Source organism: Microcoleus sp. Z1_A1 (genome assembly GCF_036700305.1).
GTDB lineage: Bacteria > Cyanobacteriota > Cyanobacteriia > Cyanobacteriales > Microcoleaceae > Microcoleus.
In genome coordinates, this window is the sequence record NZ_JAUBOR010000005.1 from 171,474 (window position 1) to 217,496 (window position 46,023).

The 46,023-nt window shown below is 46.4% G+C and carries 30 protein-coding genes and 1 CRISPR repeat array (1 of these 31 cut by a window edge); of the genes, 22 read left to right on the forward strand and 8 right to left on the reverse strand.

Annotation, left to right across the window (positions count from 1 at the left end; all coding sequences use genetic code 11):
* The 15 genes from cas3 to QT973_RS05200 form a co-directional block, all read left to right on the forward strand.
* Positions 1-521, forward strand: the 3' portion of a protein-coding gene (gene cas3 / locus QT973_RS05130; protein WP_333390774.1) for a type I-D CRISPR-associated helicase Cas3'. 1,585 nt of this gene lie to the left of the window's left edge; only the last 521 of its 2,106 coding nucleotides appear in the window; its start codon lies off the left edge, out of view; the stop codon is at positions 519-521.
* A 249-nt stretch (positions 522-770) separates the two neighbouring features.
* Complete coding sequence (locus QT973_RS05135; RefSeq protein WP_333104000.1) at positions 771-1,289, forward strand: hypothetical protein; 519 nt, start codon at positions 771-773, stop codon at positions 1,287-1,289.
* Positions 1,282-1,542 (forward strand): DUF433 domain-containing protein, encoded by a 261-nt coding sequence (locus QT973_RS05140; RefSeq protein WP_333313012.1) that lies wholly within the window; start codon positions 1,282-1,284, stop codon positions 1,540-1,542. Before QT973_RS05135 ends, QT973_RS05140 begins: the two co-directional genes overlap by 8 nt.
* Positions 1,539-1,922 (forward strand): DUF5615 family PIN-like protein, encoded by a 384-nt coding sequence (locus tag QT973_RS05145; RefSeq protein WP_333390777.1) that lies wholly within the window; start codon positions 1,539-1,541, stop codon positions 1,920-1,922. The genes QT973_RS05140 and QT973_RS05145 overlap by 4 nt, the downstream gene beginning before the upstream one ends.
* A complete protein-coding gene (gene cas10d, locus QT973_RS05150; protein WP_333390780.1) occupies positions 1,919-5,185 on the forward strand; it encodes a type I-D CRISPR-associated protein Cas10d/Csc3 in 3,267 nt (1,088 codons plus the stop codon). The genes QT973_RS05145 and cas10d overlap by 4 nt, the downstream gene beginning before the upstream one ends.
* Positions 5,186-5,228: 43 nt before the next feature.
* The gene (cas7d, locus tag QT973_RS05155) at positions 5,229-6,242 is read left to right on the forward strand and encodes a type I-D CRISPR-associated protein Cas7/Csc2 (RefSeq protein WP_333390783.1); all 1,014 of its coding nucleotides are present in this window, start codon (positions 5,229-5,231) and stop codon (positions 6,240-6,242) included.
* A 5-nt stretch (positions 6,243-6,247) separates the two neighbouring features.
* Positions 6,248-6,955, forward strand: a complete 708-nt coding sequence (gene cas5d, locus QT973_RS05160) for a type I-D CRISPR-associated protein Cas5/Csc1 (RefSeq protein ID WP_333390786.1) — start codon at positions 6,248-6,250, stop codon at positions 6,953-6,955.
* A 342-nt stretch (positions 6,956-7,297) separates the two neighbouring features.
* Positions 7,298-8,140: a CRISPR-associated endoribonuclease Cas6 gene (gene cas6, locus QT973_RS05165; RefSeq protein WP_333390818.1), complete on the forward strand. Its 843-nt coding sequence runs from the start codon at positions 7,298-7,300 to the stop codon at positions 8,138-8,140.
* Between the two features lie 276 nt (positions 8,141-8,416).
* Positions 8,417-9,010, forward strand: coding sequence for a CRISPR-associated protein Cas4 (gene cas4 / locus QT973_RS05170; protein WP_333208389.1), 594 nt, complete (start codon positions 8,417-8,419; stop codon positions 9,008-9,010).
* Between the two features lie 22 nt (positions 9,011-9,032).
* Entirely contained in the window at positions 9,033-10,037 is a 1,005-nt protein-coding gene (gene cas1d, locus QT973_RS05175) for a type I-D CRISPR-associated endonuclease Cas1d (protein ID WP_333052662.1), read from the forward strand.
* 15 nt (positions 10,038-10,052) lie between these two features.
* Positions 10,053-10,325, forward strand: coding sequence for a CRISPR-associated endonuclease Cas2 (gene cas2 / locus QT973_RS05180; protein ID WP_333052664.1), 273 nt, complete (start codon positions 10,053-10,055; stop codon positions 10,323-10,325).
* Between the two features lie 254 nt (positions 10,326-10,579).
* A CRISPR array of direct repeats spans positions 10,580-16,701; the repeat unit is 37 nt; unit sequence GCCGAAAACAACCTAAAACCCTATCAGGGATTGAAAC.
* Between the two features lie 138 nt (positions 16,702-16,839).
* Complete coding sequence (locus QT973_RS05185) at positions 16,840-16,992, forward strand: transposase (protein ID WP_445242998.1); 153 nt, start codon at positions 16,840-16,842, stop codon at positions 16,990-16,992.
* 124 nt (positions 16,993-17,116) lie between these two features.
* Complete coding sequence (locus tag QT973_RS05190) at positions 17,117-18,235, forward strand: alkene reductase (protein ID WP_333052666.1); 1,119 nt, start codon at positions 17,117-17,119, stop codon at positions 18,233-18,235.
* A 686-nt stretch (positions 18,236-18,921) separates the two neighbouring features.
* Positions 18,922-19,929, forward strand: coding sequence for a protochlorophyllide reductase (locus tag QT973_RS05195; RefSeq protein WP_333052668.1), 1,008 nt, complete (start codon positions 18,922-18,924; stop codon positions 19,927-19,929).
* 615 nt (positions 19,930-20,544) lie between these two features.
* Positions 20,545-22,710: a ShlB/FhaC/HecB family hemolysin secretion/activation protein gene (locus QT973_RS05200; protein WP_333390790.1), complete on the forward strand. Its 2,166-nt coding sequence runs from the start codon at positions 20,545-20,547 to the stop codon at positions 22,708-22,710.
* A 228-nt stretch (positions 22,711-22,938) separates the two neighbouring features.
* Here QT973_RS05200 and QT973_RS05205 read toward each other — a convergent pair whose 3' ends face one another.
* The 7 genes from QT973_RS05205 to QT973_RS05235 all read right to left on the reverse strand — a co-directional run bounded on the left by QT973_RS05205 (position 22,939) and on the right by QT973_RS05235 (position 28,033).
* Entirely contained in the window at positions 22,939-23,490 is a 552-nt protein-coding gene (locus QT973_RS05205; protein WP_333232814.1) for a hypothetical protein, read from the reverse strand.
* 19 nt (positions 23,491-23,509) lie between these two features.
* The gene (locus QT973_RS05210) at positions 23,510-24,703 is read right to left on the reverse strand and encodes an XRE family transcriptional regulator (RefSeq protein WP_333232813.1); all 1,194 of its coding nucleotides are present in this window, start codon (positions 24,701-24,703) and stop codon (positions 23,510-23,512) included.
* Between the two features lie 114 nt (positions 24,704-24,817).
* Entirely contained in the window at positions 24,818-26,245 is a 1,428-nt protein-coding gene (locus tag QT973_RS05215) for a 7-cyano-7-deazaguanine synthase (protein ID WP_333390794.1), read from the reverse strand.
* 2 nt (positions 26,246-26,247) lie between these two features.
* The gene (locus QT973_RS05220) at positions 26,248-26,871 is read right to left on the reverse strand and encodes a hypothetical protein (protein WP_333232809.1); all 624 of its coding nucleotides are present in this window, start codon (positions 26,869-26,871) and stop codon (positions 26,248-26,250) included.
* A 380-nt stretch (positions 26,872-27,251) separates the two neighbouring features.
* On the reverse strand, positions 27,252-27,530 hold the full coding sequence (locus QT973_RS05225) for a hypothetical protein (protein ID WP_333232807.1): 279 nt from the start codon (positions 27,528-27,530) through the stop codon (positions 27,252-27,254).
* Positions 27,527-27,667, reverse strand: a complete 141-nt coding sequence (locus QT973_RS05230) for a hypothetical protein (protein ID WP_333232804.1) — start codon at positions 27,665-27,667, stop codon at positions 27,527-27,529. Before QT973_RS05230 ends, QT973_RS05225 begins: the two co-directional genes overlap by 4 nt.
* Positions 27,668-27,802: 135 nt before the next feature.
* Positions 27,803-28,033, reverse strand: a complete 231-nt coding sequence (locus tag QT973_RS05235; RefSeq protein WP_006634608.1) for a DUF433 domain-containing protein — start codon at positions 28,031-28,033, stop codon at positions 27,803-27,805.
* 238 nt (positions 28,034-28,271) lie between these two features.
* Between QT973_RS05235 and QT973_RS05240 the strand changes: the two genes are divergently transcribed.
* The 7 genes from QT973_RS05240 to cruG all read left to right on the forward strand — a co-directional run bounded on the left by QT973_RS05240 (position 28,272) and on the right by cruG (position 43,221).
* Entirely contained in the window at positions 28,272-28,889 is a 618-nt protein-coding gene (locus QT973_RS05240) for a Uma2 family endonuclease (RefSeq protein ID WP_333390800.1), read from the forward strand.
* Positions 28,890-28,995: 106 nt separating this feature from the next.
* Positions 28,996-31,947 carry a two-partner secretion domain-containing protein gene (locus tag QT973_RS05245; protein WP_333390803.1) on the forward strand — a complete coding sequence of 984 codons (2,952 nt, stop codon included), beginning with the start codon at positions 28,996-28,998 and terminating at the stop codon, positions 31,945-31,947.
* A gap of 65 nt (positions 31,948-32,012) precedes the next feature.
* Positions 32,013-34,904 carry an S-layer family protein gene (locus QT973_RS05250; RefSeq protein ID WP_333052673.1) on the forward strand — a complete coding sequence of 964 codons (2,892 nt, stop codon included), beginning with the start codon at positions 32,013-32,015 and terminating at the stop codon, positions 34,902-34,904.
* Positions 34,905-34,969: 65 nt separating this feature from the next.
* A complete protein-coding gene (locus QT973_RS05255; protein ID WP_333052674.1) occupies positions 34,970-37,867 on the forward strand; it encodes a two-partner secretion domain-containing protein in 2,898 nt (965 codons plus the stop codon).
* A 119-nt stretch (positions 37,868-37,986) separates the two neighbouring features.
* On the forward strand, positions 37,987-40,602 hold the full coding sequence (locus QT973_RS05260) for a CHAT domain-containing protein (protein ID WP_333208382.1): 2,616 nt from the start codon (positions 37,987-37,989) through the stop codon (positions 40,600-40,602).
* 242 nt (positions 40,603-40,844) lie between these two features.
* The gene (cruF, locus tag QT973_RS05265) at positions 40,845-41,786 is read left to right on the forward strand and encodes a gamma-carotene 1'-hydroxylase CruF (protein ID WP_333052677.1); all 942 of its coding nucleotides are present in this window, start codon (positions 40,845-40,847) and stop codon (positions 41,784-41,786) included.
* A 232-nt stretch (positions 41,787-42,018) separates the two neighbouring features.
* Entirely contained in the window at positions 42,019-43,221 is a 1,203-nt protein-coding gene (gene cruG / locus QT973_RS05270) for a 2'-O-glycosyltransferase CruG (RefSeq protein ID WP_333390806.1), read from the forward strand.
* An 88-nt stretch (positions 43,222-43,309) separates the two neighbouring features.
* Here cruG and QT973_RS05275 read toward each other — a convergent pair.
* Positions 43,310-46,023 (reverse strand): Ig-like domain-containing protein (locus QT973_RS05275; RefSeq protein ID WP_333390809.1); only part of this gene is annotated, 2,714 nt, incomplete at its 5' end.

The following is a 46,023-nucleotide window of genomic DNA, read 5'->3' on the forward strand; positions in this document are numbered from 1 at the left end:
CTAATCCCGATGAGCCGGAGAAAGAACGGTTTAAAACTTACAATCTCCCCAGTTTGCTCAGTAACTTTCATTTTGATTTGATGACAAGCGCCGACTTTATGGAGAGAGCTAAAAAAGCTGGGTTAGCAGTCAGCCGTTTTGATAAAGCTTTGTGTTATTTGAAATTGACTGGATATCGGGAATTGCGAGAAGATTGGCAGTTTTATTGCTCGCGAGACGATTTGGATGAGATTGCTAAATCCGGCAAGGTGCAAATCCTGAAAGGTTTGGAAGTGACAGGGGGAACTAACGAGATTAGCGGCAAATTATCTAATCGAGGTTTAGTGTGCTTTGTTTCCGATCGCGATCGCGCTACTTTGCGAGCCAAGTGTGGATTGCCCGTGCATTTCCAAGCCTATGCTTTGAGCGATCGATTTGATGGTAAAGCAAATTACACCATCGCGTTTGGGCGATCGGCGCTGTTGCTGGAGACGCTGATTTGGCACTGGAAACCGCAGCAGGATGAAGGTTGGATTTGCTGAAAAGCTTGAGGAGAAAGGGTTTAGCCCGACATCAGAAGGCGACAGTGTTTCAATCCCTGATAGGTATTTAGGTATTTCTACTAATGCAGCACTGAACTGCGCCCTTTGCTCCTTACTCAATAATACGCGATGTTGTTCCTGGCGACTAACCATTAGTCTATAGTGACTCTTCATCAATAAGGCTACAGTAACTACTTGACATTCGCGAGGAGAGGATGGCACGATGAGAACAACCTCAACAGACTTCTTATGGATATTCATCTCAACGACAGCGATATCTCTCAGATGCCAGAACTGCTAAGAACTTCGTTTCTCGACTGGCTCCCCAAACGCCTAAATATCAATCCGTCACAGCCGCCCGATCGAACAGCCCTTCCCCAGCAGCCCAGTAAACCGGAGACACCACCGACTCAGTTAACTCTCGATTTGGCACTTGCCAGCCAGACTTCAGAGGAGAAAGCGGACAACTCCCATGTCAAGCTGACTCAGCTACTTGACGCGGGTATCACCAAGCGAGGAATGCCTGTGCGAGTCAAACTGAAGCGGGATGTTGCAAAAAAGTTAGGTCGGGACTATATCAATAGCCTGGAAATCTCCATGAAAGGAACCATTGTTTACGACGGACAAGATTTTGATAAACCGAGTCCCTTGGCAACAAAAATAAATCGCGGTTCAGCTAATGGCTGGGAGTACATCGAGGTTAAGAAGAATCACCAGTGGATTTGTTTAAATGAATTGCGCGAAACCTGGAGGAAGACCAATGACTAGAGATAATTTACTGTCCCGAATTTCGATCGATCCAAATATCTGTTTTGGAAAACCCTGCATTCGCGGCCACCGCATTTGGGTTTCCCTAATCCTTGACTACCTAGCTGGAGGCATGACTGTTGAGGAAATCCTAGAAGCATATCCAAGCATAGAAAGAGACGATATATTCGCTTGTATTGCTTACGGTGCCGAAGTAACGCGAGATTATTATACCGACATTCCATTAGGAAAAAAGGAGGAAGCAACTACGTGAAGTTAAAGCTAGATGAAAATGTCGATCTTCGCGTTGTTACCTTTTTACGTTTGGCAGGGCATGACGTAGAAACAGTACCAAACCAAGGTTTGACTTCAGCACCCGATGTCGAACTGATTAATGTTTGTCGTCAAGAGGAAAGATGTTTAGTTACTGCCGATCGCGGATTTGGCAATCGGATGCGGTTTAATCCATCTGATTATGCGGGGATTGTTGTAATTCGGCTAACATCTCGTGCGAATTTTACAGAGTGGAGAGAAGCAATAGAAACGTTAATCCTAGGATTAGAGCAAGCCGAAGTTTTTGGGAAATTGTGGATTATTCGACAGGGTACGATTCAGGAATATCAACCCACTCAACCAGAGGAAACAGAATCATGAATGTAGATGAACTTTACCAATGGCTGCATTCTTCCGATGATGATGACAGTGAAACGCCTGCAAAATACGAACTTTTGACAGTTCGCTTATTTAAAGAAGCAATTCGAGAAACGGCAGGAAATGAGGGCGATCGCCTTTTAGCATCCTTCGCCGAAAACGTCCTGCCAAAGCTGATCCAAGGACTCGCAGGAACTACAGCCAAAGGCGGTCAATTTACCGAAGACAGGCGCGCCGAAGGCAAAAATATTGATCGCAGCAAACACGATCAATCCTTTACTTCTCACCTACTTAACGGCTTATTCCCAACTTACCGAATTCTCAAAAGACTCAAGACAGAGACACCTGAAACTAATCCTGTTAAACGCAACTGCGGTGAAACAGAAATAGCTTTGTTCATAGCATCGTATATCCTGCACGACTTCGACAAATTTTCCGATTATCCAGGATGGCTAAAAACTAACGATTTAGAGGAAAAATTTGCCAACCGAGACTGGCGAACAAAACCACCTCACAAAGACGAAGCCCCCAATTTTGGACGCGATTATGTTGCTCTAAAAATTCAACAACTTGGATTAGATAGTTTATTAGGGGAAAATTGGCGATCGCACATTGATGATCTTGTGTGGATGAGCAACAATGCCGGAGTGAAACATGATAGCGATCGCGGTCTGGAAATTCGCGGATTGCAGCCTAAACTCGATGGTAGAATCCGAGGAACTATAGCCAATTTAGTCAGACTCTCAGACTTATTCGCCTCAGTTATCAAACATCCCAGCGATGCCGAAGCTAACGGTTTATCTGAAGTTTTGACTTCCCTCAGCAACGGGCAACTTAAATTTAGCTATCACTCGCTCTCAGACAATCGCGGAGTATTGACAAATATCATTAACAATGCTCTGATGGATGCTCATCCCAGCGAGTTTTATACGCCACTGCTGTATTTGCCAGATGGTGCAGTTTATCTCGCTAAAACCGATGCACCGGCCATCGAAACTGCTGAAATTCCTAACCAAGTTATCGCAAAAATTCGCAAGCTTTGTGCCGAGAGATTGAAGCTCAAAACAATAGGATTTAGCCGAGACGGAAAAGGCTTTAAATTTGGTGAATTTTACTGGCTGTTTTTTGATATAATCGAACTCATGGGAGTTAGCATCGAAGCAGCTTGCAAACTCATTACCAGCACCAAAGCATCCTCTGCTAAAAAGCGCAGCGACAGCTTGCTAAGTTTCCAAAAAGATGGAGATTTGCCCGGTGAATTGAAGCTAGAATTTCCCGAAGATTATCGAATAGACAGGCTAGCAGAATTTGGCGATATCCTGTGTCGGGGCATTTGGAATAAATGGCAGGAACGCTTGAGTGATTCTCAAAAAGAATTGCCCAAAGCTAAACGGCAAAGCCCGCCGGAATTAGATTTGACTCAAAAACTTGCAGAACATTTAGATTTAGCCGACCAAATCCCCGCTTTAAAAGCAATTCAATCTCTCAAAAAAACAGGCGGCGTTCCTCTGGATTGGTATTACTTAGCTGCACAGTATTTTGAACGAAATAAAGGATTAGATGAAACTCAAGTGCGCGCCGTCTTAACCGATATGGTTGAATGTGCAGTCACTCTCATCAAACCCATCGCCGAAAAGTTTGAAATTCCCGACGGCTGGAACGATTTGCGGACTTATGTCAGCCGCATTGTTTCCTTGCCTACGGGGGCAGTTGTCAAACCAGAAACCGATCCGTTTTTACTAGAATTGGCGCGCTACAGTGCAGCCAAAATCACAGGGAGAGGACGCGAAAATGTTTGTGCGATGTCGAGTTCGGCTTACACTGTGACAGAACAAATGGAGGCGGCGACTTTATTTACTCCCCAAGTTTACAGCAACCGCCAAATTTTGTTTAACGCGCAAGCTGCCAAGCGTCAAATTTGCTCAATTTGGTCTATCGAAATCATGTTGAGACAAATTTTGATGAATCAAACCAATGCCACAGGAGGAGACTTTGAAGGCCGCAAATACCGCTATCTCTATCTTTACCCCGCTTACTTCTTTACTCCAGAAACAAACAAGTTTCTTCAGAAAGCTTACAGTTGGATTGCTAGGACGAGATTTGATGCTGATATTCGCAAGCACTTAATTACTGACAAACAAATTGCCAATTTTACCCTTGACAAGTATCAACAGGTTGATTCATTATTGATTCAGGAGAATTTGCAAGCAGAAGACGATCGCACTTTCAAGATCAGCTATCCCGACAATCAACCGCTGACCTTTTTCTTCCTAGCATTGCCACCAGGAAAAGATGCCACAGATACGGAATCTTGGGTAATGCCAGCTTGGTTAGCCTTTGCTTTACCGCTAATCCTCGATGTCAAAACAGTGGCATCCGAGTCGCCAGTACCGCCATTCATTAGCGGTGCAGATTTTGAAAAAACCGTTGTGATTGATGGCGAACATCAAGCAATTCGTTCTCTGATTAATCAAGATGAATATCGCTTAGACGGCATTTTGCCTCCGCCATCAAATCCGCCTAAATTTTCACCGCTAAATGCTCTAAGTGCCGCTTACTGCATTCACTTAGAAGTCAACCGCAAAAAAGATGGCAATCCCGACTGGGGGAAATTGTCAGATTTAGCACGCGATTTAGAAACCAGTCCTCTTTATGTCTTTCACTACCTGAATAAATGGCTGCGAAAACAAGACAAACTTGAGTCCGTACCCATTGCCAAAATCCGCCTGTACCTAAATTTTTACTACTACTTTGAACCGGAGGGACAAACCGTGAATCAAATGCGAGAACTGACCGAACTGTACCGCCGCTTTTATCGGGCAAAAAGTCAATATGCGAAAGCTAATGCCGTGCTAAAACCTATTGACGAAGCGGCTGACGTTATTCTGAAATTTGACAAAGCTTTAGCCAACAATACCGAATCTTTAACAGATATTGTGGGCGGGCGTTTATCAAAGCTCATGAATAACGTGCGGCGGCGGGCGGCGGAAGGAAAACCGACACTTGCTTTTGTTGATGGGAAGTGGAAACCTGCTTTGAATTCTGAGGAAGAACGGCAAGCAATTTATGATTTTGCCAAGTATTTTGTGGAGGTGATTTTTGATGGGAGTTTTAAGGGCGATCGCGCGCGTTTAGCAGGCACTCAACTCAACTTAATCCGGGATACTTGCGATTACCTTTATCGCTTGGAAGATGACAAAGAACGCAAGGAACGCAAGCAGGAAGAACCTGATGAAGTTCCCGAAACAGAAACAGAATCCGCCTAAATAGTCCCCATTTTTGCAATCAAATTGTACTGGAGAAACAACCATGAAATTTCTGAAAACCCTTGATTCTAAGTTTTTTCACGATGAAATTCCCGCAAAACCGATGGGAAAATATGCTCATTTTATCACCGTTCGCGTCACCGAATCTTATCCGCTGTTTCAGACAGACGGCGAATTGAATAAAGCCAGAGTAAGTGCTGGAATTGAAGACAAAACGCAGATCAGCCGTTTAGCAATGTTTAAGCGGAAACAGTCTACACCAGAACGTTTAACAGGACGCGAGTTGCTGCGAAATTACAAAATTGGCGACTGGGAAAAGTGCGACTACAACGTCGATTTCAGCAAAACTACTCCTGATTGTATTTTGTACGGTTTTGCGATCGGCGATTCGGGTTCTGAGAAATCCAAGGTAGTTGTAGACACTGCTTATTCCATCACTCCCTTCGACGATTCTCACCTCAATTTCACCCTCAATGCACCGTTTGAAAGTGGAACAATGAGCCGTCAGGGGGAAGTTACCAGCCGCATTAACAGTCAAGACCACATTTTGCCTCAAGTCTTTTTTCCCAGCATTGTAACGTTGAAAGACCCCACAGAAACAGGTTTTCTATACGTTTTCAACAACATTCTCCGAACGCGGCACTACGGGGCGCAAACTACCCGCACAGGTCGAGTTCGCAATGAATTAATCGGGGTAATTTTTGCTGATGGCGAGATTGTTAGCAATCTGCGGTGGACGCAAAAAATCTATGACTTGATGAGTGCTGCGGGCAAAATTAATCCCCCAGATCCTCTCAATGAAGATGATGTTTTGACTCATGCGAATCGAGCAATTTCTGAACTAATGGATGGAGAGTGTATCTCACACCGTGATTTTCTCGGTGAATCTTTTAATAGCCTTTTGGCAGAGGTTAAATCGATTTCCAGCGATGAAACTCAATTACAAGCAATGCTGACTCAAGCTAATACCGAATCAACAGCTTATGCTCAGAAACATATCTTAAAAAGTTCTGAAAAAGGCAAGAAAGGTAAAAAAGCAGTTGCACCTACGGAGTAAAAATCGTGGCTTTTATTTACCGCTGTCAAATCGAGTTGCACGATAGCCTTTATTTTGCAACTCGCGAGATAGGGAGACTTTACGAAACTGAGCCGATAATTCACAATTACGCGCTTTGTTACGCCCTCGGTTTGGTGGATAGCGAAATCTATTCCACCACCGTTTCTGAAGAACATTCCTATCGCTATTTCTGTCCCGAACAAGTTCCTAAATACGAGCCGCATTTAACGGCGCTCAACCAACAGGGGATTTATGTTACTCCGGGGCGATCTATTTCTCACTCCTCTACTCTCAACACTTGGAAATATGCCAACAATAACTATCACGTTGAGATGGAGAAAACTCAGAAAAATATCCCTAGTTTTGGCAGAACCAAAGAAATTGCGCCGGAAAGCAAATTTGAGTTTTTCATAATCTCAGAGAAGTCTCTGAAACTGGCAAAGTGGATACGGTTGGGAAAGTGGATGAGCAAAGCAGCAGTCGAAATCGTAGAACAGAAGGAAGTGAAGCGCTCGACTTCTGAAGCTAACTTAAATTTTCCCTATCTGCTAAATCCTTTAGATGTGATGTTTTCCCATCAAGTGATTAGCTACGATGTGGTTAATATGCCTCCGGTTAGCCTCATCCAAAATGTCAAAATGCTAGGGCGATATTACGAGTTTGAGCCACTCAAAATTCCCGCTTGTATGGAATACCGCTTTCGGGCAGATTAATAGGAGGCAGAGCCTCTAGAAATGCGTTCCCAGGTAGAACCTGGGAACGAGCAATTTACCATAATTCCTGTAGGGGCGGGTTCACCAATATCTGTAATAAAAACGAGAGATTCTGTAAACCCGCCCCGATCTTCAATTATGGTCGATCGTTCCCATATCCTATCATATGATATCCCTTGGCTTGACCGTAATACCCCGACCGCGGCGGGTTTTTGAGATTGTCAATTATTGGCAGATATTGTTGGTAAACCCGCCCCTACAATATTATCGGTAATCGATCGCAAATCATATCATTTCCTGGTGGTCTGCAATGCTTTCAACAATCACCAACCATTAACTAATATGCCACACAGCCTAGTCCTCAACATCCTCCCCCTGGCCCCAATTCCCCCCGGATACCTCACCGGAAGACACCTGCACGCCCTCTTCCTCACCCTCGTGAGCTCCGTTGACAAAAAACTCGGCGATCGCCTCCACGAAGCCACCGCCCAAAAATCCTTCACCCTCAGCCCTTTGCAAACTAAAAAATGCCCTTTCAAAAAACACCATTTCCTGCAATGGGAACACACAGAAACGATTCCAGAACACACCCTCTGTTGGTGGCGAATTACTCTGCTTGATGACACTTTATTCGGCAAATTAACTCAGCTTTGGCTGAATCTCAATCCCTCGAAGCCGTGGCATCTGGGCCCAGCCGATTTGATGATTACCAAGATTCTCGGAACGCCCCAAGTAGATCAGCCTTGGGCTAATGCTTGCGATTACTCTCAATTGTACGATCGCGCTTCCGAAACTAATCGCTTAATTGCCTTCAGTTTTGCAACTCCTACTACCTTTCGGCAGGGAAAATTTGATTCCGTGATTCCTACTAGAGACTGCGTTTTTAATAGTCTCCTCAGTCGTTGGAATAAGTACAGCCCGATCGCACTTCCCGATCTTTCCTTCGATGCACTTTTTTCGACATTTGTCAATATCCGCAGTGAAAAATTGACAAACTATCAAAGCGATTTTGTCGGCATGGTTGGGGAGGTTAGTTATCGGATTTTGGGAGATGTGGAGCCTTTAGCGATTAAGCAAATTAATGCTTTGGCTGATTTTGCTGTTTACTGCGGAGTGGGGAGGAAAACTCCGATGGGGATGGGAATGACTAGGCGAATAGTTGTTAAAAAAGTTCTTGATAACTGAACGTAAAACCCATAGTCCGCCAGGGGTTGAAACCCCTGCCTAATAGCTAAAGTCCTCTGAAGAGGACTGCAAGAATGAATGATTAAATTACTGCTTCAGTCGGTTTCAACCTTTGCGCTTACTGTTACCGATAAGCTCAAAATATCATCAATGATTAAATTACTGCTTCAGTCGGTTTCAACCGACTTTAGCTATGAGACAGGGGTTTCAACCCCTGGCGGAATGGGGCATCACTAATTAATTCCAATTACTAATTTCCTACAAACCATCAAAATTATGAACGATTCTGATTACATTTCGATCGCAACTCTCAACCAGTATTCTTACTGTCCTCACCGCTGCTGGCGAATGTCTTGTGCGGGAGAATTTACCGATAATCAGTATACCATTGAAGGGACGAGTTTGCACGATCGCGTTCACACGATGGGCGAGATTAACCGGGATGAAACTTGGCAGGTGCGGGCGATTTGGCTGAAATCCGAGCGCTACAAACTGATTGGTAAATCGGATTTGATTGAGTCGGCTGAGGGTGAGATTTACCCCGTGGAATACAAGCGGGGACGGAAGGGGGAATGGGATAATGATGAGTTGCAAGTTTGCGCCCAAGCGCTTTGTTTAGAGGAGATGACGGGGAAAACTATTGCGACTGGATATGTGTATTACGCGCAGTCGCATCAGCGGCAATTAGTCGAGATTTCTGAGGGTTTGAGACAGGATGCGATCGCCACTATTGAAAAAGTCGGTGCTCTTTGGCGATCGGGAAATATCCCTTTACCAGTTTACACCGCTCGGTGTACGGGATGCAGTCTTTTTCCCCAATGTCTGCCCCAAGCTGCGGCCAAAGTCAACCGCTATCAAGAAGCAAGTTAACCTGCAAATAGGAGAATTCACAATGGGAACAGTTTACATTACTCAAGAAGATGCTTTTATTGGCAAAGTCGATGAACGTCTGACGGTTAAAGCTGACAAAAAAAATCTGTTGGACGTGCCATTAATTAAGATTGATGGGGTTGTTGCATTGGGACGCGCTACAGTTTCGCCGGCTGTGGTTGTGGAACTTTTGGAACGTCACATTCCTTTAAGTTTTTTGACGCTAAACGGACGTTATTTGGGGAGGTTGGAACCGGAGATGACGAAAAATATTTTTGTGCGAAAAGCTCAGTGGCAAGCGGCTGGGGAATCGGAAAAATCCGTGCATTTAGTGAGAGGCTTTGTACGGGGAAAACTCAAGAATTACCGCAATACTTTGTTAGAATGTCAGCGCAAATATTCTCCACAGGATTTTGAAAAACCCATTGCCCAATTGAAACAAGTCATCGCGTCTATTGAGAAAACTTCGAGTATTAATTCTCTGCGAGGATTGGAGGGGGCGGGTAGTGCGACTTATTTTGGCTGCTTCAATCAACTGATTCGCGTGCCAGATTTTAGCTTTGAAGTTCGCCGCCGCCGTCCGCCTACTGACCCGGTAAATTCTCTGTTAAGTTTGGGATATTCTCTGCTGCGGCACGATGTTCAAAGTGCGGTGAATATTGTGGGATTCGATCCGTATTTGGGATATTTGCATTTTGAGCGCTATGGCCGTCCTTCCTTAGCGCTGGATTTGATGGAAGAATTTCGACCTTTGGTAGTTGATGCTGTAGTGTTGAAGGCGATTAATTTGCAGAAAGTTTCGCCTAATGATTTTACGGCAGAACCGTTGAGCGGGGCGGTTTCTTTAACAAAAGAAGCGCTGCACAATTTTTTGCGACTTTACGAAGAAAAGAAGCAGTCAAAGTTCAAGCATCCTGTGATGGGAAAGTTGTGTAGTTATCAAGAAGCTTTTGAAATTCAAGGGCGGCTGATGGCTAAGTATTTGATGGGTGAAGTTGATAAGTATCCACCTTTGATTTTGAAATAGGGAGGCAATTAAGTTATGTTTGTTTTGGTTTGCTACGATATATCTGAGGACAAGCGCCGCACTAAGATTCACCAGATTCTCAAGTCTTATGGGGAATGGAAGCAGTATTCGGTGTTTCATTGCGAGGTGACGGATACTCAGTATGCCCGGATGCGCCAACGTCTGAGTAGGGTGATTAAGTCGGAAGAAGACAGCATCCTGTTTCACTATTTGTGTGCTTGCTGTCAGGGGAAGATCGAGCGGATTGGCGGCCGGGCACCGCTGGATACTACGATCTTTATGGTTTGATTTTGCGTCTGGCTGTAGGTGTTAAACTGAGGGGGTGAATTTTAATGGCTGAGAGCTTTGCCAGGACTGGGTTTGCGGTGGTTTGTACCTCATGCGGGTCAGACGCAAATGCTGAAAGCTTTACTGGGAAAGAGTTTGAGGTCTATTTGAAATTTGCCCCCTTGACAGGGCGATCGCTCAAATGGTATATTGATTGCAGTCAGACGCAACTGAACCTTGAAAACCTTATATTTCAAGCCTCCCAGACCCCGGCGGCCGAAAACAACCTAAAACCCTATCAGGGATTGAAACTCATTTTGTTAGGGAGTGATTCAAGTCACTCCCGCTGCCGAAAACAACCTAAAACCCTATCAGGGATTGAAACCAGCCCTAGCTCTCTGGCTGCTAGGTGTTCATCTAGGCCGAAAACAACCTAAAACCCTATCAGGGATTGAAACCAGCTAATTGTTTTTTGACGATGGGAACTAAATCTGCCGAAAACAACCTAAAACCCTATCAGGGATTGAAACATTGACGGGTACTTGCGGCCTTTATTTTATTTAAAGCCGAAAACAACCTAAAACCCTATCAGGGATTGAAACATCAACGACGGGAACGACCGAGCCGATCGGACAGTGCCGAAAACAACCTAAAACCCTATCAGGGATTGAAACTACAGTATAAGCCAATAGCGTGTAAACTGTCTACACTGGCCGAAAACAACCTAAAACCCTATCAGGGATTGAAACGCAATCTAGGATTATCTGAGGCGTAGACACTCCCTGCCGAAAACAACCTAAAACCCTATCAGGGATTGAAACTCTTTGAGTGTCCAGCCAGCCTTGAGCCTGATTTTGAGCCGAAAACAACCTAAAACCCTATCAGGGATTGAAACGCGCTTATTTGAGCACCAACACCAGTTTGATAAAGCCGAAAACAACCTAAAACCCTATCAGGGATTGAAACTGAAGAAAATTGAAGAGTGTTCCTTCAAAATCGGGCCGAAAACAACCTAAAACCCTATCAGGGATTGAAACGCAGCGAAAAAACCCCCGGCGCGAACCGAGGGCGCCGAAAACAACCTAAAACCCTATCAGGGATTGAAACGCGAACTGCACCGACGAACAAGTACACCAAAGCTCGCGCCGAAAACAACCTAAAACCCTATCAGGGATTGAAACCCAACTGGGTGGAACAAGCATTACTCGATTTCGCGAAGCCGAAAACAACCTAAAACCCTATCAGGGATTGAAACAGCAAGAAACATTGAATGCGAAAACGGCGAAACCGCCGAAAACAACCTAAAACCCTATCAGGGATTGAAACGTTGATAGTTAGACACGCAAAATCAAATGCAAGGCGCCGAAAACAACCTAAAACCCTATCAGGGATTGAAACTACCGAAGTTTTGCGAAAAGAAGTCTGGATAGGCGGAACGCCGAAAACAACCTAAAACCCTATCAGGGATTGAAACGGTCTCTCCCACACGTCAGCATGGGAACACTGGAGCCGAAAACAACCTAAAACCCTATCAGGGATTGAAACATGTCAGCGGGCAGACCACTAAATCCAATGTTAATGCCGAAAACAACCTAAAACCCTATCAGGGATTGAAACAACGGCCGCTGTACTTGGTAGCCGACGATCTAAAGCGCCGAAAACAACCTAAAACCCTATCAGGGATTGAAACCGACAAATTCCCCGTATTGACACTTCTTTTTAAGCCGAAAACAACCTAAAACCCTATCAGGGATTGAAACGCGCTCTTGTAGGCTTGCGATCAGGTAAGTTTCGCCGAAAACAACCTAAAACCCTATCAGGGATTGAAACTTCCGATATGGTGCTACCTTTGCAAATACGCTTGAGGCCGAAAACAACCTAAAACCCTATCAGGGATTGAAACACATCAAAATCTAATGCTTGCGGATTCCTTAGAGCCGAAAACAACCTAAAACCCTATCAGGGATTGAAACCCGTGAGGGTGTTGGCTTCTTCTCGTGTCAACTCGGGCCGAAAACAACCTAAAACCCTATCAGGGATTGAAACACAGGCATTTCTTGCTTACGAGATTTCGTAACAGCCGCCGAAAACAACCTAAAACCCTATCAGGGATTGAAACTAGCACTGCCTGAAAGTCGAAGGAATCATTATCAGTGGCCGAAAACAACCTAAAACCCTATCAGGGATTGAAACACGACCTACGCCAGAATACAGAGCCAGAACTTACGCCGAAAACAACCTAAAACCCTATCAGGGATTGAAACAGCATCACCGGGGAATTCATCTTCAAAGCCATTAGCCGAAAACAACCTAAAACCCTATCAGGGATTGAAACGACATGGCCACACTCGGCGGTCGCGGTGGCAAACTGCCGAAAACAACCTAAAACCCTATCAGGGATTGAAACGGCGGTACTTACCAGGGCTACTCGCTTGAAGCTAGCCGAAAACAACCTAAAACCCTATCAGGGATTGAAACCAATCGGTCGGACGTGGAGTACGTACAGAAAAGACGCCGAAAACAACCTAAAACCCTATCAGGGATTGAAACCAGCTTTAAAGCCTTGGGTCGGCTGGCTAGAGGCTGTTGTGCCGAAAACAACCTAAAACCCTATCAGGGATTGAAACATGCTCTAACTCCCTACCATCAGGAGAATAATAGAAGGCCGAAAACAACCTAAAACCCTATCAGGGATTGAAACAATAACGGTATATCGAGATATCTTACAATCGCGCCGGGCCGAAAACAACCTAAAACCCTATCAGGGATTGAAACAGATTAGTTTTTCTCGCCAAGATCCAACAATAGAGCCGAAAACAACCTAAAACCCTATCAGGGATTGAAACTGTGATTATGGGTTTGGGCATAAAATTTATATTTAGGCCGAAAACAACCTAAAACCCTATCAGGGATTGAAACCCAGATGGTGCTCGCGAAAACTTCTCAATTCCTTATGCCGAAAACAACCTAAAACCCTATCAGGGATTGAAACAACCCTATATAGCTAGCAAGTAGGATTATTGCTGAGCCGAAAACAACCTAAAACCCTATCAGGGATTGAAACACCGAATTACTGAAGGAACTCGAAGCCGAAGGGCCGAAAACAACCTAAAACCCTATCAGGGATTGAAACACGGCTTCGGGATTAGCGAAAGCAACTTTACACTAGCCGAAAACAACCTAAAACCCTATCAGGGATTGAAACAGCTACAAGGGCAACATAACTACTGCCATTGTAGGCCGAAAACAACCTAAAACCCTATCAGGGATTGAAACTGAAGCCATTGCTTTTAGGTGCTGAGCTGGTAGATTGCCGAAAACAACCTAAAACCCTATCAGGGATTGAAACTCTTGGAGTATACGTTTCAGCGGGTGAATCGGACGCCGAAAACAACCTAAAACCCTATCAGGGATTGAAACGAACAAATAAAGCTATAGCGATTTTCAAAAAAAGTGCCGAAAACAACCTAAAACCCTATCAGGGATTGAAACAAATCAATGAGCTTATTGTAGGAGTCATAGGACGCGCAGCCGAAAACAACCTAAAACCCTATCAGGGATTGAAACATTCCGGGATTGCTACCGTCGCTGCTGGCAGTAATGCCGAAAACAACCTAAAACCCTATCAGGGATTGAAACTTGATGCGGCTAGTTGGCGATCGAACCGGTGGGCAAAGCCGAAAACAACCTAAAACCCTATCAGGGATTGAAACCACCTAAATCTTTGCGACACTTTGCGATCGCTATTGGCCGAAAACAACCTAAAACCCTATCAGGGATTGAAACCGGTCACTCTAATCAATTTGGTAGATGATGCACCCGCCGAAAACAACCTAAAACCCTATCAGGGATTGAAACTTAAGCTTTTCGTCCAGTTGTGCGCGTTGTCACAGCCGAAAACAACCTAAAACCCTATCAGGGATTGAAACATCGAAGGCTCATTAACAATCCACGGCTCAGACGGGCCGAAAACAACCTAAAACCCTATCAGGGATTGAAACGAAGGAATTATAAACCGCAGCAACAAAGCAATCAAGCCGAAAACAACCTAAAACCCTATCAGGGATTGAAACGGTAATATCTCGGATTCGGATAAAAGATATCTCCCCCCAAGCCGAAAACAACCTAAAACCCTATCAGGGATTGAAACGCCGCGCGCATGGGGAGAGGGGGCCTGTCTATTAGCCGAAAACAACCTAAAACCCTATCAGGGATTGAAACTTTTAATTTGGCGATCGAGAAAGCTGAATTGACGCCGAAAACAACCTAAAACCCTATCAGGGATTGAAACCCCACCCCTGAACCCTTGGATTTTCCCCCGTGACGGGCCGAAAACAACCTAAAACCCTATCAGGGATTGAAACGCTTCACAACAGCTTCATGAATACTTTTGGCGAAAGTGCCGAAAACAACCTAAAACCCTATCAGGGATTGAAACTCTAGCGCCTAGCCCGGTGTAGTTGGTGCCCTCGGCCGAAAACAACCTAAAACCCTATCAGGGATTGAAACCGAAATTTCGGACACTTTCCAAGACTGGCGACACCTGGCCGAAAACAACCTAAAACCCTATCAGGGATTGAAACTTCGGTGCCTTCCGTGGTGCCTGCGGTTGCTTCTGGCCGAAAACAACCTAAAACCCTATCAGGGATTGAAACAGTTTGAGCCTGCAACTGAGCCTAAAGTAAAGATTGAGCCGAAAACAACCTAAAACCCTATCAGGGATTGAAACGGGTACTATTCCCATTGGACATCGACTCTGCCATCATCTGCCGAAAACAACCTAAAACCCTATCAGGGATTGAAACGCGGCTGCTGGTGCTGGCCCGGCTGGCTCCTTTCTGCCGAAAACAACCTAAAACCCTATCAGGGATTGAAACAACTGCTATCTAGCGCTATTAAAAGCTTGCCAGTTGCCGAAAACAACCTAAAACCCTATCAGGGATTGAAACCGGTTCTCCTGCGGGTTCGTGTAGCCGATCGGCAGAGCCGAAAACAACCTAAAACCCTATCAGGGATTGAAACCGCAGATAGCCTCCAGGGCTTGCAGGTAAGCTTTGCCGAAAACAACCTAAAACCCTATCAGGGATTGAAACGGGAATCGTCTTCGCAGGATTGACTGGCAATATTCATTCGCCGAAAACAACCTAAAACCCTATCAGGGATTGAAACGTTGGTTGCAAACTGAAAACTAGGGATAGCCGCTGGCATTTTGGCCGAAAACAACCTAAAACCCTATCAGGGATTGAAACACCTAAGCCGATCGCACTTTCCCGACTTCGGCGCCGAAAACAACCTAAAACCCTATCAGGGATTGAAACAAAGCACTTTCTCCCTGACTCTGTAAAGCTTGCGCCGAAAACAACCTAAAACCCTATCAGGGATTGAAACATATCTCTTACTTTTACGGGATCTGACAACTGCCGCGCCGAAAACAACCTAAAACCCTATCAGGGATTGAAACCTAATTTCCTAAAACATGAAAACGCAAAATCTAGCCGAAAACAACCTAAAACCCTATCAGGGATTGAAACATCCAAGCAGTAACGAGTCAAATAATCTTCAAGGCCGAAAACAACCTAAAACCCTATCAGGGATTGAAACTAACAATCCAATGTAAAACCAAACTATTACGGCATCAGCCGAAAACAACCTAAAACCCTATCAGGGATTGAAACTCTGACCAAGATATTGTACCCGCCAAAATTGGGACTAAGCCGAAAACAACCTAAAACCCTATCAGGGATTGAAACATTTGCGTGTCTTCTTCTAGCTCAACGCCTGCTATGCCGCCGAAAACAACCTAAAACCCTATCAGGGATTGAAACAACTTTGCTAAAGCCAACAGCGATCGGGATGTAAGGCCGAAAACAACCTAAAACCCTATCAGGGATTGAAACTTTAACGATCGACTCTGGAAGCTCTGGGAACGCGCACGCCGAAAACAACCTAAAACCCTATCAGGGATTGAAACTACAATGCCTATACTGAAATTTTGACAATTAGGAGCCGAAAACAACCTAAAACCCTATCAGGGATTGAAACTTACTTATAAATCGATTTTCACCTGGATTAAAACGCCGAAAACAACCTAAAACCCTATCAGGGATTGAAACAGTTGCGCTATCACTGTCCGATCGGCTCAAATCACGCCGAAAACAACCTAAAACCCTATCAGGGATTGAAACGATACCGAGGAATGCGTTGAACTGAACAACAAGCCGAAAACAACCTAAAACCCTATCAGGGATTGAAACCTGGTAAAAAGTTTGGCGATGAGATGGGTGGTGTTGGCCGAAAACAACCTAAAACCCTATCAGGGATTGAAACCCGATTGCATCCGCTTCACTTTTCGAGGTTCTTGCCGAAAACAACCTAAAACCCTATCAGGGATTGAAACTTTCGGAAGTATTCAGCAGTATTCAGCAGAGGAGGAGACAGGAGGAAAGAGGGTATTCTTCTCCTGACTCCTGACTCCTGACTCCTGACTCCTTCTTCGCCGGAAACAAGTTTACCTCCAGCACTCACAGCACAGGTGGTGCTCATGGATAATCTCACATTTGATAAAAGTAGTCGGATTCAGGAATTGATTCAAACAGCACGGTGTAGACTATTATATTTACCGCCATACTCTCCAGAGTTTAACAAAATTGAACAAAAAAGAGTCTTGGCTAAAAAATCAAATTCGTAAACAGCTTGATGAGTTTGATTGCTTACATTTTCGCGACCCTTGGATGTCTTGCGCCTGGGAGCATAACACCAGCGGTTGCTAAATATGATTTCCCAGATTCTTCAGTTGACAAAACCTCAAAATTATGACCAATCAAACAACTTCTCCACTCCTACTCAGTCCCTTCAAAATCGGAGATTTACCCTTAAAAAACCGAGTAGTCATGGCACCCCTGACGAGAGCCAGAGCCGGTGAAGCGCGGATGCCCAACGCCTTGATGGCAGAGTATTACACTCAGCGAGCCTCCGCTGGTTTAATCATTACAGAAGCCACAGTCGTTTCTACTCAAGCTAATGGTTGGCTCAATACCCCCGGTATTTATTCAGACGAGCAAGGCGAGGCTTGGAAACAAATTGTGACTGCGGTTCATGCCCACCAAACGCCGATTTTCATGCAGCTTTGGCACACTGGGCGGGCTTCCCACAGCAGTTTTCATCAAAACAATCAATTGCCAGTTGCAGCGTCTGCCATCAAAATAAACGGAGAGGGCATTCATACACCTCTAGGCAAACAACCCTACGAAACTCCCCGTGCTCTAGAAACCGATGAAATATCCCTGGTTGTAGAAGATTATCGCAAGGCGGCGGAACGAGCTAAGATGGCAGGTTTTGACGGTGTAGAAATTCACGCGGCAAACGGCTATCTCATTGACACATTCCTGCAAACCAAAACCAATCACCGCACAGATTCCTATGGCGGCACAGTTGAAAACCGCTACCGTTTTCTTAAGGAAATTGTAGAGGCGATTATCACAGTATTTCCGGCAAACCGAGTGGGAGTTAGACTGTCTCCCAACGGTAATTTCAATGATATGGGTTCTCCCACTTATCGAGAAGATTTTCTGTATTTCGCGGAGCAGTTAAATGCCTATGATTTAGCTTACCTTCACTTGGTAGATGGTCTGGCTTTTGGCTTTCATGAATTGGGAACGCCGATGATGATAGGAGAGTTTCGCGATGTGTTTACAGGGCCGCTCATTGGCAACTGCGGATATACTCAAGAACAGGCTGAAACTGCCCTGAGCAGCAAACTTGCGGATTTAATTGCTTTTGGTCGGAATTTTATCAGCAATCCTGACTTGGTAGAGCGTTTTACTAATGGTTGGCCGCTCAATCCGCCTGCTGAAATGGGCGTCTGGTATTCTTTTGGGCCTGAAGGTTATATCGATTTCCCTACCTATCAGGAATCTCAAGCTATTTCTTAGTTGAGTTTTTAGGGGCGGGTTTATCAATAAATACCGAGTATGTGCATCATAGATACAGCATATTCCATGTATATGCGGTACACACAACCTTGTCGTAAGTAAGGTGCGGATCCACCAGTCAATCTGCAAGTTTCATTAAACATGAGCAGATCCGCACCCTACATAACAATGTACCAACAATAGAGCTTTATAGTGTACTTCACGAACCACCGAATATGCTGTAATTGTCAACCCGCCCCTAATATCATGTCCGGTCAATTAACCATGATTCCTGTAGGGGCCCGTGAGCCAAGATATTGAATAGAAACGGGAAAATCTGTAAACCCGCCCCGGTCTTTAATCGCGATCAATCGATTGGACATGATATAAAAGATGTATGGTTGATTTATCCAAATAAGAGTCGAAGTTGGACTCATATTTAATTTTCATCGCCCGTTGAAAACGAGGATTTATTATTTGTAAAAACACTTCTTCTGGCTCCAGCCTCCCGTCTCCAGCCTCCTGCCCCCTGCCTCCTGCCTCCTGCCTCCAATTTCTAGCTTGCCGGCAAAAGTGAGAGGCTCCCAGTTGAGATCGAGAACGTTTCCCCATATCCTAATAACCATAGGGTACTTCAAAACATCCAAGCTGCTAGCTCAGGGTTTGAGTGCCTGAAAAAAATCCATAGCGGAAGCGCTTTTAACAAGATGGCACAAAATCACAAATCAACGGTTATCATTACCGGCGCTTCCTCCGGCGTCGGTTTGTACGGCGCGAAAGCTCTCGCAGACAAGGGATGGCACGTAGTCATGGCCTGTCGGGACGTGCGGAAAGCCGGAGACGCCGCGCGAGAGTTGGGCATACCTGAAGGCAGTTTCTCCATCATGGAGATTGACTTGGGCGATTTGGAGAGTGTGCGCCGATTTGCTCGCGCATTTAAGGCCAGCGGCAGGTCTCTGGACGCTTTGGTGTGCAACGCGGCGATTTATATGCCTTTGATTAAGGAACCGCTGCGGAGCCCGGAGGGTTATGAGTTGACGATGACTACCAATCACTTGGGTCATTTCCTGCTGTGCAACCTGATGATGGAAAATATGAAGCCTTCCTATTATTCCGATGCGAGAATCGTGATTTTGGGAACCGTGACTCACAATCCAGACGAGTTGGGCGGGAAGATTCCGCCGCGCCCGGATTTAGGCAAGTTTGAGGGTTTTGAAGCGGGTTTCAAAGATCCGATTTCGATGGTTGACGGCAAGAAGTTTGAACCCGTCAAGGCTTACAAAGATAGCAAAGTTTGCAACGTGCTGACGATGCGGGAATTGCACCGCCGCTTTCACGAATCCACGGGGATTACTTTCACTTCGCTGTATCCGGGATGCGTTGCGGATACGCCGCTTTTCCGCAACCACTATCCTTTGTTTCAGAAGCTGTTCCCGCTGTTTCAGAAGAATATCACCGGGGGTTACGTGTCGCAGGAGTTGGCGGGCGAAAGGCTGGCGATGGTGGTTGCCGATCCAGAATACAAGCAATCTGGGGCTTATTGGAGTTGGGGGAACCGCCAGAAAAAAGATGGTAAGTCTTTTGTACAGAAGGTTTCTCCCCAGGCCCGCGATGATGAAAAAGGCGAGCGGATGTGGGAGTTGAGCGCTAAGTTGGTGGGATTGACTGACGGGGCTCAAATGGGTGCTGCGGCTGGTGCGGGCCGGTCTGCATAATTCAAAGTTACAAACCCCCTTTATCGGGCTTGGCGGTTGAAACGGCGTCTACGCACAGGATGTGGGTAGACGCTGACTCAATAATAAAGGGGGTATTAAAGTCGGATTTGGTATGATGCACCAAAATCAAAGAAAGCGGGTTTTTTAGTGGCTCTGCGGGTTGTAACTCACATCTTGCACTATTCTTAAGAACAGGCAAGATGCCTGTTCCACAAAAGATGAATTTTATTGTGGAACAGGCATCTTGCCTGTTCATAAAAAGATTATTGAGAAGGGTGCCATATCTCAGTTGTAGCGCGTTTCTGGTTTACCCTGGCGTCCAGGACTATTCTGCTCTCTGCGTTAGCATGAAAGTGTAGGTTTTGCAACCAAAAAATTTGGTTTTTTTTACTGTTTACGATCGACTTACAGGATATTTTTTCGGATAATCACCCGATTGAAGCGTAAGTCTTGGGAAATGAACAGCCGTCGATCGACCTTTTGGTTTGTAGCAGTTGCGAAACTGTGGTCTGGGACGGCTGTTTCCTTTTTTGCTGTTAAGATTGATTTTTACTTGAGGGTGCTGACTTCCTGAAAATATTTTCCCCCACTTAAGCGAGATAATAATTATATCCTATGGCTGGTCCCTCACAAAAACTATTTTTACTCGCTGGAATTTTTGGGTTAGTTTTGTTGGCAAAACCAGCAAAAACCTCCGCTAGCACAGTTGAAATTTTGACCTCAAATGTTGAGGATTTGGCAGCAGTTAGCAGCGCAGGCGACACTAATCTTGACAGTCGCGAAGACTTAGCCACCGCTGACGACAAGACGCATTTACCCGCTGAATCAGAACACTCGGTGGCTGCGGAAACTCCCGACTTACCGCCGTCTGCGGCAAATTCAGTCGATGTGACATCTTACACCATTCTCAAGAACAGGCAAGATGCCTGTTCCACAACGAGTGAGTTTGATTGTGGGGTGGGCATCGTGCCCGCCGGTACAAGGCTGATTGACAAGGGTGCAACATCTCAGCCCGTTAGCGAAGCCCTCGGAGAGGATCGCACTTTCAGCACAAAAACTCAAGAAACCGAGCTTTTTAATTCAGATCAAAAGCTAGAAGAAAAGATTGACCGAAAAAAAACCGATTTGGGTATCGATCGACCTTTGCAACTCAGTCAACTGCCCAACCCAATTCAGCCCAGAGAGCCGGAATTACCTGCACCAACAGCACCGGAACCTCCCCCGCCATCTCCCCTCCAACCAACCCCGCTAACACCTGTTCCCGGCGATGATAGACCGGGGATTATGGGTACAATTAGGGTCGATCGCTTTGAATTTGAGGGCAACACAGCTTTTAGCGATCGCGAACTCGCAGAAGTTACGCAACAGTTTGCCGGCCGCGAAATCACCTTTGCCGAACTGATCGCAGCCGAAGCAGCCGTTACTCAAAAATATGTAGCCGCCGGATACATCAATTCCGGCGCTGTAATTCCCGCCAACCAAACCTTTCCGAGAGAAGGAGGTGTGGTGAAAATGCGGATTGTCGAAGGCGGATTAGATGAAATTGAGATTACTGGAAACAGGCGCTTAAATTCAAATTACGTGCGATCGCGCCTTGAACGCGCTACCAGACGGCCCCTCAACCGATCTCGCTTGCTGGAAGCCTTGCAAATGCTGCAACTCGACCCCTTAATTGGCAATATTTCCGCCGAATTGCAAGCCGGAAGCCGCCCGGAAAACAGCCGCTTAGAAGTGCGCGTCAAAGAAGCAGACAGCTTTAGCGCTGAAGTGTTCGCAGACAACAATCGATCGCCCAGCGTCGGCAGTTTTCGGCGCGGTGTTCGCATCAATCAAGCAAATTTGCTCGGTTTGGGCGACGGATTAGAGGTATCTTATGCTAACACCGACGGCAGCAACGAATTCAACGGCAGCTACACAGTCCCCGTCAACGCGCGCAACGGCACGATTGGATTCGCTGCGAGTGCTGCTAGCACCAATATCATCGAGGAACCGTTTGATGCTGCTGAAATTGAGGGGAAATCGCGCACCTACGAATTAACTTACCGCCAGCCGATTGTCGAAAAGCCCGATCGCACTTTGGCTTTGGGACTGAGTTTTTCGCGGCAAGAAAGCGATACATTCCTGTCTGGGGAACGATTTGCGCTTTCGGCGGGAGCAAATGAGCGCGGCGAAACGCGGGTTTCGGCTGTGCGGTTTTTTCAAGAATACGTGCAGCGGAGTTCCAGCCAAGTGTTCGCGGCGCGATCGCAGTTTTCCCTCGGCACTAATCTGTTCGGCGCTACTGCGAACGATAGCGGGCCCGACAGCCGCTTTCTGGCGTGGCGCGGACAAGCCCAATATGTGAGGCTATTAGCCCCAGAAACCTTGCTGATTGTGCGTTCTGACATTCAATTAGCCGATCGTTCCCTGCTTTCCCTGGAACAAATCGGGATCGGTGGCGTTCAAAGCGTGCGCGGATACCGCCAAGATTTGCTGTTAACTGATAGCGGTGCGATCGCGTCTGCTGAAGTGCGAATTCCGGTTTGGCGTGTCCCGGAAGTCGAAGGATTGTTGCAAGTGGCTCCGTTTATCGATTTTGGGGTAGGGTGGAACCATTCGGAGGAAAAGCCGAATCCTGACTCGGACAAGCTGCTGGGTGCGGGTTTGGGCTTAGTTTGGCAGATGGGCGATCGGTTGAATGTGCGTTTAGACTACGGTATTCCTTTGATAAATGCTCGATCGGGCGATCGAACTTTGCAGGAAAAAGGCATCTACTTTAGAATCAATTATTTTCCGTTTTAAGTTGTAGGTTGGGTTACAAAATTGATAAGTAATACCAATTCTTTATGAAGCTGCACAGAATGGGAAACCTGAAACCTTTTCCGGCAAAGTATATATTCTATGCAGCTTCATATAAAAATGGTATAACTAATAACTAGAGTCAATCAAGCCCAAAATAGTAAATATTTTATGTTTTGCGAGATTTATTTTGTGCTTTACTTGGCTTTATATATTCGAGCGCTCATCTATTTATTTCATTGCAGTTTCCCACCAAATCAGCAAAGGGTGATTTCGAGGAGGTTGATATCTCGCTTTAACTCGAATTGCACTCAATGCGGCTTTTAATGTTACTGAGTCAATTTTTAATTTTTCCGACCAATGTTTAATGACTTCCAGTGTTGATATAATTTGGATGTGAGGAGCCTCTTTTCTTAGAAAGGCGATCGCTCTCTTATCATCAGTTGCAACTGCCCATTCGCGGTGAAAGGCGATCGCAAATGTTGCAGATTCTCCTTCACCCCTTATTTGAGCAGTATAGTTGATGAAAGTTTCAGCTTCTGCTTCTGATTCAAAATCTACGATCGATATTAAACCTTCTTGAACCGCCTGGTCAAAATAAATTGCACCTTTACTCTCCTCATTCTCAATCCGCTGAAGTGTCTTTAATTCTTGCGATCTAACAACTTCAGTAACAACAATTTGAGCGGGAATAGCTTGCAATATTTCTAGAAATTTTCCCGAAGCATAGAAATTCAGAATACAGCAGGTATCTAGGACAATATGGGATTGTTTAATATTCATCGTTAATTACCCAATTATCCTACGCCTGACAAAGGTCTAAATCAGCAACTTCTTCGATTATTCCGCTTGAATGTGCACTTAATGATTCTGCAATCCGTCGAGCCTCAAGGCGATCGACACCAAGAAAATTAGCAAAGTGTCCTTCGGTAATTAACCCTCGATCTAGTGCTTCTATCGCTAAATGCTGATAGTGAATAGGAGCCATATCGATGCGCTCCGTGATAGGTTCTAAGCCCATTTCCTGTTGAACTGTTCGGACTTTTAATCCTCGATCGCGCAAACGCTCCCAAGTTCCAGATGGTAACAATTTAATTGCTTCTAATCGATAGATTAGAGCTTGAATAGACACTCCATAATGGTGAGCTAAAGTGAATAAATTTGTTGCAGTAAACTTGCCATGAGAACGGTGCATATCGTTAAATCGCTTGAGTAAATCACTTGTCGGCATTAGGAAATAATTAGGGAAAGTGTCTGCTAGTCTCTCGCTCTCTGGTTTCCTTTTATACTGATCGTCAAAATCAACTATGGGCTTCCGTCGATGAGCGAGAAAATGCAGGTAATCATGTGCTAATGACCAGCGTTTTCTCTCTTCAGGATGTCCAGCATTGATGGCGATGCAGCCACCCATTTGTTCGTTGTAGCTATAGATGCCTGAGTATTTAGGCGGCATCTCTATATAAAAAATTCGTAATCCGACACTCTGTTCTAAAATATCTCGCAGACATGGAATAGGTGCATCACCAAGCCCAAGCCGTTGACGTTCTGAGATGGCAATACTTTCCGCTGCGGCCTCAAGTGGCATATTATCGATCTTGTACTCTTGTGGATAATTTCGAGGTAAGGGTGCATCCATCATCGCTTCGAGATCTAGATAGTTTTGGCACAGTTCCTCTAAGCGCAAAATACTGGGTTTAATCCGTGCTGCTTCAGCTTCATTCTGCCCAAATGCCGAGCGATATTGAACCTCAAAAGGTTCTGTAACAGCACGAGGCTGAACGAAATCGCCGATGGCTTTTCCATAAGCACGGGCGAGTTTAATCAGTTCCGTTGCTTTGATCCGGCGTTCTCCTTTCTCAATTGCAACAATAGTTGTTCTTGCAGTATCAATAATCTGGGCTGCTTGAGCTTGAGTCATGTCACAGCTTTTACGGGCTTGTTGAAGGAGTTCCCCCAATCTCGCTAGATCGATGTTGTCTAATATATTAGTAGCCATTACAGTGTTCCTTAATCTTATTAAGCGATCGAATATAGCCTTTCTCAAAAAGGTGAGGTATGCCAGATTCTATGTACATCAAGGTTTGTGACCTTTGATATATACCTCATCTATCTAAGAGCCGCTATAGTTTCGATCTAACGACTCACTGTCCCTATTCTTAATGAGGTTGACTGATAGTTGAGATTTTACATCATCCCACTCAGCGACATACTTTTGATAAAGTCTAATTAACTTGCTCTGCATATCAAGAGTGGTCAACTTTTCTACGACTGAACATTGATCGACAATATCATCGAGGATCGGAAATTTACGAGTTAACGCTTCCCACTGAATCTCATGTGGATTAGGTCGATTGAGTAAGCATCGTAGCGTCTCAACTTGTGCGAGCATATGTCGTAAAGTCTCACTTGGATCTTTCGCTGGTGAATAATTTCCATGTAATATTAGATATCGAGTCTTATCCTCTATTTTAGCAGCACTAAGAGCTTGTCGTCGTAAAAGGCAAGAGGAGCAATATCCACACTGACTGATATTATGTCTGTGGGGGCTGTCGCATGACTTTGTTTGCGAAGATAGTCTACCCGTCACGTCTTCTGCTAATATCTGACACATTTCAGATTTAGTTGAGAATAGGAATGGATTCCAGACCCGAAATGCCTCTCCTAGAAGCCCTGAGATGAGATCGCTCACTTTCAGCAAAGTCAATGGATGAACCGATCTGGTGTGATCTAATCCCAACGCAGATTCGCGATATGGAAGATTAATTGCACCAGTTCCATTTTCATAAAAGCAAAGCTCTTGTCGCCCCATTAAAGATGCACAGGCAGCACCCAGCATCGCAAATACAACACCTCTTGCGCGGGTAATTTTGTTTTTTCTAACTGCATTGCTATCAAAGAAGCGAATTGGAACTCGGTATAAAGTACAACGATTTGGAAAAATATATCTAATTTTTTTTTCTGTATCTTCCTGTAGCTTGTGAACGTTAACATTACCTCCAGTGCCAAAAAGTAAAAATGACTTTTCTGGATGCGATCGCAAACGTTGATAGAGACCAGCAAAGGCATCAAGACCACCACTCCACATAGCCACTTCACAATCCTGAGCTGCTACGGGCAAAGATGGTTGGCGAACAACAGAACGTTCTGAATCCGATCTCTTTGGGAAGTCAAACAACCATAGACTTCCAGTAGCCCATTCAAGCAAAATTTCTAGCTGAGAGCGAAATAATTCAGTATTCATTATTTCAGGATGACGGACTGCTAGTTTTACATAAATGCGACTTTGATCTTGGCGTAGATTTTGAAATGCAAGACGATCTGCGAAATGGATTGCAACAGCCAGATCGATTAGATCAGCAACTACAGATGGAAACTCTTGCTTGACTCGGTAGTTGAATTCTTGATCGTCTATCGTAATTCCAATAGAACTCTCCTTTTTAGTAGCATGATCTGTAAACTGAATACACCCATTATTATTTACCCCAGAGCCAAAATCTAGTGTGTAATCACTATCGTGAGCATGAAATTCCTTCTTCATTGTTAGCATAGGTCTTCATCCATATCTACTGGATTTACTTTACGGCGTGGTAGTCGTAATTTGGTTACACTTCCATCGATATTTGCCTTATTTGCCCAATTACCAATCGCAGAAACAACCCCAGGCTGAATTTCTTGAATTAGTTGTTTAAGAGTTCGATCATTCATCCCTGCCAGATGTTCATCGGTTAGTGGTATACGACCATGAAATCCTGATTCCATCACTGTGGTCATGTATTGCCCCAAAATTGCTTCCGAAATACTATTAGCAGTTAATCCTCGATCGTTACCATACCTAAGCTCATGTAGGAAACTCTTTCCAGCGCAAAGAATAAGCTCTTTAACGTCATGTCTTCCATTAACTTGAAGTATTTTTTCTATTTCCCTATTCGCAATACCCCAGTCAACAGAGTTATTCGCGCCCGCGATGTCAATAACCTGGGACAACCTTTCACCCATCTGTTGGGCAACAACGATTGGTAGATTGCCTTTTTTTTGAAGATCTCGCTTGAGTGCTGAGATCGCCATCCGAGTACACTCATCGATACTCGCTTTTCCCTCACAGAGCGACTCATATAGCTTTTTATAGTACCCAAGCCCATTGCGGAAAATATCTCCATCAGCCATGTTCCCTGCTCCGTGCTGCAAAAATAGGAGTTTGCTTATACCCTCAATTTAGATCAATTTCCTGACATTGTCAACAGCTAAAATAACTAAATCTATAAAATGTCAGGTTATTGCGTAAGCTAATCGACTGTATTCGCGGTCTAAGTTTCTACAACATATTGGTGATAGTCCACTAAACTGGATCGATGACCAACACTACAGCCTAGGCATTGCCAGCCCTGTCAAGGTGCGATCAGACGTATTTACGTCCTTCTAGGTGTTCGCTCACGAGAATCAACAAGATTTATTCTCGTAAGGACTTGAAAAATAGCAGATCGGCCGATCGCCATTTTGTTTTCTCCATTGGTAAAAACCGTAGTTCATAGTCGGAATTATCATTGTTATGTTCTAGACTCAAGTGCAGCACAAAAGCTGTTGAGGCTATTTAGTAAAGCATTGTAGTAATAATAAGCATCATCGCGTTCGTTCTGAAGATGGGCATACAAGGCTAGTTCCGGCTCTGATACTAAAGGCTCCTTCGGAATATCCAAGCCTGCTTCGGTTAAGCGTACAGATGCGATCGCGACTAACAATGACCCAACTGTATTCGTCTTACCATGATGAAGATCGTCCAATCCCGTTAGAATTAGCTCCGCTCCCGGCAACTCATTCAAGCTCATGACTGTTCCTCCTCTGAGTTACCTTCAAAACGTTCGATGAAGTTCTCAACTTTGCTTCTAAGCACTGAACCCTGAGCTTCTCCACCCAAGACTTGCATCAATCGTTCTATCTTCTGATAATCAACGTTCGGACGCATATTGTACACACATATTTAAACAGCAACAGATTTCTTCAGCCGTCGCACTGAAAAAAGCTATCTTTATTATATTTGAAAAAATATCGCTCAAACGGTTCGGTAACTTGGGCGACAAGTTTTCATCAAAAAGTAATTTCATGCGGATAAGGTCGCGGTCATAAACCGACGCTCGCGGTCAGCAGCATAAGCTATGCAGGCTTTTAAATCTTCTCGCGTCAGATCGGGAAAATCGTCCAGAATTTCTGCTTCGGTCATCTCCGAAGCCAGGTACTCCAGCACTTCATAAACCGTAATTCGCAAGCCGCGTACACAAGGCTTACCACCGCGTTTATTTGCTTCGATCGTGATGTGGTTTCGGTAGTTCATAAAAAAGCTTGGTAAGATTGTGTTCTCGACCTTTGCAAAATCTTAGCCTGTGGCTGTGGATCTGACAAGGTTGTCAGTTATTTTTAGCGCTGACGGTCAAATTTTATTAAGTGGGAGTCTCGATCGCTACTTGGGTCGCGATCGGGGACGCTCGCACTGATATAATCCAAATATATAATTATGATGGAACCGGAAACGATATAAATCCTAACCTAGTTAACACAAGAGGGCTTGTATTATGGTTCAGACAAAAACTAAACTAACATTTGCAGATTTTCTCGAAAAGTACCCAGAGGGTTCGGGCATCTACGAACTTGTAAATGGAGAGATTGTCAAAGTGGAAGCAACCAGGGCTCATAAAAATGTGGCACGATATCTTGTTAAGTCTTTCGACAAAGAAAGCGAACGCTTGGGGCTTGACTATATCGTTGACAAAGATATAGTTTTGAGAACTGTAACAGCTTCCGGACAAGAGCAAGGCAGAAATCCTGATGTCGGCGTGGTTAAGGCATCAGTATGGAACAGCAATGTACGCGGCTACGGAGCTCTTACCGAACCTATCCAATTAGCAGTAGAAGTTACCTCAACTAACTGGGAAGACGACTATGTGGATAATCTAGATGAGTATCAACGCCTCGGCATTTGTGAGTATTGGATTGTGGATTATTTAGCGATCGCTTCTAGGACTTATTTAGGAAATCCCAAAATTCCCACAGTTTTCGTTTACTGTTTGGAAAATGGCAGCTATTTAGTTCAAAGTTTTACAGGGAATGAGCGCATTATTTCTAAAACTTTTCCCGAACTAGAAATCACAGTCGAGCAACTTGTACTCAGCAGCCAAATTCAAAACATTTAGAGACACGAGATGAGATTACACTGATAAACTTTATCATGGAAAGAGTGTTTTTATGCCTCCCTTTCATTACTCGTTACTATTTGCACTATTCTCAATAACAGGCAAGATGCCTGTTCCACAAATACTAGATTTTATTGTGGGGAGTAGGGGTTGGGCATCTTGCCCGCCCGTAAGTTACTCCCTACTGTTTGCTTTCCTGTTGCTATTTCCCTCGAAAACCTTCGCCCAAATCATCCCCGATAATACCCAGGGCCCGGAAAGTTCGCGGACTGTTTCCGATACTATCAATAACATACCCTCAGATAGAATCACGGGCGGCGCAACTCGTGGCGTTAACCTCTTTCACAGTTTGCGCGAATTTAACATCCGTGAAGGGCGGGGAGCTTATTTTGACAATCCCAGCGGAATTGCCAACATCTTCACCCGCGTTACAGGTGGCAACCCTTCTAATATTTTAGGAACTATGGGAGTTTTAGGCAACAGTAACTTATTTTTAATTAACCCAAAAGGAATTATATTCGGGCCGAATGCGCGGTTAGATTTGCGCGGTTCGTTTATTGGTTCAACGGCTGACAGTATTGTGTTTAATAACGGCTTTGAATTCAGCAGCACAAACCCGCAAACATCCCCGCTGTTAACCGTTAATATTCCCGTTGGTTTAAGATTTAGAGACAATGCCGGTGCAATTGTCAACCAATCGACGGCTTTAGGAAAGGTAAACCTGCCAGCCTCTGCTGTGCCAATCCCAATTAGCGATCGAGTTGGTTTAGCAGTAGAACCAGGTCAAACTTTAGCACTGATTGGCGGCGACATCCAACTCCCAGGCGGCAATTTAACCGCCAGCGGCGGACAAATTTTACTCGGTAGCGCAGCGAGTCCAGGTTTAGTTAATTTTGCAATGACAGCGGGGGAAAAGGGAAATTTAACTTTAAATTATGACAATCTTCAAAACTTTGGCAATATTCAAATAGCCGATGGAACACTTATTAACACCAGCGGTATTGGGGGTGGCAGAGTAGAGTTAAAAGGTGGAAATGTCGCCCTTAGCGGTGCGCGGATTTATGCGCTGACTTTGGGAAATATTGATGGTAGAGGTATCGATATCAGCGCCCAAAATTTGCGAGTGCAAAACGGCACGCAATTTTCTACCCTGACTCTCGGAGATGGTGCAGGAGGTAATATCAACTTGCGCGCTGCTGATTCTGTAGAAATGAGCGGGCTGGGAGTTGATGGCTATCAACAAGTTGTAATTAAGTATCTGGTATCGGGAACCGCAGACCCCTTTGACCCGCTATTTGTGCTGTTTAATGCTAGTGCTGGTGCTGGTTCGGGGGGGAATATTACGATCGACACTGGCCGCCTGCTGTTCAACAATGGCGTAGTAGGTAGCGGTATCACTTTTGGCGGTGGAAGGGGCGGGAATTTAATCATTCGCGCCAATACTTTTGAGATGGTGGGTTCTGGAATTAACAACGGGACGGCTAAAGAAAGTACCGGTGCGGGAGGAAGTATTAGTGTTGATGTCAATCGATTAATTATGCGCGACGGTTCTCTTCTGGGTACCACCAGCTACAGCAGTGGCCCGTCGGGGAATATCAACATTAAAGCTGCTGAATCAGTAGAATTGTCTAACACCGGCCCGAGAACTGTTGTGTCAACTGGAATCAGCACGCTGAGTATCGGTTCTAACGGAAGGGCGGGGAATATTAACGTTGATACGAAGCGGTTGACTCTCTCTGATGGTTCTGCTTTTACTTTAGGAACGGGTGTTTTAATTGGCAGGTTTTTGTTTTCTCAGGAGGGCGGGCCTGCGGGAAATTTAACTGTTAGGGCTAGTGAATCAGTAGAAATTTCTGGTATTTCTCAAGTTTTGACCAGCGGAATTCAGAATGCTAGCGCGCTGACTTCTGGAACTTTGAGTTCGAGTCGGGGTGGGGATATTCGGATTGATACGCCCAGCCTGACTGTGCGGGATGGGGGGATAGTTTCTACGAGTTCTTTGGGCTCTGGAGATGTGGGGAATATTACTGTTAATGCCGATCGCATTTCAGTCAGCGGCAGCGGAAATAATGGTTTGTTTGTCAGTACAATTGATGCTTCCGTGGGCAAGATATTTGGTACTAATCCTAATGCTACAGCAAATGCCGGTTCGTTGAATCTGAATGCCGATCGACTAATTGTCAGAGATGGAGCTACAGTCACGGTACAGGCTACGGGAACCGGACGCGCTGGTAATATCAATATTGTCGCAAATTCGATCGCTCTTGATAACAAAGCGAGTATTGACGGTACGACTGTATCCGGTACTGGAGCAAATATTAACCTGCAAGCGCGAGACATCCAATTGCGCCGCAACAGCCAAATTACCACCGATGCAGGCACTTCTGACGGCGGCAATATCAACATCAACAGCAACATTCTTGTCGCCCTCCCGCAAGAAAACAGCGACATCACAGCCAACGCCCGCACAGCAGGCGGCGGCCGCGTCAATATCAATGTCCCCAATGTTTTCGGCTTTACAGCAGCGAGTCGCGAACAAGTCAGAAACAGATTGGGGATCAGTGACGCCGAATTTGCAGCGTTGCAAGTAAGTCCTACATCTCTGCTTAATAGCAGCGACATCGCCGCAATTTCCCAAAGTGGTGGCCCGGCGTTGCAAGGAGCCGTAACATTTAGTTCTGTTGGAGTTAATCCGGTTCAAGGTTTAGTGCAACTGCAGCAAAATGTGGTCAATCCGGCTGCGTTAATTGCGGCAAATCCCTGCATCCAAGGGGCCGACAACGAGTTTACTGTGACTGGTCGGGGGGGAGTGCCACCGAGTCCTAATGAAGTTCTCAGCAGCGCTCCCTCGCCGTTTCCGTGGGTGGAACCAGCGGTAGGTGAAAGTCAGCAAGTAGAAAGCCAAAGAACATTCATAGAAATTCGGCCAAGAGAAATTATGCCCGCTCAAGGTTGGGTAATGGACGATCGAGGACAAGTGACGCTGGTAGCCTATAATGCTGGTGGTGTTGCATCTCTTCGCAGTCCGAAACCGACGGGTGTTTGCGTACCTCAATAAGTAATCTTCACGTTTTAGCTAATCCCTCGCTATTTTTATAATATTAAATTAACCACACTTCAAAGATGCAGCGCCAATCTTCCTCCCTATTTTTTGTATTTTTACTGCTGTTTCCTTTCCCCGCCGTCGCTCAATTTGTCCCCGATAATAGCTTGGGAACAGAAAGTTCGCGCACAGTTCCCGACACGATTAATAACTTACCATCGGACAGAATAGAAGGCGGTGCAACTCGCGGAGTAAATTTATTTCATAGTTTCCAAGAATTTAACATCCGTGAAGGGCGGGGAGCATATTTTGCCCGTCCTAACGGGATTGCCAACATCTTCACCCGCGTTACTGGTAGCAACCCTTCTAATATTTTAGGAACTCTGGGAGTTTTGGGAAACAGTAACTTGTTTTTAATTAACCCCAAAGGGATTGTCTTTGGCCCCAATGCTCGGTTAGATTTGCGCGGCTCATTTATTGGATCTACTGGTAGCGGCGTTCTCTTTGATAATGGCTTTGAATTTAGTGCAGCTAATTCTAATGCAGTGCCATTGTTAGCGATTAATATTCCTGTGGGTTTAAGATTTAGAGAAAATCCCGGCACAATTGTTAACTCTTCCCAAGCAATCGGCCCCACACCAACCTTACCGCCCTTGCCCGTAGAAATTCCTGTTTCTAACAAACTTGGTTTAGCAGTAGACCCCGGCCAAACTTTAGCATTAATTGGCGGAGACATTCAAATCCCAGGTGGAATTTTAACAGCTTATACCGGACAAATATTACTGGGAAGTGTGAAAAGTCCAGGTTTAGTGCAATTTGAGCCAACAGCTTTAGGTCTGAATTTAAACTACGGAAATATTCAGAACTTCGGCAATATAGAAATGAACGGTGCATTTATAAACACCAGCGGATTAGGAGGTGGAAAAATTGACATCAGAGGTGGAAATGTTACCGTCAGTAGTTCGGGAATTTATGGACTGACATTGGGAAATATTGATGGTAGAGCGATTGACATCAATGCTCAAAACTTGCGAGTAGATAGAGGGTCACAAATTTTCACCCCGACAGTGGGAGATGGGAAGGGGAGCAATATCAACATCAACGCTACTGAGTCAGTAGAAATGATCGGGTTGGGAACTGAAGGCTATCAGCGGTTTTACAGCCAATTTCTGGCATCAGGAACGCTCAATCCTTTTGACCCGCAAATTGTTCTAATCACTGGTACTGTTGGCAAGGGAGCCGCCGGAGACATTAACATTGACACCGGACGGCTGCTGCTGCGCGATGGGGTAGTGGGCGGTACCGGCACCCTGGGTGCAGGAAATGGCGGAAATCTGAATATCCGTGCTCACACCGTTGATGTCGTCAGTTCTGCGATCAATAACGGCACAACGACGGAAAGTACCGGCTCTGGCGGCAGCATAACTGTTGACGCACAACGGTTAATCCTGCGCGATGGCTCCAATCTCGTCAGTATTAGCCGCAATGATGGAGCATCGGGGAATATCGCGATTAAAGCGAATGAATCTGTAGAATTGTCGGGGAGTCTCCCTGGAAATGGGGCACAAACTGTACTCGGCACGAACTCTTTCGATGGGAATGGGAAAGCCGGGGATATTACGATCGACACTAAGCGGCTGAGTGTTTCTAATGGAGCTGCAATTAGTTTATCGACTGGTGCGATTATTGGTGAAAACGTGTTTTCTACCAGTGGGGGGGCTGGAGGAAATTTAACTGTGAGAGCTTCAGAGTCTATAGAAGTGAGCGGCGTGTCTGGAGTTTTGGGGAGTGCGAGCTTCGCACCAAGTGCTCTGGCTACTCAAAGTACAAGCTCTGGTAGGGGTGGAGATATCCGCCTCTCTACGCCCATGCTCACTCTAAGAAATGGAGGTATTATTACTGCGGCTTCTTTGGGTGCAGCAGATGCGGGAGATATTACAATTGATGCCGATCGCACAGAAGTCCAAGGCAGTGGGAATAGCGGTGGGTTCAGCAGTAGAATTGAGGCTTCGGCTGGCAGGGCGCTGAATTTTGTCAATCCCAATGCTACGGCAAATGCGGGTTCGTTGAATCTGAATGCCGATCGATTGATTCTCCGGGATAGTGCAGTGGTTAATGTTCAGTCTTTAGGCACGGGAAGGGCTGGCAATATTAACATTGTAGCTAACTCAATTGCCTTGGATAATAAAGCTAGTATTGACGGTACAACTGACTCTGGCGGGGGGGGAAATATTAATATCAGGGCGCAAGATGTACAGTTGCGGCGCGGTAGCCGAATTACAACAGATGCAGGTATTTCTGAGGGCGGTAATATCAGAATTGACAGCGATATTTTGGTAGCTTTACCGCGAGAGAATAGTGATGTTACTGCTAATGCTCGCACAGCTAGGGGCGGTCAAGTTACGGTAAATGTACCAAATATATTTGGTTTGACAGCAATTAACCGCGAACAAGCTATAAGTAGTTTAGGACTGACTGATGCTGAATTTGCGGCCTTACAAGTAAATCCAACTTCTCTAATTTCTACCAGCGACATCGCCGCGATTTCCCAAAGTGGTGGCCCGGCGTTGCAAGGAGCCGTAACATTTAGTTCTGTTGGAGTTGATCCTGTTCAAGGTTTAGTGGAACTGCCGCAAAATGTGGCCAATCCGGCTGCGTTAATTGCCGCAAATCCCTGCACGCAAGGGGCCGAGAGCGCATTTACAGTCACTGGAAAAGGAGGAGTGCCACCCAGTCCCAATGATGTTCTCAGCAGCAATTATAGCCAGTTTAATTGGGTGGAACCAGCGGTAGGTGTAAGTCAGCAAGTAGAAAGCCAAAGACCATCCATAGAAATGCGGCCAACAGAAATTATTCCCGCTCAAGGTTGGGTAATAGATGAGCAAGGAAAAGTAACGCTGGTAGCGTATAATTCAAGTAATGGTGCATCTCTTCGCAGTCCGAAACGGACGGGTGTTTGCGTACCTCAATAGGTACTCTTCAGTTTTTAGCTAACCCGTCGGTATTTTCCTAAGAGTAAATTAACAGGAATTAAAAGATGCCCCGCCAATCTTCCGCCCTATTTTTTGCATTTTTACTGCTGTTTCCTATCCCCGCCGTCGCCCAAATTGTCCCCGATAGCAGCTTGGGTGCAGAAAGTTCGCGCACAGTTCCCGACACGATTAATAACTTACCCTCAGATAGAATAGAAGGCGGTGCAACTCGCGGCGTTAACCTATTTCACAGTTTACGCGAATTTAACATCCGTGAGGGGCGGGGAGCATATTTTGCCAATCCCAGCGGAATTGCCAACATCTTCACCCGCGTTACTGGTGGCAACCCTTCTAATATTTTAGGAACTCTGGGAGTTTTGGGAAACGGCAATTTATTCTTAATTAACCCCAAAGGGATTGTCTTTGGCCCCAATGCTCGGTTAGATTTGCGAGGCTCATTTATCGGTTCTACTGGTAGCGGCGTTCTCTTTGATAATGGGTTTGAATTTAGTGCAGCTAATTCTAATGCAGTGCCATTGTTAGCGATTAATATTCCTGTGGGTTTAAGCTTTAGAGAAAATCCTGGCACAATTGTCAACTCTTCCAGTGTTACCCAAGTTATTGAAGGCACAACAATCCCCGTAGGTTTAGCAGTTCCTCCCGGTCAAACCTTAGCAATGGTGGGAGGAGATTTAATTTTTAACAATGGTTTTGCCAGCGCTTTTAGTGGCAACATTCAATTAGGAAGTGTGGCAAGTCCGGGTGTAGTAAGCTTTAGCATCACGCCCATAGGATTAGGTTTAGATTATACAAATGTTGCCAATTTTGGCAACATTGAATTATCAGGTTTATCGGCGGTGACAGCTAGCGGGCCAGGGGGAGGCGCGATCGCACTCCGGGGAGGAAATGTGACATTGCGCGATCGATCGAGCCTAGTCTCCGATACCTTGGGAAGCATTGACGGCCGCGGCATCAATATCGAAGCAGTGCGCTTTAGCCTATTAGATCGAGCCTTTGTCGGCTCCACCACTACCGGAAGCGGAGCCGGAGGCCCGATCGATGTCCGAACCGCCGAGAATATAGAACTCAAGGGAATAGGATTTGAGAACTTTCGGCGACGGATTCTCGATCCTGGTGCAGCACAAGAGCCGCCAGATGTCGCCTCCCGCGAAAGCAGCATCATTACCGGAACCCTCGGTGCCGGCAGAGCCGGGGATATCGCGCTCGACACCAAACGATTAACTATCCGAGACGGATCGGCAATACTCAACCCTACACTCGGTACCGGAGACGGCTCTGGTGTGACAATTAGAGCCTCTGAATCGGTAGAAATCAACGCCTCCGGGCTGTTCACCACAACTTTTAACAGCGGAAATGCAGGTAGTATCGCTATCGAAACCGGTCAACTGAGTGTCAGCGACGGAGCCATTATCTCGCCCTCGACTTTTGGTGCCGGGAACAGCGGAAATCTGAGCGTGAGAGCTTCTGACTCGGTAATAGTAGCGAGAGAGCGATCGGATAGCCCCCTGAGTACGGCTCTAGCAGCTAACAGTATTGGCGGCACGGGAAGGGCTGGAAACATTGAAATTAACACCCGCTCCCTGCGCGTCGAAGCAGGGGCTAGCATCACTTCTTCGAGCGGGGTGAGAACTGCAGAGCAGGTGATTCCTGCGGGGGGGCCCGGCGGCAACATCACCGTCAACGCTTCAGACTCGGTGGAAGTGATCGGCACCGCACCGGGCGAAATTCCTTCCCGAAGTCTAATCGCTGCGGGAACGGCTGGGGGCGGCAAAGGCGGTGATGTGACGTTGAATGCCAGACGGTTGATTGTCCGAGACGGAGGAGCTATCGGAGCCTCAACTTTGGGTGAGGGACAAGGGGGAAATGTGACTGTCGCTGCTTCGGAATCGATGGAAATAGCCGGAACTACCAGAGACGGGATCTTTCCCAGCAGCATCGGCACAGCTTCGGGAGATTTGCTGTACCAGACTTTGTTGGGGCTGCAACCTCCATCTGGTGCGGCGGGAAGCTTGAGCATTGCGGCGGGCCGGTTGAGTGTCCGAGACGGCGCAGCGGTTAGCGTCCAGAGTTATGGAACGGGGGAGGCTGGCAGCATCAATGTTGTCGCAGATTCGATCGCCCTCACCACCAAAGGCAGTATTGACGGCACGACTGTATCGGGTATCGGGGCTAATATTAACTTGCGATCGCGCGACATCCAATTGCGCCGGGGGAGCCGCATCACCACTGATGCGGGCGCTGCCGACGGCGGCAATATCAACATTAAAAGCGATATTCTGGTTACTCTTCCCAACGAAAATAGCGATATTACGGCTAATGCGCGATCGGCCCAAGGTGGGCGGGTTAATATTAATGTCCCCAATGTTTTCGGGTTTACATCAGTCACTCGCGAACAGGTTCGAGCGACTTTGGGATTAACAGATGCTCAATTTGCAGCGTTGCAAGTAAGTCCGACTTCTCTAAATCCTACCAGTGATATTGCGGCGATTTCCCAAAGTAGCGGCCCGGCTTTGCAAGGTACTGTAACATTTAGTGCTTCTGGAGTGAATCCGGCTCAAGGTTTAGTGGAACTGCCGCAAAATGTGGTCGATTCGGCTGCGTTAATTGCGGCAAATCCCTGCACGCAAGAGGCCGAGAGCGCATTTACCGTCACTGGGAAAGGAGGAGTGCCACCCAGTCCCAATGATGCCCTCAGCAGCAATTCTAGCCAGTTTAATTGGGTGGAAGAGGCAGGAAGTTCGGCAACGAATGTAGAGGGTTTAACCGATGTAACCGATCGAGGGAAGAAGAAGGAAGAAGGAGAAATCCCCGATCGCGAAGTTGTGCCGGCGCAAGGTTGGGTGGTGAATGCTCAAGGAGAAGTTATGCTTGTTGGATATAATCCGGGTAATGCTGCTGACTCTCGCAATCCTCGACCTAGTTCTGTTTGTGTGCCGCGTTGAAATTAGGTTTTTTTTACCGCAGATGTAGGCGGATTAACGCGGATTAACGCAGATCAAAAATAAGATGTATTTGGGTTAATCAGTAGGTGTGTCTGCGCTTGTAATTTTATTTTCTAACTATGAAGTTTACCCGATCGCTCCGACAAGTAATTCTGTTATTTGTGATTTCCTGTCTGCTAGCAATTGCGATTCCTCCTGGAATTGCTCAGGTTAATCCACCACCAGCGGTGCAGCTTGTTCGACAAGCTCGAACTCTGTACCAAGAGGAACGTTTTTCGGAAGCTGTACCTTTGTTGCAGCAAGCGGCGGCGCAGTTTGAGGCAAAAGGCGAAAATCTCGATCGCGCCACAGCTTTGAGCAATTTAGCTGCAACCTACGGGCAGTTGGCGCTTTGGGAAGAAGCAGAAAAAGCTGTAAATTCGAGTTTGTCGGCTGTGCGAACCCAAGCCAAAACTCCCGAACAGCAGCGGATTTTAGCTGAAACTCTCAACATTCAAGGACAGTTGCAACTTGAACGCGGGCAGACTCAAGATGCGATCGAGATTTGGACGCAAGCTGCTAAAATTTTCGAGCAAATTGATAGAAAGAACCAACTTTTTCAAGTTCAAATTAATCAAAGTCGGGCTTGGGAAATTCTCGGACTTTACCCCAGGGCTTGCAAAATGATGTTAGCTTCTTTCAAGCTGGAAAACCAAACTTGCGAAGTTTCCGCAGCGGGTTTGGAAACTTTGAAAAATGAATCTGTTTCTCTCGAACAAGTCCGGGCAATTCATGCTTTAGGGCGGGTATTGCGGGTTTTGGGACAACTGGAACGATCGCAGGATGTGCTGTCACTTGGACTCGAAGCAGCCCAAAAATTAGGTAGCCGGCCAGAGGAGGCTGCAATTTATCTTAATCTGGGCAATACGGTACGGGCTAAAAGCAATAAACCGGGTTTGACACCAGAACAGCGGGCGGATTGGGAACGCTTTGCCCTAGAGTATTATGGTCGATCGATCCAGGCGATGCCGGATCGATCGCCCCTACAAATTCAGGCAAAGTTAAATCAATTGAGTTTGTTAGTCGATCGCCAAGATTGGTCGGAAGCAGAGGCTTTGTGGCGTTCTCTCGAATCTCAAACCGATCAATTTGGCTCGAATCGCGCCGGACTTTACGCTCAAATTAATTTAGCTCAAAGCTTGATGAAATTAGCTCAGTCGCCTGCGAAAACTTTGAGTTTAAGCGATATTGACACAATGCTCGATCGCTCTGTCGAAGGAGCAAACAGTTTGGGCGATCGACGAATACAAGCTTATATTCTGGCAGCAAAAGGCAAACTATCGGAAATCCAACAGCAGTATCAGAAAGCAGAAAATCTCACAACCGAGGCTTTGAGTTTAGCACCGGCTTTTCAATCTCCCGATATTGCTTACCAATTGTTTTGGCAACTGGGACGGATTCGGAAAGCTCAAGGAAATACAGAAGGGGCGATCGTTCAATATACTCAAGCTGTCAATATATTGTCTTCTCTGCGGGGCGATTTGGTAACAGTCAATCCCGAAGTGCAATTTTCGTTTCGGGAAAGTGCCGAACCGGTTTATCGGGAATTAGTCGGGCTGCTTTTGCAAGAGGAATCTCCCAGCCAACCTAAATTGAAACTGGCGCGCCAAACTGTGGAATCTTTGCAGTTGGCGGAATTGGACAACTTTTTTCGGGATGCTTGCGCTGATGCTAAACCAAAGTCGATCGAGGAAATCGATCCGACTGCGGCGGTGATTTATCCGATTATTTTGAGCGATCGTTTGGAGGTAATTTTGTCAATTCCCGGCAAACCCCTGCGCCGCTACGCTACGAAGAAGTCTCAAGCTGAGTTGGAAACTGCCTTCAGACAAGCCAAAAATCTCATCAGGCCTGCTGCTTTCCCCCGCAACAGGAGGCAACCCGTTGAACAGGTTTATGACTGGTTAATCCGCCCCGCAGAGGCGGATTTGACTGCCGCCGGGATTAAAACCCTGGTATTTGTGCTCGACGGTTATTTGCGAAATCTGCCGATGGCGGTGCTGCACGACGGTGAAAAGTTTTTGGTAGAAAAATACAGCATTGCTTTGGCGCCGGGATTGCAATTGCTGGCACCGAAACCGCTGAACAAAGTCAAGTTAAAAGTGCTCACCGCTGGCCTCTCGGAACCGCGTCAAGGCTTCTCGGCTTTGCCGGGGGTGAAGGAGGAAGTTCAGCAAATTGCAGCCGAGATGCCGGCGAGTTCGCTGCTGAATGAAGATTTTGTCAGCGGGCGATTGCACGATCGAATTAAAGCAGTATCTTACCCGATCGTCCATTTGGCAACTCACGGTCAGTTTAGCTCGAATGCAGCGGATACTTTTATTGTGACTTGGGATCAGAAAGTGAATGTTAAGGAGTTCGATCGACTGCTGCGAGCCCGCACAGGGGAGAGACAACAGCCGATCGAACTTTTGGTTTTGAGTGCTTGCGAAACTGCTTCGGGGGATAACCGGGCGGCTTTGGGTTTGGCGGGGGCGGCAATTCGATCGGGTGCGCGCAGCACCGCCGCCACCCTTTGGCAAGTCAACGACGAATCTACAGCTATCTTTATGGCTGAATTTTACAAGCAACTGGCTTCTTCTAAAACCAGCAAAGCTGAAGCCCTCCGCAACGCTCAATTAACGCTGCTGAAAAACCCAGACTATCAAAATCCCTATTTCTGGGCGCCTTTCGTGCTAGTGGGGAATTGGCAGTAATTTAAGATCGGGCATCGGGCATGGGGCATCGGGCATCTGACAATTTTAGATTTTAGATTTTAGATTTTAGATTGCTCAGGGCATTGGGCATCGGCGGGCGGTGGACAACAGTCAACAGTCAACAGTCAACTGACAACTGACAACTGACAATTGACAAGTGACTCAAATGCAGTTGGTTTTTTGTTAAAGTTTGTAAACTGTTAAGAGTGCTTTTTGCATCTAATATTTTTTCGAGGAGTCCCATGAAGCAACTTTTGATTGCTGAGCGCTTTTGCTTAATTGCCCACGTCTTGTCAATGGCTTTTGGATTGGCAGGGTTGCTGCTGATTTTACCCCGTCCCGAATTGGTGATGAGTTTACCGCCCGCGGGGCAAACGCTATTCCAGTGGGGGATGGCTGGGGGTGGAGTAGTTTATATCATCTTTGGTGCAGCAGCAGTTGCTCTCTATGCCTTGCGGACATTGGGTTGGGGTGCAACTCTGGCTTTTTTAGTGCCTTCTGTGTTTTTGTCCTTGAGTAGCGAGTTGTTGGGAACGAGTACGGGTTTTCCCTTCGGCCACTACCACTATTTAAGCGGTTTGGGCTACAAAATTGCAGGGCTGGTTCCGTTTACCATTCCCCTCTCGTGGTTTTATCTGGGACTGGTTTCATACATAATTGCTCGCGCTGGAGTAGCTGGCGGTAAAGGTGAACTCAACTGGGTGCGCCAAATAGGGGCGATCGCCCTTGGTGCTTTGCTGCTAACTGCTTGGGATTTTGTACTAGATCCGGCGATGAGTCAAACTGCTGTTCCTTTTTGGGAGTTTGAGGAACTTGGGGCTTTCTTTGGAATGCCTTACCGCAATTTGGCTGGTTGGATGGGTACGGGGGCGCTATTTATGTCTGTAGCAGCTTTCTTGTGGAGAAAAACACCGATTAAATTAGAGCGATCGGAATTGGGTTTGCCCTTAATTGTTTATTTGGTAAACTTTGCTTTCGGAGCAATTATCACTGTAGTTTCCTTGGATTCTCGGTTCTGGTTCCCGACATCGCTAGCGGTGCTTCTGGGTGTAGTTCCGGCGATCGCGTTATGCTGGATCGCTAAACCCGCAACAGGTGACGTAACCGAAACAATGCCGTCTTTGGATACATCTGTTATCACGGCCCAAATTCCACCTCAGCCCGTGGGCGTTTTGCGTAAGTGAGTTGCTAGCGAGCAACCCCGGCTGATTTAGCAAAAATTTACACTAAATTTTGAGCTAGTTTAAAAACCCGGTTTCTACAAGAAACCGGGTTTTTCAATGGCGATTTTTTCATGCCCAATTCCTGTAATATGTTTGAGGCAAAAATTTTATTAAATTTTTAAATTGACACCAACCGTAATTTCCAATTCTTCAATTGAAAATCTAAAATCTAAAATCTAAAATCTAAAATCCCATGATCGCCCCTCACCTGTTCTCCCAATCGCTGACAAGTATCATCGCTGTCGCACTCCTGCTGCTGCAATTACCCGCCGCCGCCATTCTGATGTCGCGTTTGATTAAAGGCCCATCGCGCATCCCGCCCCTGGAACCGGATTCGCCGACGCTGGATTTGTTGGGTAGTTGTACTGCGGTAGTACCGACTTTGAACGAAGCCGATCGCATTTCGCCTTGTTTGGAAGGATTAAGCCGCCAAAGTTACGAACTCCGAGAAGCGATCGTGGTTGACAGCTATTCGGTAGACGGAACCGGAGATTTAGTCAAAGCAGCAGCACAAAAAGACCCCCGGTTTCGGTTGATTAACGACGATCCGCTGCCGGCTGGTTGGGTAGGGCGTCCGTGGGCGCTGAATGCGGGTTTTTTGGCAAGTTCCGAGAAGTGCGAGTGGATTTTGGGGATAGATGCGGATACTGTGCCCCATCCGGGTTTGATTGCGAGTTTACTCAAAACAGCGAAAGCTGGAAATTACGATTTGATTTCGCTGTCGCCACAGTTTATCCTCAAGTATCCAGGGGAGTTGTGGCTGCAACCTGCTTTGTTAATGACTTTGGTTTATCGGTTCGGGCCGACGGGGACTGGCGGGGATGTGCCGGAACGGGTGATGGCGAACGGTCAGTGTTTCTTGTGTAAGCGCGAGGTTTTGGTGGCATTGGGGGGCTATGAGGTCGCGAGGGGTTCTTTTTGCGATGATGTGACTCTGGCTCGCTATGCGGCTGCTAAGGGCTTTAAGGTGGGCTTTTTGGATGGGGCTAAGGTGTTGAAGGTGCGGATGTATGAGGGGGCGATCGAGACTTGGAATGAATGGGGTCGATCGCTGGATTTGAAAGATGCTGCTTCTGGCGGTCAAATCTGGGGCGATTTGTGGCTGTTGCTGGCGGTTCAGGGTTTGCCGGTACCGATTGTGTTGTGCTATTTGCTGTTTGGTTCGCTGCCGCCGGTTGGTGTATTTCCGCACTTTTGGCTGTTGGGATTGAATGTATTTTTGGTTGCAGTGCGATCGGCTTTGTGTTTGGCGATCGCACCTTCTTACGATACAACTGGGGCATCGGGTAAATGGCTGTTTTGGCTGTCACCTTTAGCCGATCCGCTGGCGTTTTTGCGTATTCTAATTTCTGCGTTGAATCAGCCTACTCAGTGGCGCGGCCGAAAGTATGAATAATCGTTAAATTTTTGCTACAGCTTTTAAAATTGGTAGAAGTGCGATCGCCCTTTTGTATCGAATGGGCGATCGTACTTTTCTTGATTTGCTAAATCAGCAGGAAATTAGCCGATGTAATCGCATTGGCACTCACTCCAATCATCACACCTAACTCTTCTCCTGTCAAGACATTTTTGATGAGAGTTCCCTGAGTATTTTGAGTTATGGCTAACTGACCAAAACTCAAACCTCCGGTTAATCCAATCAAGTCTTGACCGATGGTAAAATCAGCGATGATATCCAATCCTTGACCAGTTGTTAAGACAAAGATATCGTTACCGCTACCACCAATCAAACTATCATTTCCCAAGTCTCCGTAAAGAATATCATCACCTTGACAACCAGTGAGAGTATCGTTGTCTTCGCCTCCGTAAAGAGTATCATTTCCTTCACACCCTCCCAGGATATCTGCTGATTCGTTACCGCTAATTAAGTCATTACCTTCACCGCCGCAGATAGTATCTGAACCTAACTGTCCAAACAGGTAGTCATCACCTTGACTGCCAAGCAGGATGTCGTTACCTTTGCCTCCATATAAAACGTCATTATCCTTACCGCCATCGATGAAATCATCATCTTTATCACCCAAAATGATGTCATCACCTTCGCGGCCATTTAGGGAGTCATTGCCTTTGCCTCCGAAGATTAAATCCTTGCCCAATTCGCCAAGCACGATGTCGTTTCCTCCATCTCCATAGAGGATGTCGTCACCTTTGCCTCCGGCGATGAAGTCATTGCCTTGGTTGCCATTAAAGATGTCGTTGCTGGCACCACCATATAAGTTGTCATTCCCGGATTTGGCATCGAATATATTGCCGTTGTTACTGCCGAGAAATTCATCGTTTTGGGCCGTGCCTATTTGAATTCCCGATACACCAAGTATGGTGTTTTCAACTGCATTGGGTTGGTTTAAGTTGGGATAGGCAATGTCATCGCAGATGCAGTCATCATTGGGTGCAGGCGTTGGTGTGGGTGCGGGTGCTGGTGTTTCCGCGGGTGCTGGGGCTGGTGTTTCCGCAAGTGCTGGCGCGGGTGTTTCCGCAGGCGCAGGGGCTGGTGTTTCCGCAGGTGCTGGCGCGGGTGCTGGGGCTGGTGTTTCCGCAGGTGCGGGCGCTGGTGCAGGTGCAGGTGCTGGTGTTTCCGCAGGGGCGGGCGCGGGTGCAGGGGCTGGTGCTGGCGCGGGTGTTTCCGCAGGCGCAGGGGCTGGTGCAGGGGCTGGTGCAGGGGCTGGTGTTTCTGCTGGTGCGGGCGCTGGTGCAGGTGCAGGTGCTGGTGTTTCCGCAGGGGCGGGCGCGGGTGCAGGGGCTGGTGCAGGGGCTGGTGTTTCTGCAGGTGCTGGTGCAGGTGCTGGTGCTGGTGCGGGCGCTGGTGCTGGTGCGGGCGCTGGTGCTGGTGCAGGGGCGGGTGCTGGTGTTTCCGCAGGTGCGGGCGCTGGTGCTGGTGCGGGCGCTGGTGCTGGTGCAGGGGCGGGCGCTGGTGCTGGTGCTGGTGCGGGCGCTGGTGCTGGTGCGGGCGCTGGCGCTGGTGCTGGTGCGGGCGCTGGTGCTGGTGCTGGTGCTGGCGCGGGTGCTGGCGCGGGTGTTACCGATGGTGTGGCAATATTCACGCCAAAAGTACCTAAAGTGCTAGCAGCAGCCAAATTGCCAACAGCATCCTTCACCTGCGACGCTTGCAAATTAACTGTGTAAGTACCATTATCAGCATTATCCCAAGTTCCCCCAGGTGGTGTCAACGAATATGTCGCTGTCCGAGGCGTACCATTACTATTAGTATCGACACTGACAAAGGTAGCACGAATAGCACCCCCTGACCCATTTACAACAACATCAGAATTATCTAAACTGCTAACATCAACTCCATTGCTATCACTGAAAGCAACTGTCAATGTCTGACTTGTACCGCCCGCTGTAGTAATGTTAGAAATTGCAGCTAAGTTAGCAGTAGGTGGGGTGACATCAACAATAGGTGTGGTGACATTAGCAGTGCGAGTCAGTTGAGTTGCTGCGGTATTATTATTACCCGCAGTATCCGTTGCTTTGGCAGCAAGTACATCAACTGTGACATTACCATCAGCGGTGGGAGTGACATCAAAGCTGTAGGTTTTGGCATCAACTTTAACAAAGTTATTGACAGTCGCATTGGCTACGGTGATATCAGTATTATCAAAGCCGGTGACATCTTCATTAAAGGTGGCTGTGACGCTAAATAAACCAGTTACTGTTGGTGTGGAAGTTGATGTTAAGGCAACTGTTGGTGGGGTGATGTCAGGTGTGGTGACATTAGCAGTGCGAGTCAGTTGAGTTGCTGCGGTATTGTTATTACCCGCAGTATCCGTTGCTTTGGCAGCAAGTACATCAACTGTGACATTACCATCAGCGGTGGGAGTGACATCAAAGCTGTAGCTTTTGGCATCAACTTTAACAAAGTTATTGACAGTAGCATTGGCTACGGTGATATCAGTATTATCAAAGCCGGTGACATCTTCATTAAAGGTGGCTGTGACGCTAAATAAACCAGTTACTGTTGGTGTTGAAGTTGATGTTAAGGTAACTGTTGGTGGGGTAATATCAGCAGTGCGAACAAGTTGGGTGGCTGCGGTATTGTTATTACCTGTTGTATCTGTGGCTGTAGCTGCCGGAATATCTACGGTGACATTGCCAGTGGCTGTTGGTGTAACTGTGAAATTATAGGTTGTACCGCTACCTGTAAATCCGCTAACAGTGCCGTTAGCAACAGTCACGTCAGTGTCAGTAAATCCTGTGA

Bases quoted from the DNA above. Each gene is read 5' to 3' on its own strand.
- QT973_RS05135 (WP_333104000.1), top strand. From the start codon at position 771: ATGGATATTCATCTCAACGACAGCGATATCTCTCAGATGCCAGAACTG.
- QT973_RS05140 (WP_333313012.1), top strand. From the start codon at position 1,282: ATGACTAGAGATAATTTACTGTCCCGAATTTCGATCGATCCAAATATC.
- cas10d (WP_333390780.1), top strand. From the start codon at position 1,919: ATGAATGTAGATGAACTTTACCAATGGCTGCATTCTTCCGATGATGAT.
- cas7d (WP_333390783.1), top strand. From the start codon at position 5,229: ATGAAATTTCTGAAAACCCTTGATTCTAAGTTTTTTCACGATGAAATT.
- cas6 (WP_333390818.1), top strand. From the start codon at position 7,298: ATGCCACACAGCCTAGTCCTCAACATCCTCCCCCTGGCCCCAATTCCC.
- cas4 (WP_333208389.1), top strand. From the start codon at position 8,417: ATGAACGATTCTGATTACATTTCGATCGCAACTCTCAACCAGTATTCT.
- cas1d (WP_333052662.1), top strand. From the start codon at position 9,033: ATGGGAACAGTTTACATTACTCAAGAAGATGCTTTTATTGGCAAAGTC.
- cas2 (WP_333052664.1), top strand. From the start codon at position 10,053: ATGTTTGTTTTGGTTTGCTACGATATATCTGAGGACAAGCGCCGCACT.
- QT973_RS05190 (WP_333052666.1), top strand. From the start codon at position 17,117: ATGACCAATCAAACAACTTCTCCACTCCTACTCAGTCCCTTCAAAATC.
- QT973_RS05195 (WP_333052668.1), top strand. From the start codon at position 18,922: ATGGCACAAAATCACAAATCAACGGTTATCATTACCGGCGCTTCCTCC.
- QT973_RS05200 (WP_333390790.1), top strand. From the start codon at position 20,545: ATGGCTGGTCCCTCACAAAAACTATTTTTACTCGCTGGAATTTTTGGG.
- QT973_RS05205 (WP_333232814.1), bottom strand. From the start codon at position 23,490: ATGAATATTAAACAATCCCATATTGTCCTAGATACCTGCTGTATTCTG.
- QT973_RS05210 (WP_333232813.1), bottom strand. From the start codon at position 24,703: ATGGCTACTAATATATTAGACAACATCGATCTAGCGAGATTGGGGGAA.
- QT973_RS05215 (WP_333390794.1), bottom strand. From the start codon at position 26,245: ATGAAGAAGGAATTTCATGCTCACGATAGTGATTACACACTAGATTTT.
- QT973_RS05220 (WP_333232809.1), bottom strand. From the start codon at position 26,871: ATGGCTGATGGAGATATTTTCCGCAATGGGCTTGGGTACTATAAAAAG.
- QT973_RS05225 (WP_333232807.1), bottom strand. From the start codon at position 27,530: ATGAGCTTGAATGAGTTGCCGGGAGCGGAGCTAATTCTAACGGGATTG.
- QT973_RS05230 (WP_333232804.1), bottom strand. From the start codon at position 27,667: ATGCGTCCGAACGTTGATTATCAGAAGATAGAACGATTGATGCAAGTC.
- QT973_RS05235 (WP_006634608.1), bottom strand. From the start codon at position 28,033: ATGAACTACCGAAACCACATCACGATCGAAGCAAATAAACGCGGTGGT.
- QT973_RS05240 (WP_333390800.1), top strand. From the start codon at position 28,272: ATGGTTCAGACAAAAACTAAACTAACATTTGCAGATTTTCTCGAAAAG.
- QT973_RS05245 (WP_333390803.1), top strand. From the start codon at position 28,996: ATGCCTGTTCCACAAATACTAGATTTTATTGTGGGGAGTAGGGGTTGG.
- QT973_RS05250 (WP_333052673.1), top strand. From the start codon at position 32,013: ATGCAGCGCCAATCTTCCTCCCTATTTTTTGTATTTTTACTGCTGTTT.
- QT973_RS05255 (WP_333052674.1), top strand. From the start codon at position 34,970: ATGCCCCGCCAATCTTCCGCCCTATTTTTTGCATTTTTACTGCTGTTT.
- QT973_RS05260 (WP_333208382.1), top strand. From the start codon at position 37,987: ATGAAGTTTACCCGATCGCTCCGACAAGTAATTCTGTTATTTGTGATT.
- cruF (WP_333052677.1), top strand. From the start codon at position 40,845: ATGAAGCAACTTTTGATTGCTGAGCGCTTTTGCTTAATTGCCCACGTC.
- cruG (WP_333390806.1), top strand. From the start codon at position 42,019: ATGATCGCCCCTCACCTGTTCTCCCAATCGCTGACAAGTATCATCGCT.